Raw genomic sequence first — 57,671 nt, 5'->3', positions numbered from 1 at the left:
ATGTCTCGTCCGCCACCAATCCACCGTTGTCCAAGATGGTCACTAACAAGCAAAACGCCGTCGTCAATGGAGTCAGCTTCATCATAAAATTTCAGATTTGCGAATGGTTTCGGAGGAGGACGGCGACGCCAAATTGGAAACAATCACGTGACCCGAAAGACGTCGACTCGATGGTGCTCAACGAATCATTCCAAGAATCTCGGCTTTTCCAATCGCTTATACGCAAAGGGCACATTCTTGAGTCTGATTCGCATCGACTCGCGATTGCACCTTTCCGGCTTCGTGGAAGCCTCGAAGCTTGCCCAATGTCGGCTTCCGTTCTGATAGACTTGGAGAAGCTGAAATCTGAGCATTCGAGTTCGCTATCTCAGGATGGTGAATCACTCAGCCTTCAGCTCCCGCCTTAAATCCTGCCTATCACATTTGTTTGCTGACGTCTTCGTTTCAGTTCCAACACCAGGACATCTGCGCCACCCGCTCGGTGGGCAGAACCAGCAACACACGTGATGACACCACTTCCGGAGACGTTTGATGAAGACGCTGCCGACGGTTTCAGTTCAGTTCTTCTGGATGGCTCTGTTCGCGGTCTCCACTCTCGTGGCCCCGCCGATTTTCGCGGACGATGAAGCCACGACGCAGCGATCAGTCGGCCAAACGATCGAGTCCAAACCATCGCGTCCGTTGAAGTTGGCGACCTTCGACATCGATGCAACGCCGCCCATCGGATCGATGATGGCGTACGATCGAGTCCGACGTCATGACGAGATGACGCTGCGTGCCCGAGGGTTGGTGCTGATCGGCGCGGGTGATCCCATTGTGCTGTGCGCCGTGGACTGGATCGGGATTGGAAACGAAGGCTACGACCAATTTCGCCAGCGAATTGCCAATGCGGCGGGAACCACAGCTTCTCGCGTCGCATTGCACACGTTGCATCAACACGACGCTCCGAGGTGTGACTTTTCGGCAGAGCGATTCCTACACGACGTTGGCAAATCGGACCTCGGACCCTACGACAGTTCGTTTGCTCGAGAGGTTCTCTCGCGACTTTCCAACGCAGTTGAAGAGAGCCTTCAGCACGCGATTGAAATCACCCACGCGGGTTGGGGAACCGCGACGGTGAAGGACATCGCATCCAATCGCCGCCTGCAAGACGAGTCGGGTCAAGTCGTTGCGACCAGATACACCGCTTGCCGTGACCCGAAGTTGCGAGAAGCACCAGAAGGTGTGATCGACCCGGAACTAACCTCGCTGACGTTCTTTCAAGACGATCGAGCGATCGCGGTTCTCACTCATTACGCCTGCCATCCGCAGAGCTACTACCGAACGGGTATCCCCAGTCCAGACTTTCCGGGACTGGCCCGGTTCATCCGAGGACAGGATCGTCCCGGTGTGCTGCACGTACACTTCAACGGTGCAGGTGGCAACATCGGTGCGGGAAAGTACAACGACGGCTCCCCCGAAAATCGCATGATCCTGGCACAACGATTGGCGGACGCAATGCGTGTCGCGGCGGAGTCAACCCAGCGTTTTGCAATCAACATGGACAATGTGCAGTGGAATACGACACCTGCGAAGCTTCCCGCTGCTGAACACCTGGACGAAGCTGCTCTGCGAGAGAAGCTCAATAGCTGGAACACAACCGACTACTGGGGCAGTCCAGATGACTTGGCTTGGTTGCTCCGTTGCCGCGACGGTCATGCAATTGAACTGAGTTGTCTGTCCGTCGGGGACGTGCGGTTGCTGCATCTACCCGGGGAACTGTTTGTTGAATACCAACTCGCCGCCAAAGCGATGCGTCCGGATTTAAAAGTGACGCTGGCGGCTTATGGCGATTACGGGCCGGGCTACATCGGAACCCAAGAAGCTTATGGTCAGGGGGGATACGAAACGAGTGCCCGCGCGTCCAAGGTGGCTCCTGAAGTGGAGGCCGTCTTGATGAACGGCATGAGGAGTCTGCTCGACGTCAAGATCGAGGCAACTGGCGAATCAATGGGTGATGAAACCGGCAGTGACATCAGCGAGGCAACCCAACTGGAGGTGACGCGGTGAAAACAGCATGCATGTCAGCGACAGCTCTGGTTTTGGTGCTGGTGGCCTTTACAAACCAGTGTTGCAATGGACAGGAGGACTTCGCGGACGAGTTGCCTCGAATCCCACCCACGCCGGCGGAGCAAACCCTTTCGAGATTTGAGATTGCGGATGGGTACAAGATGGAACTGGTGGCGAGCGAGCCGTTGGTGACCAGCCCCGTGGCCATCGAATGGGCGGCGGATGGAAGCCTGTTTGTTTGCGAAATGAGAGGCTACAGCGAAGATCGCGAACGAGGCATTTCACGCATCACGCATTTGTGGGATGACGACCAAGACGGAACCTATGACCGCAGCATTGTCTTCGCGGACGGACTGATGTGGCCAACCGGTTTGTTTCCTTGGAAAGACGGGTTGTTCGTAGGCGATGCCCCACACCTGTACTTTTTCCGCGATGCGGACGGCGACGGTGTGGCGGACGAAAAACGAATCGTCCTCACGGGATTTGGAACGTCCAATGTTCAGGGACTGTTGAATTCGTTTCGGTGGGGACTCGATGGGCGAATTCACATCGCGACCAGCAGCACTGGCGGACAGGTTCGAGATCCGGACAAACCTGCCGAGTCAGCCGTGAACGTTCGCGGTCGCGACATCGCTTTGGATCCAAGATCAGAGACCTTTGAATTGACCAGTGGCGCAGCTCAGCATGGCATGTGTTTTGACGATTGGGGGCGAAAGTACGTTTCGTCCAATAGCGATCATTTGCAACAGGTCATGTATGAAGAGGAAGACATCGCTCGCAATCCATGGATGCAGCCGGCCCCGGCCAGAATCTCCATCGCCGAAGACGGGCCGCAAGCACCGGTCTATCGAACCAGTCCCGTCGAGCCTTGGCGAATTGTGCGAACTCGTTTGAGAGTCAGCGGGCAAGTCGGCGGACCGATCGAAGGCGGCGGGCGAGCGGCGGGTTACTTCACCGGAGCCACCGGTGTGACCATCCTTCGTGGTGACGCTTGGTCGGATAAAGATCGCGGATTGTCAATCATTGGCGACGTGGGAAGCAACTTGATTCACCGCAAACGTTTGGATGCCGACGGCATCGCCCGCATCGGACGGCGAATCGACGACCAAACCGAATGGGCGACCTCCGACGACATCTGGTTCCGACCGGCACAGTTCGCAAACGCACCGGACGGAAGCTTGCACGTGATCGACGTTTGCCGGGAAGTCATCGAGCACCCCAAGAGCCTGCCGCCCGACCTTAAGAAGCATCTGGATCTGACATCGGGTCGCGACCGTGGGCGTCTGTATCGTTTGGCGCCAACGAATCATCGCGATCGACCAACACCCAACCTTTCACAAATGACGGACGTTGAACTCGTGAGCCTGCTGTCACATCCCAACGCTTGGCATCGTGAGACAGCAAGCCGATTGCTGGTGGAAAGAGATACAACTGAGGCCTCCGCGTTGCAGGAACTCGGTCGACAATCCGACTCGGCACTGGGACGTCTGCATGCCATCTCGGTACTCTTCGCGTTGGATGCCCTGCGTCCGGAAATCATCTTGGAGCGTTTCCAAGATCAACATCCCGCCGTGCGGCGATTCGCGATTCGGATGGCGAAACATTTCCCACGCAATTCCCAGTTGGGCTTGGCACTCCAGCGGATGACCGCCGATCCATCGATCGAGGTGCGTTACCAGTTGGCGTTCACGTTGGGTTGGATGGAGAGCCAAGACACCACGGACTCGCTGATCGAGATCCTTTTACAAAACCCAACGGACCGCTGGATTCAAACCGCAGTGCAGAGCTCGATCGCCGACGATGGCGGAAAGGTCCTTGCAAAGCTCCTGTCAAAACAGAATCGCACCGTACCGAGCGAGTTTCTGCAGCGTATCGTCGAGCAAGTCCTGCAGCGGAATGAGCCCAGCGAAGTCGCCAAAATGGTTCAAACGCTCGAAGCCCTCGACGGCGACGATGCCGGTTTCGCGATGTCTGCGTTGGGACGTGTTCTTCAGTCGCGAAACGACAAGCAGCATTCGGTATATCAACTGGACCAGTCCAATCAGTTGGCGAATTTGGACAAACAGATAAGACGACTGGCTCATGATGCGGTGGCGATCGCCTTGGATGAAGACGCATCGCTCAACACTCGTATTGCAGCCATCGAATCGTTGCAATTCGCGGATCGAGAAAGCGTGCAACCGATTGCGGAGTTGATCTCAGCGGAACACCCCGTCGGACTCCAGCGTTCTGCGATGAGGACGCTGGGCGCGTTCGCCGATGCGGAAATCGGCCAAACGCTGGTCGAGCAATGGAGTACGCTCAGTCCCCAGCTGCGTGAGACTGCGGCGGAGATCATGTTCGCCCGGCCAAGTCGCACCCTGTTGTTGCTGTCAGCCATCGATGATGAACGAATCGCTCTCAGCGAGGTGTCTCGAACACGTTTGCAAGTGGCGGCGACGTCACAGAACGATTCGATCCGTGAACTGGCGTCTCGGTTGTTGAAACGTTCCGGCAATCAGAACCGTGGGGCGGTGTTGAAGGCGTACCAAAAAAGCCTGAGCATGGATGGTCGTGTTGACCGAGGTCGAGGATTGTTTCGAAAACATTGTGCCAATTGTCATCGCGTGGAGGGCGTCGGCCACGAATTGGGGCCCAACCTCGCAACCGTTCGTTCGAGAGGCCCGGCTTTCATACTGACAAATGTCCTGGATCCCAACCGCGAGGTGAATCCGGAATTTCTAAACTATGCGGCCATCGATTTGGACGGTCGGACTTATTCGGGAGTGATTGCGAACGAAACAGCGGCCTCGATCACCTTACAACGTGCGGAATCCGCCAAAGACAGTTTGTTGCGAACGAATCTGGAACAACTCAAGAGCACCGGTCAATCCATCATGCCCGAGGGTTTGGAACAGCAACTCTCCCCGCAAGCAATGGCGGATCTGATTGCGTATTTGATGCAGGTCGAGTAGCGAGCAAAATTGCGGTATCCTTCCCACGGAGTTCACCGCACTAAACACCCTTCCCGCATCGACAAATTCTCCATGTCATACGCTCACGGCAAAGTCAACTACTTCGAGTTCCCCGCCCATGATCTGGGGCGCACGAAAGTGTTCTTTGAATCGGCCTTTGGTTGGAAGTTCACGGACTATGGGCCCGACTACACCGCCATTGATCCCGACTGCGGTCTGGATGGTGGGATCTATCGCGCCGAAAAAGCATCGACGACCGAAAGTGGTGCGGCTTTGATCATCTTCTACAGCGAAGACTTGGAAGCCACCCAAGCGAAGATTGAGGCTTGCGGCGGAGTCGTACACCAGGAGATCTTTTCGTTTCCCGGTGGACGGCGTTTTCAATTCAAAGAACCCAGCGGTAGTGAATTCGCCGTTTGGTCGGACAAAGGTTTGTCGTGATCCCAACGCATTCGCGTTGTGACACGCGGTAGGTCAGGTTCCACCTGACGACAAAAATTGCGGGTTTCGCCGACGATAAAACGTCCGGTGGAACCGGACCTACTGTAACTTCCGGGGGAATGGCATCGCACACCACCGGTCGGCTTGCGCCGATCCGCTTGGATTGTGATCGCACCAGTGCAGTAGGTCAGGTCTTACCTGACGATGAGGACATTCAGGTTCCACCGACGATGAAACAGGACCTACAGGAACAGCTCAAACGTCCGGTGGAACCGGACCTACGGGAACTTCCGGGGGAATGGCATCGCACACCACCGGTCGGCTTGCGCCGATCCGCTTGGGTTGTGATCGCACCAGTGCAGTAGGTCAGGTCTTACCTGACGATGAGGACATTCAGGTTCCACCGACGATGAAACCGGATGTACAGGAACAGCTCAAACGTCCGGTGGAACCGGACCTACGGGAACTTCCGGTGGAATGGCATCGCTCACCACCGGTCGGCTTGGGCCGATCCGCTTGGGTTGTGATCGCACCAGTGCGGTAGGTCAGGTCTTACCTGACGATGAGGACATTCAGGTTCCACCGACGATGAAACGTCCGGTGGAACCGGACCTACGGGAACAGCATGTTGGACGAACGGTGATCAGGAGGACTTGCCGGTCGCGGGGTGTTGGTAGGGGGCGCGGTAGGTGCGGGCCAATTTCTTCGTGGCCTCTTCGTCGCCGACGATCGTGTGCGTGTCGGGATCAAACTCCAGCGTTCGTCCCAATTCCATCGCGACGTTCGCCATGAAGCAAGACGCACTGCTGATGTGGCCTTGTTCGATGTCCGCCACCGAACGTGAACGTTGATCGATGGCTTGAAGGAAGTCACGCATGTGCCCTCGAATCGCGGAGGCAACATGCAGCTCCAAGGCCCAGTCTTTCTTGTCAGACGCATCGGTTGGGTATTCATCCAGCTCAATCACGGCTTCGCCGGACAGCTTTGGTCCGCCTCCGCGAGGTTCAAATTCGTATTTGTTGACGCTCAGTTTCAGCGTTCCTTTGTCGCCATAGATTTTGGCTGCCCAGGGATACTCGGGATCGGGAGCGTTGCCCCAACTTCGGTGCGTCCAAACCACATCCAACCCATCAAAATCAAAGGTGGCTGTTTGCGTGTCGGTGATGTTGGCCAGCGAGTCTTTCTGGACCATGATGCCGCCCGCGCTGCTGATCCGTTTCGGCCAACCGAGATCCAATTGCCAACGCACCAAGTCCAACATGTGAACGCACATGTCGCCGACGATCCCATTGCCGTACTCCATGAACGCCCGCCATTTTCGTGGATGAGTGAGCTCGGTGTAGGGACGCATCGGTGCGGGGCCGGTCCAGGTTTCGTAGTCCAAGTGTTCCGGCGGTGCGATCGCAGGCGGATTTGAGTTGGCTCGCATGTGGTAGTAGCAGCAGACTTCTGCAAACGCCACCTTGCCCAGCAAACCAGCGTCAACAACCTTTTGCTTGGCTTCGATCAAGTGTGGTGTGCTGCGGCGTTGCGTTCCCACTTGGACCACCCGACCGGTTCGACGCGCCGCATCAAGCATTGCTTTGCTTTCCAACGTGTCGACGCCCGTCGGTTTTTGCACGTAAACATCAGCACCGGCTTCCACCGCGGCAATCATCGGCAACGCGTGCCAGTGGTCCGGCGTGTCAATCAGAACGATGTCCACGTTCTTCTTCGCCAGGAGATCCTTGTAGTCGCCAAAGGTTTCGGGGCGTTTGCCGGATGCTTGTCGGTCGGCGATCAAGTCCGCGCACTCGTCCAACAGTTTTTGGTCAACATCGCACAGCGAGACGACTTCCACCGGCTCAACATTCAGAAGTTGCAACAAGTCACATTTGCCATACCAGCCACACCCGATCAATGCGACTCGGCGAGGACGTTTCTTTTCATCCGCAGACGCGGGATTGGACTGAGCGGCAGCGAGGGTGGCGGCCGCAGCTCCGGCGGCGAGGAACGAACGACGTTGCATGGCGATTCACTTCGATGGGGATGAGGTGCGGTGTGGGGATGCGATGGAAGAGCCCAAACAGCCGATTCAGCATGCGATTCAGGGCGTCTATCACGCGTGATATTCTAACACCGGAGATACCCATCGGTGTGATCGATGATTTCGAGCGACACGCGTATACTTTGGCAATGAACGCCCCAAAACCATCTCCCGCCAATTCGCGTGATGCCGACGAATCAAACGCTCCCTCGGCGGAAACCATCGCGACGGCTTTTCACGAAGCCGGCCACGCGGTGATGGCATTGGCGGTGGGCCGGCAGATTCAAAAAGTCACCATCGCCCCCGGCAAACTTCAATTTGGCGGTTCACGATTGGGAACTTGCGAAATCAAAAAAGGCAAATCCAAGGGCAGCAAAGACCACCTGGAAGACGACGTGTTGGTGTTGTTGGCCGGGATGGTTTCCGAATCGCGTTTCACAGGAGTCTACTGCCAACAGGGAGCTTCCCAGGATCTGCGGGAAGTCTCGGCGAGACTCTGCACCCGGGCGGCGTCGCAGCGACAACATGAAACGTTGCTCAAACGAATGCTGGCCAAGACCGAACACATTCTGAATGACGACGCGAATGTGGAAGCCATCCAAGCCGTCGCGAAAGAACTACTCAACAACACCACCATCAGCGGACGTGCTGTGAAACACCATTTTGAGATGGCACAGAAACGTCACGCTTGAGTATGACAGCCGATCGTTTCGGTGTCCTGATTGTTTCCTCCTGCTGATCCGTCTTATCTGTCCATGCAATCCATCGCTCGCGAACTAAATCTTCCTGAAAAACAAGTGGCCGCCGTGATTGAGTTGCTGGAAGCCGGCAACACGATCCCCTTCATCGCTCGCTATCGAAAAGAAGTCACGGGTGGGCTGGATGAGATCGCTTTGCGAGCCATCGAAGATGCGTTGGAAAAGCACAATGCCTTGGTCGCGAGAAAGGCAACGGTTCTGAAAACGATCGAGGAACAAGGAGCATTGACCGCGGAGCTTCGAAAGCAAATTGAAGCATGCACGGACATGCGATCGTTGGAGGCTTTGTACCTGCCCTACAAACCCAAACGCCGAACGCGAGCGACCATCGCTCGTGAAAAAGGCTTGCAACCGCTGGCTGATCTTTTGCTGAAGCAAACCAAGCTGCCGAAGTCCAAATCGCAGGTGCTGGCGGATTTCGTCAGCGACGAAAAAGACGTCCCCGATGCGGATGCGGCGCTGGCGGGTGCTCTGGACATCATCGCGGAGCAATGGAGCGAGGACGCAGCGGTCCGCGAATGGATGGTCGAAAAGGGCACGAAGTTCGGGCAGATCACGTCCACCGTGAAACGTGGGAAGAAGGACGAAGCAGAGAAGTATGAAAGCTATTTGGACCGTTCCGAGTCCGCGTCTCGAATTCCAGGTCACCGTCTGCTGGCGATGTTGCGAGGTGAGGCTGAAGGAGTCCTACGGATTGGTTTGCAGATGGAAGATGACCGGGCGATTGGGTATCTGAAGTCGACATTTCTGCGCAATCGGTCGTTCGAGTTCGCTCGCGAATTGTCCGCGGCGGCGGAGGATTGCTTTGAACGTTTGTTGCAACCGGCGACTCAGTCAACCGTGTTGCAAATGTTGAAGGAGAAGGCCGATGCTGAGGCGATCGAAGTGTTCGGAAAAAACCTGCACGAATTGTTGATGTCGCCACCCGCGGGTCCGCGAGTCACCATTGGCATCGACCCTGGTTTTCGAACCGGTTGCAAAGTGGTCATCGTGGACGGCACCGGAAAATTTCTGACCAACACCACCATCTATCCCACGCCACCGAAGGAAGACACCGCGGGCGCCGAAAAACAGTTGTTGTCATTGATCCAAAAACACAACGTGGAATTGATCGCAATTGGCAACGGCACGGCATCCCGAGAGACGGATGCATTCGTCGGCAAACTGATCCGCGAACACGCATTGAACGTGACCAAGGTGATGGTCAGCGAATCGGGCGCGTCGATCTATTCCGCCAGCGAATTGGCGGGCAAAGAGTTCCCCGATTTGGATGTCACGGTCCGAGGGGCGATCAGCATCGCGCGGCGTTTGCAAGATCCGCTGGCCGAGTTGGTGAAAACCGATCCCAAGTCCATCGGGGTCGGACAATACCAACACGATGTGAACCAGACTCAATTGCGGAAGTGCTTGGACCGCACGGTGGAAAGCTGTGTGAACCATGTCGGCGTGGATCTGAACATGGCGAGTGTCCCACTGTTGTCTCGTGTCGCCGGCATCGGACCGAAGTTGGCGGAGAACATCGTGCAGTACCGTGACTCCAACGGTCGATTTTCAAATCGCAAACAGTTGACCAAGGTTCCGAAGCTGGGCAAAAAGGCGTTCGAACAGGCGGCTGGGTTCCTTCGCATCCGCGGAGGTGATGAGCCGCTGGACAACTCCGCTGTTCACCCGGAAAGCTACACGTTGGTCAGCCGCATGGCCAAAGAGCTGCACGCCGATGTGAACAGTTTGGTTGGCAACGCAACATTGAGTCAAAAGCTGAGTCCGGAGGCGTTCGTTGATGACCGTTTTGGGATTCCGACCATCCGAGACATCATTGCGGAGTTGGGCAAACCGGGACGCGACCCGCGCAGTGAATTCAAAGTCGCGAAATTTGATGACTCCGTTCAGTCGATGGAAGATCTTCGAGAAGGAATGGTGCTGGAGGGAGTGATCACCAATGTGACCCATTTCGGGGCGTTCATTGATTTAGGCGTGCACCAAGATGGATTGATTCACGTGTCGCAACTGGCGAACCAATTTGTCAACGATCCGGCCGATGTGGTTTCCGTCGGCGATGTGGTGAAAGTCAAAGTGCTCGAAGTCGATCTGGATCGCAAGCGGATTGCTGTATCGAAGAAGGCGATCGGATAAGCGACGTTTGGGTCGGTTTGGTGAGTTGAGAGTCACCAAGCTGAAACACGTCGCGCTCGTGTGTCATTCAGCAGGCATGAACATCAAACAGCCGTTTTGGCGTTAGCCACGGTTTCCGAGCGCCAACCGCGGCTAACGCCGATCGGCTACTTGGTGGCTCGAGGGATTTGGGGTGGCTAACGAATTGAGAATCAACAATTCAAATCACATCGCGTTCGTGTCACGTTCGGCATGCGAGAACACCCCGTAGCCGTTTTGGCGTTAGCCACGGTTCTCGAGCGCCAACCGCGGCTAACGCCGATCGGCTAGGTAGCGGCTCGAGGGAGTTGGGGTGGCTAACGAATTGAGAATCAACAATTCGAATCACATCGCGCTCGTGTCACGTTCGGCAGGCGAGAACACCCCGTAGCCGTTTTGGCGTTAGCCACGGTTCTCGAGCACCAACCGCGGCTAACGCCGATCGGCTAGGTAGCGGCTCGAGGGAGTTGGGGTGGCTAACGAATTGAGAATCAACAATTCGAATCACATCGCGTTCGTGTCGCGTTCGGCAGGCGAGAACACCCCGTAGCCGTTTTGGCGTTAGCCACGGTTCTCGAGTGCCAACCGCGGCTAACGCCGATCGGCTAGGAAGTGGATCGAGGGAGTTGAGCTTGTTCGTGACTTCAGAATCACCGCTCATGCGGATTGGCAAATGGTCTCGTTGTAAAACGCGAGTTGCTCGTACAGCATGCAAACAGACGGAGCAATTTCGGACGCTCGGTCGCCGATGGCTCGCAACGGGTTCCCAAAAATTGCTTCGACTTCCATGGGGCGTTTGGCGAGGAAATCCAACCGCATGCTGCTGTCGTAGGGCACCATCGTTTCGGTGTGTTCCATCGTCGCACGGATCGCTTTGGAATCAATTTCCACACCGCAAGCGGCGGCCCCCGCGTGGACCTCGGTGATCAAACGATTCGCCAAGGCTCGCCCCGGTTCCGAACCGATGATCTGATCCGTGGACGCATCCAACACGACCGACAATCCGTTGAAGGGAATGTTCCACATCAATTTTCGCCAGCGTGTCTTCGCCAGATCATCGCTCCAATTGGCATCGATGCCGGCGTTTTGCATGTCGGCTTCGATTCGCTTGCCCATCGTCTCCGCAACAATTGCATCGACGCCGGTCTCTTGGTAGGCACCAAACGCGATGCGGCCGTAATCGAGATGATGAATGTGGCCGGGGCCGACTTTGTTGCTGCACAAGAAACAACAGCCACCCAGGACGCGGCCAGCTGGAACGGTCCGGCGGACGTCGGCCTCGACATCCAATCCGTTTTGCAGTGTCAACACGACACCATCATCCGCGACCAACTTCGGTAGCCAATCGTCCAGCAACGCATTGCGAGTCGACTTCAACGCGATGATGACCACATCGCAAACCGGCATCGAATCAACCGACGCGTGCACGTGGGGTGATTCCAAAATGAAATCCCCCTGCACACTGTCGATTCTCATTCCATTGGCGACGACATGGTCGTAGTCCGAATGCAAAAGGAAGTGGACTTCGCATCCGGAACGCGTTAACATTGCACCGTACAAACCGCCAACAGCACCACTTCCCAAAATTGCGTAACGAAGTGGTGCGGCGTCAGCGTTCATTTGGCTTTCTTTCTCTTGGATGTTTTGCGAGCAGGCTCATTCGGCAACGGTGTCAGTCCCAATGCCGGAATGGCATCATTGCCCGCCAAACGAACGATCATGTCAACCGGGTGAGTTCCCGCTTCCAGATAGGCCTCCACGGTCACATCGGTTTTCGATTGTCCGGTGGTGTCGATCAACGCCGCGTCGTGCAATCTCAGAACCGCGTCCGACGATGCCGTCAAATGCAATGCGTAGCGACCGGTCTCTTCCACCGAGACCACGGTTTGCACACGCACATTGCCTTGCCGAGCGGATCGCAAAGCCTGTTCAACATCAATTTCATCCACGTCGACGTTGACTGATTGGCTGTCGTCCAAACGCGAGACAACCCGCGTTTTGGTTGGACTGTAAGTCACCCGCATCGACGCGTCGGCGTTCAGCGAATCATCGGAAGGAATGGGCTCTTTGTCGTACGGACGTTGGGCGGATCCATTGACCGATCGCAATTGCAGCACTCGATCGTGCATCCGCTGTTGCAACTGAACGAATTTCGGCGACGTGCCAGCCAGGTTGTTCGCTTCACCAGGATCGTTTTCCAAGTCGTAAATCTCAAACGCATCCGCGTGCGACTGAATGTTGTGCCGAACGCCTTTGTAACCGTCCATGAAGATCGCTTGCATTTGCCCTCGACGGGCTCCTCGACGAGCTGGTTCGTAATCGTCGTAGTTCGGTGTTTTGCCACCGTTGAAATATTCGACATAGGTCGTCGGCGGGGTCTGCTCGCCTTCACCCGTCAACGTAGGCACCAATGATACGCCATCGGCTCGGGCTGGAACGGATGCACCGGCGAGATCGGCAAAGGTGGTCAGCCAGTCATGAAATTGACTTGGGTTGCGATCGATCCCCGCGGCGATCTTCCCAGGCCACCAAGCGATCGTGGGAACGCGAATTCCACCTTCGAAGCAATCGCGTTTCATGCCATCAAACGGCCCATACGATTGAAACGAGGTCGGGTCGTAGTTCACGTTGCGAATGTATGATTCGCTGTGCGGGCCGTTGTCGCTGCTGAACACGACCAGCGTATCCTTGTCCATTTCCAAATCACGAAGGGTCTGAAGCAGATCGCCCATCAAATCGTCCAACCGTCGGACGCTGGTGGCAAAACGGATTTCCGCGTCGGTCCAGCCTTGGTTGGCATAGTCCGGATGTTGATACGAGTCGATTGGTCCAACCGTGTTGATCATGTTGCCGGGTTCACCCAGCCACTGCACGCCTCCTTCGACGCCCATCCCCTTGGGATACGGTGCCGCGGGATATTGGATCGCGGCGTGCGGTGTGTCGTAGGCCAGATACAAAAAGAACGGCTGGTCAGCCGAGTTGGCTTGGTGATCGACCAGATACTGTTTGGACTTCGCCGTGAACAAATCGGCCGTGTAACAGCCCTTCAATTGAGACGAGATTTCCTCGCCGTTGTGCCATAGTTCGACGGGGTTGGCGTGCCCCTCGCTGTTGGCGATCGGCCATTTGTCGGCTGGATAATGAACGTGACCATCGCGGTGACGCACGTAGCCGAAGAATTCGTCAAAACCTCGCTTGGTGGGATACGCGGGCCATGTCTCCGCGCTCTTGCCATTTCCTTGCAGCCCGTATTTGCCGATCAATGCGGTTTTGTAACCGGCCGACTTCAACACGGAAGCGATCGTCGGCACATTGGGAAGTGCTTTGTCGAATTGGTTGTCACGAATGGCGGCGTGGCCTTGGTGAACACCGGTCAACAAAGAAGCTCGACTAGGAGCACAGACCGGCGCGGGACAGTAGTGATTGCGCATCTGCAAACCTTCTGCGGCCATCGCGTCCCAATGCGGCGTTTGATGCGTTCGGTCGTGCTTCGATTCATTCTGGTAGTAGCAACCCAAATCGCCCCACCCCAAATCGTCGTACAAGACGAAAATGATGTTGGGCTGAGAGTCCGATGCTTGGACATCGTTCAGCGGGGCTGATACGGTCCAAGCCAGAAACGCAAGGACAGACGCAAGTGCAAAGGTGGGACGCATGGAGGGCTCGTCTTCAGAAGGAGAGGCTGCTGAGGGGACGAGCATTCTATCTGAAGTCGATGCAGCTTGCTTCACTGTGCGTAACTCGACCACGCGCAGCTTTCTTCACCGGGAAAGGCGCCCCATTTCGAAAGCAGAATGCCGCCGGATCTTCCCAGCGACGCCGAGATCACGCCAGTGTCATGCGAGGCGGTTTGGCCAATCGTTTGACTCGCATTGCCAAGCTTGGATGCAGCCAACTGGCTCGTCGTGCTGCCGGGTGCCCCGCGGTAACGCGTCCCAGAGCCGTCGCCATCATGCCCGCCGCTTCTTCTTCCGTCGCGGGCAACCCCTCTTCACCAGCGGAGGCTTTGACAGCCAACCGGCAAGCCACCGCATCCGCGTCCCATTCGGTGATGTATGCGACCAAGCTCAGGGTGCCAACGGTCAACAGCAATCCTGCGAGCCCACCGACGGTGGCCCCCCAGGCTTCATTTTGGAACAGCGATCCAACCCAAATGGAAACGAACCACGCCGGAGCCACCGCTGCCATGCGAATCGGGACGTGCCAACGGCGGACGTGAGCGACTTCGTGCATCACGACCATCATCAGTTGGCCTCGCGTCAGTTCATCCAGCACTCGGTCGGAAAGCAACAGCAACCGGCCCGGCCGAAAGATGCCAGCCACCAACGCGTTGAAGACTCGGCTGTTCGTGTCCCATCGAACCACTCGCGTCGCTGACCAACCGGACGTCGGCATGCCGACACGCCCGAGCCAATTCATGATGTCATCGCGTTGTTCCGCCCGCATCGGTTGCTGACGAACAACCTTGGAAACCAACCACGGCAGCGCAAACGCCACGGCGACGATCCCGATCCCGATGCAAATCGGCAACGCCCGGTTCGACGTGAAAGGTTCAACGGTTTCCGCCAGGTCACCTAGCAACAAGAACAACATGGTCGGAAGGATCAACCACGCGGGTCCACTTCGCAAACCAGACAACAGCGAGGCGAAGTAGTTGCGAAGCGATGGATCGGTCAGCCCCAAACGGGCACCAAACACATGTTCGGCCGACCACGTCGCTAGCAAGATGGTGATTCCCGGGGCCAACAAAACGATGGCCTGCAACGCCATGCTGGTTCCAAAAATCGGATGCGATTCGGCCCAAGCGGCGAGGGAAAACGCCCCCAGGCAGATCAGGATCACCGGCAACCCCAGCCAGCGAAACACGTCCAATTGGATCTCCAACATTCGCGCCGCATCACGCAGACGCATATAACCTCGCCGCACCTGCAACACCATCATTCGCGACGCGGTGTGACAGAGAATCGTCCATCCGGCGATCAGAGCGACGCTGGCAATCACCGAACGGAACGAAGGTTCAGCCCAACCGGGAGCGGATCCGCAGCAGAGTGAAACCAGCACCAGCAAGAAAACGTAGAACGACAAAGGGATTCTCGTGTGAGTGACGCATTCGTTCGCGAAGTCGCGGGGAGTCCACCCAGCAAACCCAATCATTTCGCCGCCGTCAAAGCAATCCGAGAAAAAGGTGCGACTCGAACTTCTTTGCAGTTAGGTCTGGTCCACTTCTGACGGTTTTAACGGTACACCCCCATCTATCCACACTGTGTTGATGGGATATCCGCCAGGCTTGCGGGATACCGCCACAACTGGCCACTCGGCAATAGTGGTCGCGACAATCGTGGTCACGGCGAAAGAAAGGCGTCGGCGGCTTTCGCGGACAAACGATCAGGGCCAGGAATCTTGGTCAGAGAAAAAAGGACTTCATGCCCACCCAATCGGACATTCATGGAAAATTGGCCATTCTCGCTGATGCAGCGAAATACGACGCGTCGTGCGCCAGCAGTGGCTCCAAACGCGAATCCAAAGGTGGCTTGGGCAGCACGGAGGGGATGGGAATTTGCCACTCCTACACCCCCGATGGCCGATGCGTTTCGCTGCTAAAAATCCTGCTCACCAATCACTGCATCTACGATTGCCAATACTGCGTCAATCGCATCAGCAGTGACACCCCGCGAGCCCGTTTCACTCCGGACCAGGTCGTGAAGTTGACGATGGATTTTTACCGTCGCAACTACATCGAGGGTTTGTTCCTCAGCAGCGGAATCATTCAAGATTCCGACTACACGATGGGGCAAATGATCGAGGTCGCACGCAAGCTTCGAGAAGACGAAAACTTTCGCGGCTACATTCACCTTAAAACGATCCCCAACGCCGCGGATGATTTGATCGAGACCGCCGGGAAGTTTGCCGACCGGCTGAGCATCAACATTGAGCTTCCAACGGTCGGCGATTTGAAAACGTTGGCACCGGAGAAAAAACGCCCGACGATCGAACGATCCATGGATCGAATTCGCGTCAAGCGAGATGAAACACTGGCCGATCGCAAACGCGGCATGAAAGCCAGTGCGTTCGTGCCTGCGGGACAAAGCACACAGATGATTGTCGGTGCGACACCATCGACCGACGCGGACATTCTGGACACGGCATCGACTCTGTACGACGCTCACCAGCTTCGCCGCGTTTACTATTCGGCGTACAGTCCCATCCCTCACGCGGACGCACGGCTACCTGGCAAGTCACCTCCATTGGTCCGCGAACATCGTTTGTACCAAGCCGACTGGTTGATTCGCTTTTACGGTTTTGATGCGGAAGAGCTGACCACGGGCGAAGCGAAAAACTTGGATCTGGAGATCGATCCCAAACTCGCGTGGGCACTTCGCAACCGCGAGCAATTCCCGATCGACGTCAATCTTGCACCTCGTGAGATGTTGCTGCGGGTTCCAGGGATTGGTGAACGTGGGGCAAAACGAATTCTTCGAACACGACGACACCACGCGATTCGAGACGAAGACTTGGTGAGGATTGGGATTGTCTACAAGAAAGCCAGGCCGTTCTTGATCACCGCTGATCGTCACGCCGAACCGTTGACACTCGACAGCGTTGGACTGCGAGATCGGCTGAAGCCCAAGAACGTGCAGCTCAGTCTCTTTGACGCGCTGGAATCCGCCGCGACTGGACAGGTGTGAGGCAACATGCCGCTAGCAGCCCACTGATTCTCATGAGTCACCCTCATGGGACTGGCCAACGCAGGCAGGGGAGGAGATCGCTTCAACGGTTCAGTTTTCCTGCTCCAAAATGCAGTATAGTGGCGGCATGAACTCACGAATTTCTCCGACTTCGGTGATGCCCTGTTTGTTGTTTTCAGCAGCCTTGGTTGCGGCATCTTTTCTGGCGACTTCCAGGGCAAATGCCGATGAACCCGCGGCATCAGACGAGACATCCTCGCAGCAATCTGTGCTTCACAACCGCTTGGAGATTCATCCCAAGTTGATGTCAGGTGCGGCACCGGTTGGCGACGAAGCGTACGCAGAGCTTCAGCGTCGCGGCGTTCGCGTGATTGTCAGCGTGGATGGGCAACGTCCAGATGTGGAAGCCGCTCGCAAGCATGGCCTGCGTTACATTCACATTCCGATTGGGTACGACGGCGTGGGCGAAGAAGCTTGCCGATCAGCCCTCGCACTGACACGTTCCATCGACGAACCGATGTACGTTCACTGCCATCACGGGAAACACCGAGGCCCGGCGATGGCAGCGGTGATTGCTCAATCGGCCGGATGGATGAATCGCAAAGAAGCCGTTGACTTGCTGCGACAAGCTGGCACGGGAACTCAGTATTCTGGTTTGTGGCGAGACGTCGACGGTTTTCAACCGCTGCCCGCAGGGACCGAATTACCCGAGTTGGTCGAGATCGCCGAAGTCAGCACGCTGGCGTCGCACATGGTCGATACGTCCGTGCGTTATGAAGTCTTGGTGGACGCCATGAAGTCCGGCGATTGGAACGTCAGTGACGTGAGATTGCTGCAGGAGGCACTTCGTGAATCGCATCGGGTTTGCAACGAAGAGATGCGTCCCGCGATGATGAAGTCAGCAGAACTGGTCCATTCCATGGAAGCTCAAGTCACGCGAGGCGACATGGAAGAGCTTCGGCAATCAATGGCCAGACTGAAAGAAGCCTGCAATCAGTGCCACACGCGTCACCGCAACTGAGCAATCGCGTGAATTTCACGCACCGATGGGCTGAGTCGCGAGAGCGGCATGCACCATCGCATCGCAAACAGTGCTAAGTTGTTCCTTGGAAATGCACAGCGGTGGCGTGGTGTAAAGACAGTCGCCAAAGGGCCGCATCCAGACGCCTCGCTGCACCAACTCGTCTTGCACCTGTTGCATGTTGGGAGGATCACGGAACTGGATCACGCCGACAGCCCCCATGCACCGCACCTCAACGATGTTGTCGTGTTTCTGTAGCGGCGACAATCGCTCGCGCAGCACACTCTCTATCCCGGTCAGGTCATATTCGTTTTGCTCGAACAGATCGAGCGATGCGTTGGCTGCTGAACACGCAAGCGGATTGGCCATGAACGTCGGACCGTGCATCAATGCCGCGGACGGATCGTCGTCGTAGAACGATTCAAAGACATGGCTGCGAGCGATCGTCACCGCCATGGACATCGTCCCCGCCGTCAACGCTTTGCCCAAGCAAAGGATGTCCGGCACCACGGGGTCCGCAAGATCGACGGTGTGGTCCACCGCGAACATTTTGCCGGTGCGTTGGAACCCAGTGGCAATTTCGTCCGCGATCAACAGCACATCGTGCTGACGGCATGCGTCGCGAATTCGCACGAGCGTGTCCACATTGTGAAAACGCATGCCTCCCGCGCCTTGCACCAAAGGCTCAACGAACACCCCCGCGATGCAATTCGCATGTTGCTCCAGCGTCCGATGGAATACCTCAATGGAGTCGGTGTCCCTAGGCAACGGCGTGTGATATTGCTGCGTGATCGCGTCGCTGTATCTCGCGTGCATGCTTCGTTGAGGATCGCAGAGCGACATCGCTCCGGTCGTGTCGCCGTGATAGGCATTGTGGAAGGCCAAGAACTTCGTCCGGGAGGTCCGGCCGCGGCGACGCCAATGACCAATCGCCATCTTCATCGCGACTTCGACAGCCACAGATCCACTGTCGGAAAAGAAAACGTGATTCAGATCGCCGGGGGCCAACGCGGCGAGTCGATCAGCCAGTCTTTCCGCGGGTTCGTGAGTGATCCCGCCAAACATCACATGCGGCATTCGTTCCAGTTGCCGGGTGACGGCGGATCGAACATGCGGATGATTGTAGCCATGACACGCGGACCACCACGACGCCATGCCGTCGATCCAGCGTTCGCCGTTTGGTCCAATGAGTTCACAACCTTCCGTTGCACTGATCGGCATCGGCGGCGGAGCGGTCTTCATTTGGCAATAAGGTCGCCACACCGAACGAGTCATGAGTTTCTATCGCCGTGCATCCCGTTTCACCAAAGAATCCTAGTCCGTAGGTCCGGTTCCACCGGACATTGCTCACCCGTAGGTCCGGTTCCACCGGACAGTTCAAACACGTAGGTCCGGTTCCACCGGACAAGCCAGACAGTAGGTCCGGTTCCACCGGACAAGGGCCGTATGAACGACTATACGAACGTCAGGTAAGACTTGACCTACTTGGAGGCGCGGAGCTTGGCGGCTTCGTCCTCGAGGGCTTTGATTTCGTCTTCAAGCTCTTTCAATTCATCCAGGTCATCGGCTTGTTCTTTTGAACCCGCCAAACGCGGACGCAGGGTTTGAAGTTTTTTGTTGATGACGTCCAGTCGCTTCTTGGCTTTTTTATCCATGGTGTTTCCTGCGGGGATGATTCAAAACTCGAGCAAGGCAATGATGAAGTGCACGACCAACACATAAAGCGTGGTCCAAAGCACCGTCGTCGTGATGCAGTGACTGACATCGCTTGCCGAGTGTTTCGGAGTGATCCCCTGATGGTAACCAATCGCGGCGGTCCCGAAACCGCAGAGCAAATTCTTTGCGAGCACCCAATCCCAGCCTTTCCAGGTTGTGAGGCCGAGCGAACTCAAGTTTCCGGCACCGTTTTTCGGAGTGATCGCACGAAAGAAATGCTGCTGCCAAAAGTGCACGCCGATCTCGGGATGCGAAAACGCGAAGGTCACACGGCTGATCCAATGCGACGCGGTGAAAGCGATCCATTCCAAGATTGGCGTCGCGATCAAGAATGCGGCCAAGATCGGAATCAACAAATACGCGGGGGCTCGTACACCAAGCGTCCGCAACGCGTCGACTTGCCCGCCATATTGTTTCACACCAACGTCAGCCGCGACCGCCGCCCCACATCGTGCCGCGATCAGGACCGTTGCCAAGACGGGAACCAGAATCCGGTACAGAGCAAAGCCGATGCTGGACAGCAATTCATCGATCAACAACGGCTGGGTATACAAACGAAACGGCAGGAACCGCAGCGTGAAATAGGTGGTGGTGAATCCCGCGATCAGTCCGGCGATGATCAGGTAAAGCCAAGCGGAAGGTCCGCCGACCAATCGCAGATAGTGAGCCAGAAACCGACCCGCCCATTTCCAACTGGGGACCACGGGGCGAGCATCCCACGGCAATCGAACCGCGGCAATCACGCTCTTGCCAGTCGAGTCAAAGAACCGTTCGGCACCGCGTCGAAACATCGCAAGCGGACTGGACGCGGTTGTTTCGCGACTGGATTGAGTTTGCGAAGGCGCGAGTGCAACGGCTTGCATCTGCTCCGGCACCTCCGCCCAATCTTCACGTTCAACCCGACGTATCGTTTGTCCCGCGGAATCGAACAGCAAGACTTCATCCGCGATCGGCAGCAGGGTTTCGTAGTCATGGGTCACAACGATGCTGGTCCGGCCAAACCGAGACTGCGTCTCACGAATGAGGTCGGCGACCCGCCGACCGGTTGCCGCATCCAAACCCGACGTTGGTTCGTCGTAAAGAATGACCTCGGGGGAGGACGCCAGTGTCCGAGCGATCGCCAATCGTTGCTTTTGCCCACCGCTCAACGCGGACACCGGCGTCGTCGCGGGAACCCCAAGGAAGTCCAACCATTCTGAGGGGCTGTGTTGAGGCGACTCGCCCAAACCGTTGCGATGATCGATGGCAAATTGCACGTTGGCCGAAGGCGACAGTTCGTCAAACAAGGCAAACTGCTGAAAGACGATCCCCGTCCTTGGCATCGACGACGGGTCGACGGGATTGCCTTTCCAGTGAAGATCACCGCTCCATTGGATGGACGCACCGTGGCGTGGCAGAATCCCTGCCAGCACCCGCAGCAAGACACTTTTTCCAGCGCCACTGCCACCCACCAACACGGTGATCTTCCCATCCGGGAATGACAGTTTCGCGTCGTCCAGCAACGTGCGATTGCCCGCCTGAACGCAGAGATGTTCCAAGGTCAGTGCGTCAGTCAAAGCGAACCGCCAAATCAAATGCTTCGAAAAAGAGAAAAGAGTTGTTATCCCCGTGGATCCAGTTCCACCGGACGCGGCATCAGCATCGCGATGTCATGTCGCCGAGTCGAACCGGAGGTGAACTGGCGGAGAACTGGCGGAGAACTGGCCACGAGTTTAGCAATTGAATTGATCAGCAACACTTGGCCAAACTTGGCGAAGCGGCGTTGAACGCGGTAAGCTTCCTATCCGTTTTCCTTCCCTTGTTTCATTCGCTCGATTTCACCAGACCCGTGGCCAAAGACTCTGCTCGCTCTCAATCGTCGAAACCCAAGAAATCTCGATCTGAAAAGACGAAATCGGAGACGAAGCTAGCGAAGTCGAGCTCGAAAAAATCCGGAAAGAGCAAGAAGGCCGCGAAAGAGTTGCCTTGGTACGCGGACGGGCTGCAATTCGAGTGCAGCCAATGCGGCGATTGCTGCAGCGGCGAACCCGGCTATGTATTTGTCGATGAATCCGAAATCGAGGCGTTGCTGGTCGAGACCAAGCTGGAACGCGAGGATTTTGAGAAAAAATTCCTCCGGCGGGTCGGCCGAGACTACAGTCTGAAGGAATACCCGGACGGCGACTGCATTTTCTTGGACCCGAAGTCGCGTCGATGCCTGGTCTACAACGCTCGGCCCATTCAGTGCCGAACGTGGCCGTTCTGGGACAGCACGCTGGCCGGTCCCACGGATTGGAAAGAGACCTGTGAAGCGTGCCCCGGGGCCGGGAAGGGAAAAATGTACAGCTTCGAAGAAATCGAAATTCGCCGGAAAGAAAAGTCGGTTTGATTGGAGTGTAACGGTTGTGACGGTCGATACGGTATTGCGTGGACCGTTCTAAGCTCGCCCCGGCGACTTGACCGGCCCCGACCTGAAACCTAAGCTGTCTTTGTAAGTCCATCAATCACAATGGTTTGCGGAGCCAGACGGGGTGACAAAAAAAGAAATCGTGCGCGTCATTTCCGAAGAACTCGGGCTGACTCAGCAGGAAACCAAAGAGGTCGTGCAGCGAACCTTTGACTCGATCGTCGATACCTTGGTGCGGGAAGGCCGCATTGAACTGAGGAACTTCGGCGTTTTCGAAGTCAAACCGCGAGCCGCACGCAAAGCACGCAATCCAAAGACGGGCCAACAAGTCGACGTGCCTGAGAAATACGTCGTCACGTTCAAACCCGGCAAGGTGATGGAGCAACGTGTTCGGGAGTTGTCCAGCGACAACCTGCCGGACACCTGGGTCATGCCATTGGATCACGTGCCTCCGACGGGATCCGTTGAGTCCACGAGCGAATCCGACGACTCGAACCAACCGCCAAACAGCCCCCCCAACAGCCCATCGGGCAGTTGGCAGTAGTCCCAACCGCCCAGTTCACGGAGGAACTGACGATGAAACGTTCGCAAGCCGACTCGAACACCACTGCAGCATCCCGCCCTGGCATCCAACGTTCTTTGATGAGCCGTTTGGTTCTGGGATGTGTTTTGATGGCAGGCTTGGCCACCTCCGTCGGTTGCTTTGTGCCGATCTACTCCAGCCGTCCCGAACGCCGCGTCCAGCAGTTGCTGTACACCTCGGAAGATTTGCGTTCGTTGGTGGATGAGTGGGAACGTTTCTGGTTCCTGGATTCGCCCTCGCACATGACGCCTATCCGGACTCACGGCGGCGTTCTTTGATCGCAATCAAAATCGTTTGAACGACTCACCGGAACACGTGCAACGTGCTCCGGTTTTGTCATGCGCGGTGCAGTGTAGGCCGGACCGAAGCGAAGCGGAGCTCCGGCAACTGCGTCTCTAGCCAACACCAACCCGTGCCTTACGGTCACCCACTGACGACCGGATCTGAAGACTCCACCCTCACCCGAAGGCGTCGGCAATCCGCACGCTCGGTTGCATCCGGCGAATGAAATGCCGTCCGGGCCAATCTTCCAGGTGTCTTTCCCAGCCCGCGCGTTTCAGAAATCGATCGCTGATGTTCGAGTTGGTGACGTGGGCGACGATCGCATAGGCGTTCTTCAATCGAGCGACCTCGTTGAGCACATTGCAGGCACCGATGAACGTCGCGTAGCGAGCTTGATTCCCCGTGCGAATGTAGTCGAGCGTCACAAAGGCTTTCATGCCCCATGGCACATGAAAGTCCAACTGACAAACGTCGCCGTCGAGTGAGTTGCGTTGGTTCTGCCACCAGACCTGAGCGACCGAAACATGGTTGGCAAACCAATGCTGCTCGATCCGTTCCAGTTGGCCCTCGCGAGTCACGATCCGACCGCAGCGAATCCGCGAAATGGCGGAAGCGTTGGCTTCGATCGATGAATGAACGCGGCGAACAAACATGTGCGTATCAAGGACGCGAAAGGGTAAGGGTCGATGAAGAAGCGTGGTGATTTGTGACGCGAAAGTAAGCCGCCCGAATTCAGTTCTAGCTTCGGGGGCTCAAGCGAACGACACCGCAGGGACAACGTCGCGATTGACGAGCCATTTCATGCAGGCATCCCGCGACGAGCTGGGATCCCGCGAAGACTTTGAAACGTTAGCATGAGAGCCAACCGCCGATGGCTTTTCGTTTCAATTCTGACGACCGAACAATCCATGCCCGATCAATCCTCGGAAGAATCCTCATCAACCGTAGAACCGGAAGCCGCATCGCAAACCGCTGCTCGCAGGGCCAAGCCCAGCGTGCGACGTCGCGTGCTGCGGACTGGTGGATTGCTGGCCATGATATACGTCGGCGTCTGCATCGGTTTGGTCCTGATGGAAACGCGGCTCTTGTTTCCGGGTGCCTACATGAAAACCAGCATTTTGATGGACCCGAATCGTTTTGAGCCAGATGCGCCCAGTCCCGGAAAGGTACAGACATTCGGTTACCCCGCCGTCGATGGATCCCAACTCGATGGACGATTGCTGCTGCGTGAATCCGACGAAGTGATCCTGTTCCTGCATGGCAATGGAATCCATGCGGATGAAATGGACGGATGGACTCGGCGCTTGTCCGACAGTTGGGGTGGCACGGTGCTGACCGCCGAATATCGAGGCTTTCAAGACGACGGATTCACCCCGAGCGAGGAAAGCACGATCGAGGACGCGGTATCAGCGATCGATGCTCTTTCGGAACTCACTGGAAAACCAGTCCACGAGATCATCATCTATGGCCGTTCGCTCGGTGGCGGCGTCGCATCTGGGTTGGTGCGCGTGCTGCAAGAACGAGGCGACTCGGTCCAGGCTTTGTGTTTGGATCGCACGTTTGACAGTGCCGTCAACGTCGGAGCTCAACGCTTCTTCTTTCTTCCCGTTCGCCTGCTGATGCGGAACCACTATGACAGCGTTGAGGCGCTGAGCGATTTCAATGGCGCGTTGGTCCAGATCCACGGCACTCCCGACCGGATCGTTCCTCGCAGCAATGGACATGCTTTGCACGAGTCCATTCCAACGCGGCACAAACAATGGTTGGAACTGCCGGGGATGTTCCACAACGATCGATTGCCCAAGAGCACATTGGACTTGGCGGGACAGAGGTTGAAAGCAATGCGAGAGGAAGCATTCGGGATCGCTACCTCAACGACGCAGCCCGCTACACCCTGAGTTCCGATTCACCGAACCTCAACGTTCTCCATTCGTGTTCGGATGCAAGCACGAAGCGATCAGCGACCACCGAACATCGCGACAGCGGTTTGAGCCTCTTCAAAACTCATCACATCCGCCGCACGGGTGTTGGGCTGCACGCAGTGATGCCTCAGGATCTCTGAAGGGATGCTACCAAGTCCGCGATGTCGAAAACGTTCGAATCGCTGGACACCGGCTTCGCGGAGTTTTTGCTCGACGCGTTTTGCATGTTCGGGATTCGAAGCGACAAACGTTCGCACCGGGTTTTCTTCCGATGCCGTTTCAACACGAAACAGAATCATTGGCGGCCGAACCACACTCACACGACCCTGGCGAAGCAGCTCCGGCGTGAATCGCAGCAGAATCCCCAACGCCAACACGCCGCAGTGAATCCCATCCGCATCGGGGTCCATCAAGATCGCCACTCGCCCGTACCGACAAGATTCGGCCTGAGCTAGCGGAACGCTCCAATCTTCGATCGGCGTAATTTTTCGCCCGAGCAACGTGCAAGCAAAACGCCGAAGGATGTCGTTTTTGAGCAGCACCGAATGGCAAGCTTTCCCGACGTTCATCGGTTTACCTTGGAGCGCCAACACCGACTGACGAGTTGCATCTCGGACTTGGTTGACCGACTTGGCCGCGCTATCGCCTTCGACGATGATCAGTTCCGTATCCGCCAGTGCCACCCCGGTTCGCTGTGTCGATTCCAGCGGATAGTGCACCGGGGCCCGACCATACGGTGCAAAGTACCGCTGACTCACGCGACCGTGACGGAGACCGAACGAATTTCGGCAATCAACTCTCGCATGGATTGATACCGATCGGCTGGCTTCTTCGCGATTGCTTTCATCACCACGCGATCGACTTCTTTGGGGATTTCGTATTGAGGCGACTTCTCACTGGGTGGCGGAACGTCGGCGTGCTTGATGTTGTCGAACGTTTCGTCGATCGTGCGACCTCGAAACGGTTCACGGATTGCCAAGGCTTCGTAGAGCACGACGCCAGCGCTGAAGATATCCGTGCGTTCATCAATCCCGCGATTGCCGTTGACCTGTTCCGGTGACATGTACAGCGGCGTGCCTGGTCGCTGACCGCCGCCGGTCAGTGTCTGCAGTTGGCTTTCGGTTTTGGTTTCGTGTTCAGGCTGCATTTGCTGGCGGTGCAGGGCTTGCGCGTCATCGGCGTGTCCCCAAACCTTCGCCACGCCCCAGTCCAACAAGATGACTTCGCCGAAGTTCCCCACCCAGATGTTTTCGGGCTTCACGTCACGATGAATCACTCCGCGAGCATGCGCGTACGCCAACGCTTGGCAAGCATCGGCAACGATTTCGAGCCGACGTTGCAGCGGAAACGCGGCGACGGCCTGTTCATCCTTGCGAGCAATTCGTTTCAGCGATTCAAACAGGTTTTCCCCTGAGATTCGCTTCATCGTGAAGTAAACACCTTGCAAATCATCGTCGCCAATCTCATAGACCGGAACGGTGTTGGGGTGCTGCAACTGAGCCGTCACGCGGGCTTCGCGAAGCAAGCGTCGACGCTCGTACCGATCGGTGCGAATTTCGGGCAGCAACTTTTTGATGGCGACCGTGCGACCGATGACTGAATCCACGCCCGATTGCAACACGGCGGTGGCCCCGCGCGCCATCTCACGAAGCCCTGTGTATCGCTTCAGCCCATGTGGTGGAGGCGAAGGGATGTCGTTGTCAGTGCCCGCGAGGATGATGGTGGATTCGTTGTTCATGCCGAGATTGTATCGCGAAGATTGTCCTCGCGACCACTGCAGAAACGTCGTCTCATCGACTCGCAAAAAGCTTCGTCAACCAATGTATTTCTTAGAGCCGCAATCTGCTTCATCGAAGTAGGTGCCAAGCCATTCATCGGTCAAGGAATGCGTAAAGCGAAGCTTTTAGCAAACATCGCTTCCCGTTGTTGTATCCTGGTGACTGCGATCGCAAGGCGGCTCGCATCATTCCGAGAACCGGCGTGGGCGGGCCTTTCCGATGGCAATCGCTTTTCACCAGGAAATTCACAATGACTCAATCGATTCCACCGCATGACCCGAATCAACCGGCCGATCCGAAGTTGGATCTGGACGATGCCACCTTGGTCACCGTTGCGGAACGCTCCAACGAGCCCGCTGCAACCGTGCTGGTCAGCATTTTGGCAGACGCGGGCATCCGCGCGGTTGCGGTCGGTGGTTTCACCGCTGGTTTCCGAGCTGAAGCACCGGGTTGGGTCCAGGTCAAAACCCTGGAACGCGATGCGGAGGAAGCCAAACGGATCATCGCACAAATTAAACAAGAACCGGCGGACTTTGAATGAAGAACTCATGCGTTTCTCGATCGACTTCCCGACTGACACAGACTTCACAACTGACTTCGCAATTTCATTCGCGATGGGCCGGCAACGGATCGCGTGCGTTTGCGATTTGGTCGTCGGTGCAAGTCGCAATCGTTTTGGTTTGCGTCACCGCGAGTGCTGCCGAACCGTCGGCTGAGATCCGTCGATCGGTTCCGTTGCAGGCGGAAATCGACTCGGTCCAGCCAATGACCGGAGTGGTGCTCTGGCACGACCACGAAGACGTGGCGACCGATGCGATCTCGCTGGAATTTCGTTATTGCGGTTACGACGAGGTCGCGGTCGGTCCCGGCCAATGGGATTTCACCGCGATTGAAAAGCTGCTGGACGAGATCGCGTCACGTTCTCATCAGGCGGTGCTGCGATTTCGCTTTGTCTACCCAGGCAAGAAAACCACGGTTCCTCAATTCATACTGGACTTACCGGGTTACAACGAGACGGTTGCCAAAAGCGAGGGCAAGAAAACTCACTTCTGCGATTGGTCCCACGAGGGCTTTCAACAGTTCGTGTTGGATTTCTACACCGAGTTCGCGTCACGCTACGACAACGATCCTCGCATCGCCTACCTGCAAACCGGTTTCGGGCTGTGGTCCGAGTATCACATCTACGATGGACCGATGAAGCTTGGCGACACGTTCCCCTCCAAAGACTTCCAATCCAAATTTCTGAAGCACCTTGATCAGCAATTTGACAGTCTGCCTTGGATGATCAGCATTGATGCGGCGGACGATGAGGCGACTCCCATCGCGAATTCAGATGACCTGCTGGCCCTCGAATACGGCTTGTTCGATGATTCGTTTCTGTCCAAAGAACACTCCAAGTGGAATGCAGAGAACTGGCGCGCCTTCGGAAGTGATCGTTGGCAGCGGCAAGCGGGTGGCGGCGAGTTCAACTATTACACTCGCCGCGACCAGAAATTGGCCCTTTCGCCCAACGGGCCTCACGGTGTTTCGGTCGAGGATGCGGTTCGGCAGTTCCACATTTCTTTCATGATCGGGAACGACCAACCCAGCTATCAAACGATGCCGCGAATTCAGGACGTCAGCATGTCGATGGGCTATCGCTTTCGCGTCACCAAGGCGGAAGCGATCAAACAGAACGGCCAAGTGAGTCTGGAGTTGCAGGTGACCAACGAAGGCGTCGCCCCCATCTATCGCAACGCCTATTTCGAGATGGAGGGGGTCCGGTCCAATCAGAGCTTGCGTGGATTGTTGCCAGGAGAAACTCGCACCTGCACGATCGACCGGATCGCGTCACGCCCGACCTCGGACAATCTGAAGATTGTCAGCGATGCCATCTTGCCCAACCAGGCCATCCAATTTTCAGCGGATTTGAAATAGACTGGCGGTTTCGATCGCCGCTCAGCACTTTCGCTGGGCGGACGATTTGCGAATTTGCACCTCCGTTGATTGCCATTCATGCCGCTCACCAGCGTGTCGACCACCGTCGACGAAACCACCGAAGGACGCGTCGACGTCATCGTCCGAGAACTTTCTGAAACTTCGCGTGCCCAGGCCCGCGGGCTGATTGATCACGGCTGCGTGACGATCAACGGCAATCCATGCCGCAGCGTTGGCACCACCGTGAAGAGCGGCGATTTGGTGGCGGTCAAATTCGACAAGAACCAGCGGTATCGCGAGAAAAAGCGTCAGTGGTCCGACCGCACGTTTCAAATTGTTTTCGAAGACCCGCACATCGTGGTCGTGAACAAGTCGGCCGGCACATTGACGGTGCCGACCGATCGCGGCGAACCCAACAGTTTGGTTGATCGCCTGTCGATCTATCTGAGTCATTCCAAGACGAAGAAAGAAGCCTTTGTCGTTCACCGATTGGAACGTCAAATTTCTGGCCTGCTGGTGTTCGGAAAACACGAACCGATCGCAGAGCTGTTGATTGAACAATTCAAGGACCGCCGACCGGATCGCTTGTTTCATGCGATCGTGCTCGGACAAGTGCCAGAAACGGAGGGAACGTTTGATTCTCACTTGGCCACGGGTCGGCGTTTGAACCGGTACGAAACCTCACCGGGCAAGCACACCGAACAAGCCATCACGCACTACAAGGTTCTTCGACGATTGAGCGAGCACGAATCGAGTCTTGGAAGTGACACGACGTTGATCGAGGCCACTCTAGAAACCAGCCAACGCAACCAAGTCCGAGTGCAGTTTGCCAACGCCGGACATCCAGTGCTGGGCGACCCGAGGTACCAACCCAACGAAGCGAAACACCCGCGATGGAATCGCAAACGGATCGCGTTGCACGCCAGCACGCTTGGGTTCTATCACCCGGTGTCAGGCGAGTTAGTGCAGTTCGAATCACCGCTTCCAAGCATCATGGAAAAGTTCATCGCCGGGGCGAGAAGCCAACGTTGAACGTGAAGTGCGGTTGCCGGAGCTCCGCTTCGCTTCGGTCCGGCCTACGAACCGCCGGCCGGTGATTGGAGTTACGAACTTCCTTTTTGTTCTCGGAACCGTTTGCGATAGGCTCGTGGCGTCATGCCAGTCACGCGGCGGAATCGTTTGGTGAAGTGGCTTTGGTCATAGAATCCCACTGCGGCGGCGACCTCGGCCAGAGGTTGCTCGGTCTCGATCAACAACTGTCGGGCTTGGTCGACTCGCAGTGACAACACGAACTCAGACGGCGACATTCGCAACAGCGTTTGAAAACGTTGATTGAATTGGGACGACGATAACTCGGCCATCTCCGCCATGTCTTTCATCGAAATCGTGTCGGTGTAGTGCTCACCGATGAACTGAACCACCGGCCCCAACTCTTGAAACATTGCCGCTTGGTCCTCCGGCGTCTCAATCGGGTACATCACGCCAGCAATCCCTACGACCGAACTCTCGTCGTCGAACAAGGGCGTCTTGGTGGAGACATACCATCGCGGCATCCCGTGCACGTGAGGCACCAGCCAAACTTGGTTGGCGATCGTGGTTCGTCCGTCCATCACCCGGCGATCTTCCGCGTGGTACGCCTCCGCCAGTGCGGGCGGCTGGAACTCTCGGTCCGTTCGCCCCAACAACTCTGACTTCTCGGTCAAGTTGAACACCGCCGCCAGCGTCGCGCGGTTCACCGCGATGTAACGATGCTCGGCGTCCTTCGCGTAGAAACAGACATTCGGAAGAAAATCGAACAATTGAACGATCGACTTCGCATCACGAAATTGCGAGAAAAACGAGGCAGCTTGTTCTACTTGCGAATGCATCATGTGGCAAAACGTACCAAAACCAAGGTCGCACTGTACAAGACGGATCACCATTTCGAGTGCATGATAGACGCTTCGCAACGGAAAACTCCCCGCCACCAAGCGTTCGCTACGGCGTCGGAGCCTCGGTTTGCAAAAGAACTCCCACCTTCAATCGATCTGACAGATAGTCCCGCCCATGCGTATCCCGACGCTGATCGCTTCATTTGCCGCTCTCCCATTTTGTGGCGTCTTCGCTGCCGATGAGTCGACGATCTCGTTCAATCGAGACGTCCGACCGATCCTTTCGGATCGATGCTTTCATTGCCACGGCCCCGATGCGGAGAACCAAGATTCCGCGTTTCGCTTGGATTCTCGCGAACATGCCACGGAGGATCTCGGTGGGTACTTCGGGATCGTGCCGGGCGACCTCGAATCTTCGGAGCTTCACCTTCGCATCCATGCGGACGACGATTCGAAGATGCCTCCCTTGGACGCGGTGCGACACCTGAACGACCAAGAGATCGAAATTCTCGATCGCTGGATTGAAGAGGGAGCCCCGTTTGACAAGCACTGGGCATTCGAACCGATTCCAGAAATCGTATCGGTGCCTGACCCTGCCCAACATGGTGATTGGGCAAAGAACGATATCGATCGATTTGTGGCGGCTCAAATGGAACAAGCCGGCCTGTCGCCCAACGATGAATCGACTCGAGAGAAATGGCTTCGCCGGGTGACCTTTGATTTGACCGGATTGCCGCCAACCCTGGCTGAGCTGGATGCCTTTCTGAAGGATACCTCGCGGCACGCCTATGAAACTGTGGTGGACCGACTGCTGACCAGTGACGCTTGCGCGGAACGTTTGGCAAGCGAGTGGTTGGACGTGGCTCGGTATTCGGATACCTACGGCTATCAACGCGACGACGAGCGATTCGTCTGGCCCTACCGTGATTGGGTGATCGACGCATTCGCGAGGAACTTGCCCTACGACGATTTCATCACATGGCAATTGGCGGGTGACCTATTGCCAGATCCGACGACCGAGCAGGTCTTGGCGACAACATTCAATCGCTTGCACTCGCACAAGAAAGAAGGCGGCGTCGCGATTGAGGAATTTCGCGTAGAGAACGTCGCGGATCGTACGCACACCGTGGGCACCGCATTCATGGGTCTGACCATGGAATGCAGTCGCTGTCACGACCACAAGTACGACCCCATCACGCAACGTGACTATTACTCACTGAGTTCGTTCTTTGCCAACGTTGATGAACGAGGCTTGATCTCGTACTTCACCGACGCGGTACCAACTCCAGCGATGCCATTGCCATCCGAAGAGCAACATGCGGAACTGAACGCTGCGGACGACGCGCTGCGATCCGCTGAGCAGAAGTTGCAACGGATCCAAGAAAACAGCGAAGATCGATGGAAGGCATGGCTGGCCGGAGACGAACGAAAAAGACTGGCTGAAGAATTGAAAGCAGCCTACGGAACCTCGGAGGCCGAACCCCACCCGTCTACCATCGAAGCAACCGCTCGCACACGAGTTGCCATGGTGAAGCCGCTTGCTCGCCTGTCTTTTGAAACGATTGATGCGGCGACGAAGGAAGAAGCAGTTGATGAACGCGACAGAGAGGTTGCTGCCGAAAGCATGCGTGCCGTGGTAGGAGAACATGGCTTCCGAGCCATCACGCACCAATCCAATCAGCCAACTCCAGGACGTTTTGGCCAAGCGTTGAAGATGACGGGCGATGACGCGGTGGTGTTCCCCGGCATGGGACGTTTCCGACGCGATCAACCGTTCTCCGTATCGATGTGGTTCAACACGCCGGAACTGACCGAACGAGCGGTGCTTTTCCGTCGCTCTCGCGGCTGGGACGATGCCGGTTCCGTCGGGTACGAGCTGACGAAGAAAGCGGATCGATTGACCGCGAGGCTGGTTCACTTCTGGCCCGGCAATGCCATCGCGGTCGAAACGACTCAGCCTTTGAAAGCCAATCGTTGGACTCACGTGACGGTAACTTACGATGGTTCCAGCCGTGCGTCCGGACTGAAGGTTTACCTGGACGGCGAATTGGCCAGCACCCAAGTCACGGCAGACCACCTGACTCGCAACATCACGCAGTGGCGAGAAGGCTATCAAGACTTCGCACTAGGCTCTCGTTATCGAGACCGTGGTTTCAAAGATGGGATGATCGACGAGGTTCAACTGTTCGACGAAACATTGTCGGCTTTGGAGACTCGCCAATTATTCGACGGCAAGTCCTTGGAGCAGATCCTCGCCAAAGAAACCGCTTTGCTGAGCGACCAGGAAGTCACTGACCTACAAGAATTCTATTTCAAACGAGTGCACCAACCGACGAAGCAGCAACATGCGAAAGTCACGCTGGCACGCCAGCGTTGGAACGACGCGATGGATGCCACGCCAGCAATCACCGTCATGCGTGAACAATCGGAACCGCGCCCCGCCTACATTCTCTCGCGAGGCGTCTATGACCAACCTGCTGATCCGGTGACGGCCGACACGCCCGAGTTTCTGCCGGAGTTCCCCGAAAACGCACCACGAAATCGACTGGGATTGGCACAGTGGCTGACTTCACCCGACCACCCATTGGTTTCGCGAGTGACCGTGAATCGTTACTGGCAAATGGTGTTCGGCGACGGGTTGGTCCGCACGCCCGAAGACTTCGGCAACCAAGGCTCGCTGCCAACGCATCCCGAGTTGCTGGATTGGTTGTCGCGAGACTTCATCGACTCGGGGTGGGACGTTCGTCGTTTGTTGAGGCAAATGGTTCTGTCCAGCACCTATCGACAAAGTCCCATCGTGCCACCGGAGAAACGTGATCGCGATCCGGACAATCTGTATCTGGCTCGATCGGGAGGCAACCGTTTGACCGCCGAGATGATCCGTGACAATGCCTTGGCGGTCAGTGGATTGCTGGTACCAACCGTGGGTGGCCCACCGACGAAGCCCTACGATTTGGAAATGGCCTACTATCCGCTGGATGCGGACGAAGGCAAAGGGCAATACCGGCGCAGTCTGTACACGTTTTGGAAACGAACCGCTCCGGCTCCCATCATGGTCACAATGAACTCCGGCAAACGCGAAGTGTGCCGGGTGCGTCGCGAACTGACTCAGTCACCGCTGCAGTCCTTGGCTTTGCTCAATGGGCCGCAATTCATCGAAGCGTCACGTGTCTTGGGCCAACGTCTGATCAAGAAACACGCCAGCGATACCTCCGAGATGGTGACCAACGCCTTTCGCATGTTGACGTCGCGGCATCCCGATGCGGACGAGATCGAAATTCTGCGAGATCTCTATGAGGAACAACTTGAACTGTTCCGCGAATCTCCTGATGAGGCGAAAGAGTTGCTTGCCGTTGGGCAAACCAAACACGACGCGGAAATTGCGGACGACGAGTTGGCAGCAGCAACGATCTTGGTCAGCTCCATCCTAAATTTGAACGAATCGCTGCACCATCAGTGATCGTGTTTGCGACTTGAGTTCCTCACAACACATATCCACTTCCGAATGATCGGAGTCCTACGATGAATCCATCACTTTGCACCGGCTTTGACGCCAATCACATCTCTCGCCGCGAAATGCTCGCCAAATTCGGCTACGGCTTGGGCGGGATTGCGTTGGGCAGTTTGCTGAATCCGGCGACCGCCGACGCGTCCACGTTGGGGCTGCATCACGCTCCCAAAGCCAAGCGTGTCATTTTCCTATTCCAATCCGGCGGCCCCTCGCAGATTGATTTATTCGACAACAAACCCATGTTGAACAAGATGCACGGCCAGGAGTTGCCTGCGTCCGTGCGGATGGGACAACGTCTGACGGGCATGAGCGCTCACCAATCCAGTTTGCCGATGGTGGGTTCGCCATTCAAGTTTCAACAACATGGCGAAAGCGGGATGTGGATGAGCGAACTGATGCCGCACACCGCGAAATTCGCGGATGATCTCTGCGTCATCAAAACCATGAACACCGAAGCCATCAACCATGGTCCTGGTGTCACGATGATGCAGACCGGATCTCAGTTCCCCGGTCGTCCCAGCATGGGATCGTGGATGTGGTACGGACTGGGCAGCGACAACGAGGACTTGCCGGCTTTCGTGGTCATGGTTTCGACCGAACGCAGCGGGCAACCCTTGGTATCACGCTTGTGGGGCAGTGGGTTCTTGCCTGGCAAGTACGACGGTGTGCGTTTCCGAGCGAGCGAAGATGCTGTGCTTTATCTCAACAATCCAAACGGCATTTCGAGAGAGGGACGTCGTCGGGCTTTGGACCACATGCAAGCACTGCATCAGAAGCAATTGGCGATGACCAGCGACCCGGTCTTGGAAACGCACATTGCTCAATACGAGATGGCGTTTCGAATGCAAGCATCCGTGCCTGATGTCACTGATATTTCTGATGAAACCGAGGAAACGTTGAAGCGTTACGGCGACAGCGTGAACACACCGGGGACGTATGCAGCGAATTGCTTGCGGGCCCGGCGATTGGCACAGAAAGGCGTTCGGTTCATTCAGCTTTATCAGCCCGGTTGGGATCATCACAACGGTTTGCCGTGGGGGATTCGCCGTTCGACCAAACGAACGGACCAAGCCACGGCGGCACTTCTGCAAGACTTGAAGGATCACGGCATGCTCGATGACACGCTGGTGATTTGGGGTGGCGAGTTCGGACGCACGGCCTATTCGCAAGGGAAGATCGAAGGCGAAAAGTTTGGTCGTGACCACCATCCGCGATGCTTCACGATGTGGATGGCGGGCGGCGGTGTTCGTGGTGGCGTGACGCACGGCGAAACGGATGAATTCAGCTACAACGTCGCCAGTGACGGAGTGCACATCCATGACCTGCACGCGACCATCTTGCATTTGCTCGGCATCAACCACGAACGTCTGACGTTCAAGTACCAAGGCCGCCACTTCCGTTTGACGGATGTTCACGGTCATGTGGTGAAGAACTTGGTCAGCTAAGATTCGGTTTTCTCAACTACGGGCGGTCGCGGAAGCGTGCGACCGATGCCGCGAATCAGACCTCACACCGAGCCGATGGCGATGACCAAACGTTGGCGGATTGCTGGAATTAACTTTTCGCACATGCACATGGGAGACTTGCTGCGGCAAGTCAGCGAGCATCCCGATGCCGACTTGGTTGGCGTGTGTGATCACAACCGCGATTCGATGCAACCAACGATCGATGCCTTGGGTTTGGCGGAAGACATCGTGTTCACGGACGAGCAAGCTTGCCTGACGCAGACGCAACCCGACTTCGTCGTTCTCTGTCCGCCAACGGGGGAGCACGCGGAATGGGTGGAGCGGGTGGCTCCTTTTGATTGCCATGTTTTGGTCGAAAAGCCATTCGCTGCAACCCTGGCGGACGCCGATCGCATGATCGAAGCCATGCGGGTGACGGGCAAGCAACTCATGATCAATTGGCCGTCGCGTTGGCAGGCGTCGCACTACAACACTTGGAAGCTGATCCAAGACGGACTGATTGGCGATGTGCTGGAGGTCCATCACTACGGTGGCAATCGCGGGCCTCTGTACCATGGAGCAGACAAGGTTGAATTCGAACCGACACCGGAGCAAAAACAGAATAGTTGGTGGTACAAGCTCGATGCCGGGGGAGGGTCTCTTCGCGACTACCTTGGTTACGGCGCCACGATGGGCACGTGGTTCAACGGAGGCAAAAAACCCATCGACGTGACTTGCGTCACAACGAGCACGCCCGGTTTGGAAGTGGACGAACACAGCATCACCGTCGCTCGCTACAGCGACGGCATGTCGAAATTCGAAACCCGCTGGGGAACGTTCACCGACCCTTGGGTCCACCAACCGCAGCCCGCGTGCGGCTATGTCATCCGCGGCACGCACGGCACGATTCGCAGCGACGACTACGCGGAAGCCTTGACGGTTCAGACGCTGGAGTGCCCGGAGGGCTACTCGCATCCTGTTTCGCCACTCCCGACAGGCTTATCGAATGGCATTGAATACGCCATTGCGAAATTCAACGCGAATGAGCCGATCGAGGGGCCCCTTTCGCCCGAAGTTGCTCGCATCGGTCAGCAAATCATCGAGACCGCCATTCGAAGTTCAGTCGAAAATCGAACGGTGCCGTTGGTGGAAAAATGACGAGCGTCGTCAAATTGCCGCGAATGAACTTTCGCAAGCTCAATTGCAACCGGATCCATTGCCCATCCCGCCACCGGCATTTTTGATCGTCAATTGCCGACTCAACATAGTCATGTTGCATACGCCGACTCTACAGGAGGCCCCTCAAAATTCTACGGAGGGAGAATCCCTATAGAGGACATGCTGTTTGGAGGCAGTCACTGCGCACGATTTTGGCACGGCCTGCTAACCCTCTGCGCACCATTGAATTCTATAGACACATTGCGCAAAACTTTTAGACGGTTGCGCAAAATATAGATTGTTTTTTGAGACTAGGTGGTGGCGAAAGTCGCATTCCAAAATTAAACACTATGTGACTTCCCGCCCCCGTAGCGATTTATCGCTCGTTCTGGACTGTGGGCCGATTCGAAGACCTACCTGAATCGGTCCAGTCCTTGCAATTCGCAACCATCGAATCGCACATCTGTTTGTTGAGATGATCAGTCGGCACCTCCGCCGAGGGACCACCTCGATATGAAATATCTCAGAAGCAGTCATGAGCAGGGGACGCGATGAAAGCATCGCGCATTCAACTCACACGCATTTTTGAAGGACACATTCGTGACTGTTACTCGAACCGCCATTCCATTGAATCGACGCGGCTTCACTTTGGTTGAACTGCTGGTGGTGATCGCCATCATCGGCGTTCTAGTTGGCTTGCTTCTGCCCGCGGTCCAGTCGGCTCGTGAAGCCGCTCGCCGAATGCAGTGCAGCAACAACATGCGGCAATTGGCTTTGGCCTGCCACAACTACGAAAGCACTTACAAACAGTTCCCCGCATCCGCGGACAACCGCGATTTCGTCGGAGTCGGTCGCACATGGTTGCGAGCCATTCTGCCGTATGTGGAACAGTCGGCTTTGGACACCGATGACCTGATGCTGTACGGCCCGACGTTCGATGCCGACGCCATTTTGACCGAAGTCAACTTGCTGAATTGCCCGAGCGATCCATTGTCGGATGTTCCGGTCAACGTCGGTTTCGGAAGCACCGTGATCGCGACGAGTGCGGGCACAAACTACTTCGGCAATGCCGGGCACTACGGACGTTCGTCCAACCAATATCATGGAACCGACGCGTCGGGTTGGAACAACTTCCCCGCCGCGTTCAAGTACAAAGCCGACGGCATGTTCCACAGTCAAGGGTCCGCCTTCGGCCCCGTGCGATTCGCGTCGGTGTTGGACGGAACCAGCAACACATTGTTGGTTGGTGAGCGAGGATTGTTCCCCGCGAAAGCCGGCTCGGTTCAAACGGGTGGATGGTTGACGACCTACACCGGTGCTCCGTTCGGTGTCGGTCACTCGGTGCTGTGCTACGACTCGCCGGATGAAGCCGGTGGCGGTTTTGTGCCTTACTACGGATTCCCCGTGAACTCCGACGGCATCGGCGGTGCCATGGACGACGAAGACCTCACCGGTGGATTGGGCAACCTGCCCGACAACGATGAGCACTTCTTCTTCAGCTACCACCCTGGTGGATCGCACTTTGTGCTGGCCGACGGCTCGACAAAATTCGTCACCTACTCGATCGCCCAAGACGTGCTGACCGCGTTCCTGACGAAAGCCGGGCACGAAGTCAACAATTTTGAGAACTGAGCCTCCGCTCGCTTGTTTCCATCCGGGGACGACGTCGGCTCGACACCTGTCGAATCGCTCGTCCCCGCGCAGTTTCGAACCGTTTGACAGAGCCAAGTGCCATCAACGTTCGATCCGCATTGAACGTCACATCGCCCCGCGTCGGCGATGTGACAACGCCATTCAGACGCGAATCTCCCAGAACAATCCTCAGGCAACTCAGAACAATTCTCAGGCAAAATGTCTACCAACGCAAAATCATTCGTCCTGTCCTTCGGTCTCGCTGTTGCTTTTCTCAGCACGATGGTTGGCTGCGGACCGTCCGGCATCTCGCTCTCGGGCACTGCCGCAGTGGATGGTGTTCCGATCTCCAAAGGCAAGATCAGTCTCGTTCCAAAGCCGAACGTTGATTCGCCCACGGCGATGGCACCGATCCTCGATGGTGAATTCACCATCCCCGCCGACGCTCAACTTCGTGAAGGTGAATTTGAGGTTCGGGTGAGCATCACCGCCGACCGTGCACCTCGTCAAGAATTGACTTTCCTGGGAGGCGGAGACAAAAAGTCCGTTGGCAAAGCTCTCAGCAAAGCACTGAAAGACGCCCCGCCAGCCGAAGAGAACTTCACTAGCGAATTGGACGTGACTGGTTCCTTGGACGATCTGGCACTGAACTTCTCACGCAGCGACAAAAGCTGAATCAAGACGATTGTCATCTGTTCATGCGAGATACGCGGCGGGACAAGGCTCATCCAAGTCCCGTCGCTTTCCTTTTGAGATCGAACGATCTTTCTGATCGACTCGCAAGTCCTCCGCAGTTATGGCCTCCGCGCCGCAAGCGTCGTGGCTCCGGGAGGCTATTTTGTCTGTGCCAAAGCATGCCGTGGTGTGCTTTCTTCTTTGACTCGCCCTCCAACTCCGCCTGTTTTGCTGATGCACACCAAGTTTTTGCACCTTGCTCTCACAGTTGTCTTGCCCGTCGTTGCCCTCGTTCTTACGGAAACCAAGCTCGTTGGCGGCGACGCGACCTCCGCCATGGTTCCATTGCCAGTCAAAGCGGAGTTTGGAAACGGTGAAACGTATTCGTTGCCGCCAACCATCACTTACAGCTCACCATCCAGCGGCGACTGGGACGCTCATCTGACCGTCTTCGCAAAAACCATCCAGCGTCTGACCGGTGAAAATTGCACGCTGGTGAAAGCCATCGATGACAAAGCTGGTTGGACCTTTTCGCTGGACGAATCGCTTGCAGCCAGTGCGTATGCCATCGATATCACCACCGAAGGCGTCGGCGTGAAGGCCGGCGGAATCAAAGGACTCTCCTATGCCACGGCGACTCTTTTGCAGTTGGTTGGTGGAGCGAACGAAGGCGAGTTGTTGGTCGGCACCATCCGTGACGAACCGAAACTGAGCTATCGAAATTTGATGATCGACATGGGCCGCAATCCACACAGCGTGGAGCTGCTGAAACAGACCATCGATTTCTGCTGGTTCTATAAAATTGACTCGGTTCAATTGCACCTGACGGATGATCAGCGGATTGCTTTCCCGTTCGAATCGTTTCCGAAGCTATCAGACGGACTGATCTCGCTGGACGACTTTCACGAACTGGAAGCCTACGCCGTTGTTCGTGGCGTGACGTTGATCCCTGAACTGGAAGTCCCCGGGCACTCCGGAATGATTCGCCGCGTTTATCCCGAAGTGTTCGGCGAGACCGGAACGGAACTGGCGAGCAGCCCGAAGGCTTTGGAAGGCATCCAAACGATGCTGGACGATTTGATGTCCGTCTTCCAATCAACACCCTACATCCACATCGGTGGTGATGAAGCGTTTGGTGTCCCCGAGGATTTACAGCGGGACCTGATCAACAAGCTGCATCAGTTTCTGAAGTCCAAAGGAAAGCAGACTCTGGTTTGGGAAGGCCCGGCCCCTGGCAAGGGCGAAAATCGTGTGAACACAGAAGTCATCCACATCAATTGGCGAACGATCAACTATCCCGCGGATCAAATGCTGAAGGATGGTTACCGAGTCGTGAACGCGGCGTGGGACCCGTTGTACTTGGTCGATCACTATCCACGAACGAACTTCACGATGACTTCTCCACAACGGATCTATGAGAAGACATCGTTGACCACCTTCAAACACGTCAATCCAGGCATTCATACCTATGCCAATCCGATCGAGGTGGAACCTTCCGATCAACTGATCGGTTTCTGCATGCCATGGTGGGAAGGCCGCGAAGAGAATTACTATGACCAAGTCTTCCCGCGAGCGATCCCGTTTGCCGAAGTGGCTTGGAATCCTGAGATCGAACGAGACTTCACGTCGTTCGAAGCGAGGTCGCAACAAGCGGAAGCAATTCGTCTGCGAGCTTTCTATCCGGTCAAGATCGAAGCCGATGCGTTGGCGGTTCCGGCCGATGGAGTCTTTCACGACCAGACAACCGTCTCCATCGCCGGTCGCAACAATTTGCCAGCGGACAACGATGACTGGCTGATTCGATTCACGACCGACGGTTCTGCGGTCAACGCTGACTCACAACGCTACGAACAACCGTTTGAGGTCGACGAAACCGTGGATGTTCGAGCACGACTGTTCGTGAAGGGCTCACCTATGGGAGCGGAAAGCCAGTTGAAGTTGATTCGCGTCCAACCGAAAGAGAACTTGGCATTGGGAAAACCAGTCACCTCCAGCGTTTCCTCCGCAGCACCGTTTTCCGTGGAACGAGTGACGGATGGCGGGACGGGCCCACTTGATTTCTATCTTGGGTACCCCGCCGTGCCCGAGCCGATTGCGATCACCATCGACCTCGAAACCCCTCAAACAATCCAGCGAGTGTTGGTCCATGCCTTCACGGTCCAAGGCTCGTTTGAGAAGTACTCCGTCGAAGTTTCCTTGGACGGCGAACACTTTACCGAAGTCGGTAGTCGGAAAGAGAAGCCAGAGACCGAAACGTCCGTGGTCGAGCACGCGTTCGAGCCTCAACAAGTCCGCTATGTGCGAATTCTCAGCGAAGGCAATCGGGGGTACGTTTTCGATTCCTTTTCGAAAATTCTCGAGGTCGAGGTTCACTGATTGAGGCTTCAGCCTCTCTCTGTAGCGTTCACACACTCTCGAGTATTGGTACCTACCAAAACCGCAAATGGCACTTTCTTTCATCGACTATGCGATCATCGGATCGTTCTTCTTGATCTCCACGGTGATCGGCGTTGTCAGCAGCCGTCGAGCTGGGAAAAGTTTCTCAGAGTATTTCCTGGCTGGCGGCCAGATGAGTTGGTGGATGCTGGGTATCTCGATGGTCGCCACCACGTTTGCCGCGGACACACCCAACCTGGTGACTGGCATCGTGCGAAACGATGGAGTGAGCGGCAACTGGGTTTGGTGGGCGTTTCTTCTAACGGGTCTGTTGACGGTTTTTGTCTATGCCAAACTGTGGAAACGCAGTGGCGTGGCGACGGACCTCGAATTCTACGAACTCAGGTACAGCGGTTCGGCAGCCGGCTTTCTGCGAGGTTTCCGGTCGATTTATCTGGGCGTGGTGTTTAATTGTTTGGTCATGGCCAATGTGATTTTGGCCGGGATCAAACTCGGGGGCGTGTTGCTCGGAGCCTCGCCGTTGGAAGTGGTTTTGATCACCGGCACCGTGACAGTGATCTACACGCTGATGGGCGGACTGCGAGGCGTGATTTTGACGGACTGCTTTCAATTCGTCATGGCGATGTTTGGCGCGATCGCGGCGGCTTACGTCGTGTGCAATCGACCCGAGGTCGGTGGGTTCGCCCAATTGCTGGAACATCCTGAGGTTCAGCAGAAGATGAATCTGTTGCCAGATTTAACCGACATGGACGCGATGATTCCGCTGATCATCATGCCGTTTGCCGTGCAGTGGTGGAGCGGTTGGTACCCTGGCGCTGAACCCGGTGGAGGTGGCTACGTGGCTCAGCGAATGCTGGGTGCCAAGAGCGAACGCGATGCCACGCGTGCAACGTTGTTGTTCCAAGCCACTCACTACGCTCTTCGACCGTGGCCATGGATCGTGGTCGCCCTTGCTTCGATCGTCGTGTTCCCGACGCTCGAAAGCATCCAGAAAGCATTCCCAGACATCGACCCCCAGTTTGTTCAAGACGATTTGGCTTACCCCGCGATGTTGACGTTTCTCCCGACGGGGTTGCTGGGTTTGGTCATCGCCAGCCTGATCGCCGCGTTCATGTCAACCATTTCAACGCACTTGAATTGGGGTGCGTCCTACATCGCTCACGACTTTTACAAACGCTTTGTCGATCGAGAAGCAAACGATGAACGACTGGTGATGATTGGCCGTGTGGCAACCGTCGGCCTGATGTTGTTGTCAGGATTCGTGGCGTTGACGCTGGAAAGTGCCATGCAGAACTTCAGCATCATCTTGCAAATCGGGGCCGGGACCGGATTGATCTACATCCTGCGATGGTTGTGGTGGCGAATCAACGCGTTCACCGAGATCACAGGAATGGTCGTTTCGTTGCTGGTTGCCATGTTCTTCCAGTTCGTCTCCCCTGCACTGGAGCTACCTGCACTTGCGGCATGGCAAGAATTGTTGATCGGCGTTGGCTTGACCACGGCGGCTTGGGTCGCGGTGACATTCGTGACTCCGGCTACGGACGAAGCGACTCTACGAGCCTTCTATCAAAAGATCCGACCAGGTGGATCAGGATGGAAGCCGGTGCAGCAACGTTTGGAAGCAGAGGGGATCGTGGTCCGCATCGAAGACTCGATCAGCCGCGGTTTGATGGCCATGGTCGCCGCGACCTTCTTGATCTACTCGGTGTTGTTCAGCACCGGTTATGCGTTGTATCGCGAGTGGACACATCTCGTTGTGAGTCTGGTCGTTCTGCTGTTTTCCGCGATGGCGCTGCGTTGGATTGGCAACACAAAAGTAGACAAAACAAGCCACGTCTGATTGCCAGCTCTCAATCGCACGAGTGTGATGCTTCACCCCACCACCGATTCATTTGTTCTGGTTCGCCGACGCTGACAAAGTCGATCGTTCAGATCGGACGATCGCTTCGTATTCAGCGATCTTTTGAGCGTCACCAATACGCCGCAGATTCTCCGCCAAAGCCACATTGTCGGCGATGCGGACGAACCGTTCGTACTTGACCTTCTCTTTGTCTGCGTCGGATTCGGACGTTTCCAACAGTTCACGATAGCGTCGGTAATCGCGATGGCCTTCGACGGCCTCCACAAATTCGTCGGCACGAGAAGTCAGCAAGTCAATGGCGATTGGATTCAGCACGTTGGCAAGCTCCGGCCAGCGGCGTTCCAAGTCGCGAACAATGCGACGACGCAGTTCGTCCTCAGGAGCCGAACGACGACGTCGCCGCGAACGTGAGCGATCCGATTGAGACCGTCGCCATGCTTCATGAATCCGTTCATCGCCTTCAAGGTTCAATTGTTCAGACAAACCATCCAAGATGGCACGTTGTGATGGCGTCGCGAATTGATGAATCAGCTCGTAGGACTCATCTTCTTTCAACAATTCCGGATCGTCCTCGTCAAACCGACTATGAATGCTGAGATATTCGCCGGAGGAGAGCACAGGCAAATCAATCGTGTCGGCTGAAAGAATCGTGTACGCATGGGCTTCTTCGAACGACACCACACCGTCGCCGTCATAGTCAGGTCGCTCGATCGCTCGCCCGGTGCGCGTATGCCCAGACAACGCCGCCCAGAAATAAGTGCTGTACTCGACGTAGCTGGCTTCATCGACCTCCGGAGTGCATCCCGCTGCGGGACGATCGTGGACGGTGGCAAAGAATCCAGCACGCTTCTGTTTGGACAACCCTTTGTCAGGATCGCCGTCTTCAAAGATGAACCGAGCAAACCCACCGGCGTGACACTGAACCATGATCGCAATGACCTCGACGTCCGTTGGCAGACCATCCAGCATCCTCACAAACTCCTTCATGCGAATGGCACTGTTGTTCCAAGTCGCGATGGAGGTGTTGTACGGATCATTTCGATCGCTGCTGCGACTGCCGTGCGCGGTGACATACACCAGCAACCGGTCGCCTGAGCGAACTTTGGTCTTCAACTCTTGGAAGTACTCGCGGATATTGGCCGGCTCGGTGCTTTCTCGAACATCCGCGATGTTGTGATTGCGATACGAAAGTCCTAATGAATCCGTGCTGCCGAAGAACTCCGCCATCAGCCGATTCGCCTTGGGAACCGAGTCCGGATCCATGACTTGCAAGTCTTTTCCGGGCGACGTGCCATCGGAAAAGAACACAACGTTTTGATCAGCCGACAACGTTTGATCACGCAACACACGCTGCGAGAACACAACATTGTTTTCTAGCGAAGCTTGATTTCCCGAAGGCGAATATCCTCCGCCGATCGTGAGCACATAGTCCCTCGCATGAGTCGCACTCGAACTACTCAGCCAACTCGTCAAAGCAACGAAGGCGAGCACAAAGGTGTGGGCGAGAAACAGACGCGTCATTTGGTTGCCAATCTCATGATGATCGCCGCAGGGCGGCTCGGTCGGGAAAATCGACCGCAGTTTATCACGCATGCAGCGGCGGCTTTGTAACATTTGCGTCCAGACAAAACGGGACGCTGACGCCCTAGAGTTGTCGAAGCCAGGTTTCCAGCACCAGCAAGTTCCAAAGCCGATAGCCGTGGTTCTGCTCACCGGACTCATGCGACCGCACCAAGTCCGCGATGGCATCCGGACGGAAATAGTTTCGAATCCTTGCGTCGTTGGCCAACATCGTGTCATGCACGAGCGGTTTGAAATCTTCACGGAACCACTGACCAATGGGGATACCAAAGCCCATTTTCGGTCGAGTGAAAATCGACGCCGGAATTCGATCGCCAAATGCGTCTTGCAGAATCAACTTCCCACGGCGTCCTCGAAACTTCACATCCACGGGTAGCGAAGCCGCGAGCTCCACGACTCGGTGATCCAACATCGGTTGGCGAACTTCCAAACCATGAGCCATCGACGCGATGTCGACTTTCGTGCAAAGATCACACGGCAAATACGACAAGATGTCGGACGTGGACGCTCGCGTCACCACGTCGCGACCTTCACTGCGGGCCCAGACAGACTCCAGAAAATCGACCGGGTCATGCCCTGGCAACGACCGCACAAAATCGTCGTTGTACATGTCGGCTCGCATGGATTCCGGAAAGATCTGCAACCAGTTCATGTAGCGGCGAACCACCGGTTGATCGATCGCCTCCAAGAAACGCTTGGCTCGCCGAACGACAGATCGACGGCGATTGGAATCCGGCAACTTCTGAACCAGCCCAATCCCGGGAACTCGATGCAGCGGAAACAACCGGGCAATCTTTTGGCTCATCCACAGCGCACGGTAACGTTCGTAGCCGGCGAACAACTCGTCGCCGCCATCTCCTGATAGAGCAACCGTGACTCGCTCACGGGTCAATTTGGACAAATACCATGTTGGAACCGCGGACGAATCACCATAGGGTTCGTCGTAGTGCCACACAAGCTTTTCCAGGATATCAATGCCGCTCGGCTGAACCTCGAACCGCGTGTGATCGGTTTTCAAATGTTCAGCCACCTGGGCTGCGTACTTGGTCTCGTCAAACTCTGCGACCGGAAAACCAATGCTGAACGTCCGCAGCGCGGTGTCGGTGTGGTCGCCCGCCAACGCCGTGATCAACGAGGAATCGATCCCGCCGGAAAGAAAGCTTCCCAGCGGAACATCGCTTCGCATCCGCAGACGCACCGAATCCGAGAGCAATTCACGAACGCGTTCGATGGCTTCTCCGCGCGAAATCGGGCGTTCGATCGAAGGATCGAAGTTCCAGTAGCGTTCGACCCGCAAGCCGCGTTCATCCAAGACCGCGAAGTGTCCCGGTGGCAGCTTGTGGACTCCTTTGAAGATCGTCCCCGGGTGAGGGATGTACTGATAAGTTAGGAATTCATCGACCGCGTTGGGGTCGATCTCTTCGCAGATGCCTGGCACCAAACGAAGGGCTTTCAGCTCGCTGGCAAAAACCAATTTCCCGTTCTTGTAGGAATAATAGAGCGGCTTTTGACCAATACGGTCTCTCGCCAGAACGATACGGTTTCGACGAGCATCCCAAATCGCGATCGCGAACATCCCGTTCAGCGAATCGAAGCAGTCGGTACCAACGTCCTCGTACAGGTGAATGATTGACTCACCGTCGCCCTGCGTCGCGAATTGGTGGCCGGCACCTTGCAAGCGACGACGAAGCGTTTCGTAATTGTAGATCTCGCCATTGAAGACCATCCGGATTTTGCCGTCTTCGTTCGAAAGCGGCTGGCGGGCACCCTCGACATCGATGATCGAAAGACGGCGAAACCCCAGCCCGACACCAAGCGTTTTCCCAGTGGCATCTCGGTGCTCAGGATCCATCCAAATCTGCGCATCGTCGGGACCGCGATGGGCGATCTCGTTGGTCATCCGTGTCAGCAAGTCGGACGAGATCGCTTGGTCGTCGCGTTGCCAAAGTCCACCGGTAAAACCACACATAGATCAAACAGTAGCTGGAGCAAGATGATGGTGTTCAGGCATCCGGCACTGAACGAGACAAACGGTTCGGATCAGCCAACACGTTGACTTTCTCCGTTGGGACGATGAATCCGCATGCTTTCAATTTTGCGATTGGTGGCGTGCAAGACTTCGACTTCCCACTGCCCGACGTTCAGCAAGTGACCCGCCGTGGGAATCATTCCCGTGTGATGCAACACCCATCCCGCCACGGTTTCGTAGTCATCGCTTTCGGGCAGATCCCAGTGCACCAAGTCATTGACATCGTCAATCATCACGCGGCCATCGGCTTCGATCGTGTCGTCGTCAATCACGCGAATTTCGAATTCTTCTTCTTCGTCTGATTCGTCCACGATCTCACCGACGATCTCTTCCAAAGCGTCTTCGATCGTGACGACGCCCGCGGTTTGTTGGAATTCATCCAACACGATCGCCATGTGAGACCGGCTGTGCAAAAATTCGCGAAGCAACAGATCGACGCTGCGATCCTTGGGAACCGCCCAAGGACGTCGACACAATTCCAACAGCGACTTGTTCGGCAAACCATTCCCGGAAAGATACGGCAGCAAGTCTTTCACGTAGAGCACACCAACAACGTTGTCGATGTTCTCTTCGTAAACCGGATAGCGCGTTCGGCCGGTGTCGATGATGGACTGGATCGCTTCCGGCCAAGTCGCTGAGACTTCGATGGCGTTGACATCCACCCTTGGCGTCATGATGTGCCCGACCGTGTCTTCGTGCAGCTCCATGACGCCTTGGATCATTTCGCGAACTCCCGGTGCAAAGAAACCTTCTCGCGTTCCCGCGGCCACGATCGTCCGGATTTCGTCTTCGAGTTGCTCTTCGTCTTCGTCGTCAGTCTCCTCCACGCCAGCAATCCGGCGAGAGATGATCTCCAACAGTTCGCCGGGAGCGTGGAGCGGTCGCATGACAAAGGACATCGTCCGCCAAAATGGCCACGTGTGATACAGCAGTGGTGCCGAAGCAAACCGAGTGACCGCATTGGGCAACCATGTGTGCGACAGCATCGTCAAACCAGCGGCGGCGATGGCCCATGCGGTCAGGGTGCCACGGTCGGCGCCCGCACGATTGACCAAAGCGAGCGTGCCAAACATGACGAACATGACCGAACCGATCACGTGTAGGTAATCCCCCGCACGAATCACGGTGTCTTGATGATCGAGCACCGATCCAAAACGATCGCGATTCTTTTTGACGCGACAGTAAATCTCCAAAGAACGCCCGGCGAATCGGTCGAGTAGTTCGCTGCCGAGTCCTCCGATACTACCAAGCACGAACCCCAGTCCGGCCAATGGCAACGCGTTGATTTCGCTCAGTTCAGTCATGGTGTGTCTCCTTTCAAAGTGCCACCGCCGAACCGCCGTCTTCGGCGGATGGGTCGTCGGTGGAATCGGAGACGGATTCCTCATCAATGGGCAGATGGATTCCGATCTGCTTCATCGCAACTGCCTCGGCACGTCGCATCGCAGCTCGGGGAATGGCGGATTGGTCGTCGTGACCCACGATGTGCAGCGTGCCATGCACCACGTACAGCAACAACTCTTCACGAGGCGTCAGCGAATTGGCCGGATCGCTGGTGTTCTCAACCGCGGTTTCAAAGCTGGCGACCAATTCGCCCTCGACTCGTGGCGGATCAAGCTCATACGGAAAGCTGATCACATCCGTCGGATAATCATGGTTCAAGAATTCACGATTGATTGGATGGATCGCGGCGTCATCACAAATGCGGACACCCAACGTGCCGTCAAAACACCGTTCGACCGAGGCGGCTGCGATGGCAGCGTCGGTCAGTGCGCGACGCGCGGTTTCGAGATCGCCAAACCAGATCGATAAGTCCGGCTCGGCTTCCTCGTCGATCAAGACATCGACGGTCAACTTGGACGACGTTCGGCCGGAAGGCGTCAAAGGAGATGAAGGCTGCGTCACGCTGATTGTTGCCCCGGATACTTCACGCGGGCATGGTAAATGGCGGTCAATGATTTCACCAAGCTCTGGCGGACTCGGTGCAGTTGAGCGAAGGTGATGCCGCAGTCGTCGAATTGCCCGTCCGCGACTTTCTTTTGTGCGATTGCATCGACCAAGCCCTGAATTCGCGCGGGTGTGGGATCCACCAACGTCCGCGAGGCACTCTCGACCGTGTCGGAGAGCATCAACACGGCCGCTTCCAACGTTTGCGGTTTGGGTCCGGGGTAACGGAAATCCTTGTCGCTGACGGCTTCGCGATTCGGGTCTTCTTCGCTGCGTTTGGCAGCTTCGCGATAGAAGTATTCGACCAGCGTGGTCCCGTGGTGCTGCAGGATGAAATCGATGATGGGTTCGGGCAAATGGTGATTGCGAGCCAAGTCGGCTCCGTCTTTGACATGAGCGATGATCACCAACGTGCTCATCGCGGGTTGCAACGAATCATGCTGGTTGATGCCGGCCGATTGGTTCTCGATGAAGTATTCCGGTTTGAACATCTTGCCGATGTCATGGAAGTACGCACCCACGCGGACGAGCAATCCGTTGGCACCGATCGCATCGGCGGCGGCTTCTGCGATGGAGGCCACGTTGATCGAGTGGTTGTACGTCCCCGGTGCACGCTGTGCCAAACGACGAAGCAATGGGTGCGAAGCATCGCCGAGTTCCAAAAGGCTCAAGTCCGTTTGGACGCCGAACCCCTTCTCGACCAACGGCAACAACCCGGTCATTGCAAGCGAAGAAAACAGAATGCAAACGCCCGCCCAGCCAGCTTCGGAAATCAATCCGTTGAGCACGTGGTCGAGGGATCCTCCGCTGAGCATTCCTTCCAAGTTGCCACCCGGTGCGCCAGAGGACAACGTCTGGCCGGTGACGATTCCGACGCCCACCACGGTGAACATCGTGATGGTGGCCGAGATCATCCCGACCGTGACCAAGTGGGTTCGCGAACGAATGCGGCCCGTGAGCAACGTGCACGTCGTGCAGGCCGCGGTGACGACGACCAAATTCGGTATGTCCGCACCAAGCAAAAGGATGACCGACAAACACGCCGACGCCAGCAACAAAATCGCCAATTCGCGACCGTAGACCACGGCGGCGGTGATGGATGCCAAAACCAAAGGAACCAACTCGGCTCGCCAAGCGTCTCGCGAAGCGTGGTAGGACAACACGATCGTGACCACCATCAACGCCAACAGCTTGGCCAGCTTGGCTCGGTCCAACAACAACGATCGGTCATCGACAAACCAAATGTACGATCCACACAACAGGTAAAGCGCAGCGATCATGCCAGCGTAAGCGGCCACCCGCGCGACGCGGTCCGACCACAACATGGACTCGACCAACTTGGACCACTCGCTTCGCAACAAACCAAGTTCACGACCGGTGAGAGGTTTGCCCGCGTCGGCCAGTTTGGTTTGCCCGGCGTAGAAGGTCATCATCACGTCTTCGACCGCCGCGGCGGCTTGATCGCGGACCGCTTGGCTGGCTTCGTCGTCGTATTTCAGCGTTTCAAATTCAGGCAGTCGATCACGCAGCCAATCGCCGATCATGTCGGCTGCGACCAAGCCATCGTCGCCGGGAAAACGGCTGCGAAATTGGTCGCGAAGTTCTTTGACCAGTTGGTTGCCCGCCTCGGCAATGATGACCTGTGACAATTCGACCGGAACCGCTTCGTCGGTCTGATCGCCCGTGAAGACGCGAATCATCCGCTGCGAGCCTTTTTCAGGCGGGTGCTGCGGTGCCTGCAGAATCCCGTTTTTGTAGAGCTTCAGCATGGCTGAATCGACGGCAGCCTCCAGCGTGGCCAAGTCTTTGTCTTTGCTGAAGACACGTTTCAGCAGAGCAAACCGTTCCGCGGGAGATTCGTCGTCCGGTGCGGTCTCGCTGCCTTCGTAAAATTCCGTCAACGCCGCGCGTTCTTCTTTTCCCAATTGCTCGTAGCTGGCGGCACCCAACACCAAGAACAATCGGTTCTTGAGTGCGGCACGAAGTTGTTCCAAACGCTGTGGTGAATTCCGATACAGCGTCATCACTTCGCGACGTCGGCGTTCTTTCAAATCGCCAGTGGCAATCGCATCGGCAACTTGGAAGTCAACTCGCGAAATCAAATCGCGTGCGGGAATCGCTCCGCTGCGGTAGCTGAACGCTGGTTTCCAAGTGAAGCACAAACCAAGGATGGTCAACGCTGCGACCAGAGTCAGCCCGACGCGGATCGCCCATTCCGCTTTGTCTTTGCGGTCCCACCATGTTGCCCACTTGGATTTGGGGATCCCCAGCGACTCAATGCGTTCTTTGCCTGCGCGCTGCTTCCCCTTGGTGGTTCCTCCCTTGGAGGCACCATTCTTGTTGGGACCGCTCTTGTTCGTTCCGCTCATTCTTCCGGTGTGGTTTCTGAATCGGAGTTCTTAGGACTGGCGTCGCTGGATTTGGCGTTGGTCGATGTCGCCGATTCTTCTTCCTGACCTTCGTAGGCTTCCACAATACGTTGCACCAAACGGTGACGCACGATGTCGGCGGCGCTCAAACGCACTTGGGCAATGCCTTTGATATTCCCCAATCGATAAACCGCGTCGTGCAGTCCGCTGCGGACACCGCGAGGCAAATCCAGTTGAGTCGCATCGCCGCTGACGACCATTTTGCTACGTTCGCCCATCCGTGTGAGGAACATTTTCATCTGAGCCACGGTCGTGTTCTGGGCTTCGTCCAAGATGATGAATGCGTCGTTGAGCGTGCGGCCTCGCATGTAGGCCAACGGCACGATCTCGATGACGTCTTGTTCCATCAACGCGCGGGCTTGGTCGAAGTCAACCATTTCGCCAAGTGCATCCAGCAACGGACGCAAATATGGATTTAGCTTGGCTCGCAGGTCGCCCGGCAGAAAGCCGAGGCTCTCACCGGCTTCGACCGCCGGTCTCACCAAAACAATTTTGCGAATGGACTCAGCGCGAAGGGCTTCGACCGCAGTTGCCACAGCCAAGTAAGTTTTTCCGCAACCAGCCGGACCGGTGGCGATCGTCAGATCGTGTTCCCGAATCGCCTCAACATAGCGAGCTTGGCCGGGCGTTCGCGGCGCGATTTTGCGGCCGGCGTTTTGAAGATTGATCGCTTCGGCACGCGGCGTTGGCGGACGCCCGTCCTCGATCTTCGCACCTTCTTCCGCGGCGATGGTTTCGATGTCGCCCAGGCTGAGTGAACCTTTCTTGCGACACAGCAAACGCAGACGTTCCAACGTACGCATCGCGGCACCCACACCGGCTTCTTCACCGGCGACGCGAATCTTGCCCGCTCGGTGGGTGATGTCGACGCCGAATAGCCGTCGCAGTTTTCGCACGTGTTGGTCGCGAGGACCGAACAGTGTCAAAACTTCATTGGGACCCGCTGTCGACAGCGTGGCTTCGTTCATTGCAGATGGAACCGACATGCGCCTGAGCGTTGGAAATTGAGTGACTAATTCTAACCGTCCAACACGTGGTCCGACCATCGTGCGAGTCCGGTTTGGGCAGAAATCACGGGGGGAGCGACAGCGGTCATGCCGCCGCCGCTAAACACAGAAAAGCCGGCAAAATTGCGGCGATCAACGAATCCGTCACATCCCAGACGCCCCCTAGACCGGGGAGCCAATTTCCAGAATCTTTCGCTCCGCAATCGCGTTTGAACATCGATTCGGCCAAATCACCCACCATTCCGCTGATGGACAACGCCGGCCCCAGAACGAACGCCCACGTGATCGACGGTGCACAACCGCTCGGCAACATCGCCGGGAACAACCAGTGAAGACATGCCATCGCGACCAAGGTCGACGCGATCACTCCGCCGATGGCTCCTTCCCAGGTTTTGCCAGGACTCAGCCGCGGAATCAGTTTGTTTCGCCCAATCGATTTGCCGGAGAAGTAAGCACCGGCGTCAGCAGATTTGGTCGTGGCGATGAACGTTAGCAAAGCTGCCAAGCCCCACAGTGGACTGACCGAGCTTCCCAGTGAACGCGTCGCGAACAGAAGGCTCATCGGCAATCCGATGTACATGGAGACAAACGCGGCTCGCATGGTTCGGTCAATGCTGGCGGAGAAAGGCGAAGCCTCAAGGTTCGCGGATGAATTGGTGCCATGCGACGGACCATCGTCCTTGATTGGATCCGCTTCTTTCAAAATGGAGGCAGCCGTATCAGCGCTGGGTTGCGAGTCGTTGGTAGCTGGCAACCCATAGGTCCACATTTCGCGAATCAGCAATGCGAACAGCGATGCAACCGCCATGGTCACCACCCACCCCAATCGACCAATGGGGCAATCGACCGGATAAGGATCCAACGCGCCGTTGGTCGCATCGGAAACAGCGTTGACGATGTTCGGTATGGCCGGGGCCAAACTCATGCTGGTGACGGCGATCATGCAACCCGCTCGCCAAACATTTCGTCCTGACTGGATCAACAGCGAAGTGATATCCCACGTGGTGCCCAAAGCAAAGAACAACAGCAACGGGATCAGCGTCAATCCTTCGGTGCCCTGAGTGCTGACCCGAGCGTCGACGAACAAGCAAACCACCGCGATTGTGATCAGCACCGCTGCGCTGCGTAGCCGGTCGATCAACAACGAAGGATGTCCTTTGAAATCAGATAACAGGAACGAGAAAAACGGCGAAAGCCGCGAAGGTCAACGCGTCGATCGAGGACGTGGCCAGTCCCCGATCCACGCGTCCGCATTTACTTGGGTGGCAATCAGCCCAACAACGATCAGCCCAACAGGTCGTTGAGAGCTTCCAACGCGCCGTCGTAGTTCGGCTCTTCGGTCACTTCAGGAACGATTTGTTTGTAGACGACTTTGCCGTCGGCATCCAAAACGATGACCGCGCGGCTCAGCAACTTCAGCTCTTCGATTTCGACACCGTAGTCTTCGCCGAAGGCATGCGTTTGATAGTCGCTGGCGGTTCGCATGTTGATGTTTTCAGCACCGCAGAAACGCGCTTGTGCGAACGGCAAATCGCGGCTGACGGTGACCGCGTTGACCTTGTCGCCAAGTGCTGCCAATTGCTCGTTGAACTTTTTGGTTTGGATGGCACAGGTGGGCGTGTCCAAGCTAGGAACGACGCTGATGATGGATGGCTTGCCCTGAAGATCGGACAGTTTCAATTCCTTCAAACCTTCGTGTGCGTAGTGAAGGCTGAAGTCGGGGGCGGATTGGCCGATGGCCAGATCGCTGCCCGCCAGAGTCATTGGATTGCCTTTGAACGTGATCACACCGCTTTGACTCATCGAAATTCACTTTTGTGGAGGAAGGTATCGGACGGAAGATGCGGCAGTATGCGCGTCGCCGATCGGGTCGGGAACCCCGGAGCGTGATCACCGCTCGGACCGAACAGTGCGATCAAAACGATGGCGTTTCAGCGGTGTCCGGGAAGCAAGCAAAACGCTTTTCGGCAAGCAATCCCGGTCCCACGGTTGCAACCAACGGCTGTATTTTAGAATGGTGGTTGTATGCCGCGCGTTAGACGGAGAGAATTGGGCAGTTTGGGAGGGCAAAGGTTTCTTCGCGAGGGGAACGGGCTAAACTAAACAAGCTTTTGGTGGAATCCACTCTGTTGGATGGCTTCACTGTCATCTTCAAGACAACATCATCAAGTCTTGGTGTCCTATATTGGACGCTCAAAATGAACGATTCCACGAAAAGGAAGCCCGCATACCGGAAGCTTGCAACGGGGAATGTCACAGTCGCCCAGCGATGGTGACGCGATCACATTCTCTCTTGCCAGCAATGCGTGGCAACGTCGTTTGCGGAACTTTCGTCAACAGATCAATGACGGACTGTTTCCGGACGGGGTGCGCAGGAGTAATGGGATTTGCATGTAACGGCTGCGTGTTTCAGAGTTCCTCGCACTCCCTCCGGGAACAGTTCGTCTCTACGATGTGCGTTTGACGCTGGCGGTCCATCGTTGGTTCCTCGCCATCTTTGCAGGCTCTGACACTCGTCGGTGCCGTCTGCGGCGTCCGTTTCCGGTTGGATCCGAAACAGCAATCCTTTCATGGCAAATCATTCGACCACCGCAATCGTTCTGCGAACGGTGGAGTTCAGCGAAACGAGTCTCATCGTCACGTTGCTCACGAAAGACCTGGGCCGAATTTCGGCTTTGGCCAAAGGAGCCCGGCGTTTGAAGGGGCCGTTTGAAGGGTCGCTGGATCTGTTGTCGGTGTGTTCGATTTCTTTGATCGACAAACCAGGCGATGCGCTGGACCTGTTGACGGAATCCAAACTTCGCCGCCGTTTTCGCGGAGCACAGCGTTCCTTGGAACGACTGCACGCTGGGTACTACATCGCGGAAATGCTGCGTCTGATGATCGATGATGACGATCCGCACCGCGAATTGTTCGACATGACGCTCGCGGCGATGGGGATGATCGATGGCGATGGCCCCGTTGCGAAAACATTGCTGGCGTTTGACGCGCAGTGTTTGCGTTTGCTCGGGCATGCACCCTCGACGCAGCAGTGCACCGTGTGCGGCCGAGTGGTTCAGCGGCAGCGACGGCGGGCCTCGTTCTCGTTGATCGGCGGCGGCGTGGTGTGTGAAACTTGCCGGCCGTCGCAAACGCACTTGATGACCGCGAGCTGGGAAGCCCTCGACGCATTGCGAGTTTTGGCCAGCGACCCCGGAATCGAAAACGCGGATGACTCTTCCGCTGATGTCGAAACCGATTCCCGGCCGAAACGGTTTCCGCTCGCGTCGTTGTTTCCTCCTTTGAGTGCGGAGGCTTACGGGGACCTGCGGGGGTTGCTCAATCGCACCTTGGAAGCGCTGATCGGCCACACGCCGCGAATGCAACCGTTCCTGCCCGACAAACTTCCCGGTTAGAGCGGCAACGAAAGACAGAAATGGCGGAATCGCTGCCGCACATTTCGGTCTGGCGTCGAACCGGTCCGGTGCGGTATCTCCAACGTGTCATTTCGAACTTGACCGAAGGAAGCTACTCGTGACGTCCTGCCGCACGCTTTTACTCGTTTTGTTTGTCGGTGTCGTTCCTTGGCCGGGAACTCAAACGCTGCACGCTCAAACCGGTTTTTGGGATTCCACCAAAGACACCACCGATCGAGCGTTGCGATACCTGACCATGCGGGAGCAACCCGATGCGGAACGAGCACGCGAGCTGTATCAAGAAGGGGACCAATTGTTTCGCTCCGCAGCCGCGCGAATGAATCAAACCCAACGCGACGGCGAGACCGAAGGATCCGAAAAGAAAGACTTTGCCAAAGCCGCGAAGTTGTTTGCCCGTGCCGCCGACGCGCAACCCGAATCCGCGTTGGCACAAGACGCGATGTTCATGCAAGCGGAGAGTTTGTTCTTCTCGGACCAATTGCCCGATGCCGCGGACGTTTACGAACGACTGAACAAAGAGTTCCCCAACAACCGCCACGTCGACCAAGCTGCCGCACGTGCCTTTTCGATCTCGCAGTACTGGATCGACACCGAAAAAGCGACCTCGGACGATTGGTTCAAGCTGAACCTGTTTGACGCCAGCCGCCCACGGTTGGACACCGAAGGACACGCGGTGCGAGTGTTGGACCAAATCCGATACGACAATCCAACCGGACGCTTAGCGGACGATGCCACCATGGCCGCCGCGGTGGAATACATGCGTCAGGGCGAATTCGAAATGGCCGATGAATTCCTGACTGACTTGCGAGAAACCTTCCCCGAAAGCGACCACTTTTTCAACGCTCACTTGATGGGCATTCGCTGCAAGCTCGAAGTCTTTGCCGGGCCGAAGTACAGCGGTCTGATGCTGGAAGAAGCTGACAAGCTGGTTCGCCAAACTCGCGAACGCTTTCCCGATCGCCTGCAGGATCCAGAGACATCTGAAATGGTCGCACGTGCGGCCGCGGAAGTCGCTTTCCGTCGGGCAGAAAAGCTGAACGACCGCGCGATCTACCGTGAGAAGCGGTCCGAATACGGCGCGGCTCGAGTTCACTATCAAAAGATCTTGCGAGACTACCCCAGCACACCGTTTGCCGACCGAGCCCGTGAACGCCTGGAAGCGATCTCGTCTTATCCCGATGTCCCCGCTGAACGAATGACCGCAACGCTGCTGAAGCGAGCTTTCCCGGACAGCCGCCGTTCGCCGCCGCTGGAAACCAAGTTCAACTCGCCATCCGGTAAGAAAAACGAGTCGATCTACCGATGAGCCAAGCGGCCTTCATAACGACCATGAACGAACGCTTGACACAACGTACCGAACCAACGGGCACTCGTCTGCAGAACGCTCTTTGGCGTCACCTGCTGTGTTGGGTCGGCGTTTGCCTACTCAGTGGTTGTGCGCCTTATCAACTTGGCAACACGGCTTTGTTTCCGCAGAACATTCGCACGGTTCACGTTCCTATCATTCGCAACGCAACGTTTCGCGAAGACTTGGGTGTGCGACTCACGGAAGCGGTCATCAAAGAAATTGAACTGCGAACGCCATACAAAGCCACCGCTGACCCGCTCGCCGACACCGTGCTTCGTTGCGAAGTTGTCAACGAAACGAAACGGGTGTTGACCGAAAATGATGCGGACTACGTGCGTGCATTGGACGCCGCCATCCAAGTTCGCGCATCATGGTCGGATCGCCAAGGACGCTTGCTGATGAAGAACTCCATCGTTCCCACCGATGATTTGACGATCCTCTTCAGCCAAGACGAGCGTTTTGTTCCTGAGGCCGGCCAATCAATCGACACGGCAACGCAGAAGGCAATCGAAGACCTCGCCAACCGCATCGTCAGCCAAATGGAAGCTCGTTGGTAGCGGAACTTTCGCGAGCCGAGTCGGTTTCCTTCGCGAAGCCCGGATGGCCTTGTCAACGCAGACTAGACCGCCAACCACCAAGCACCGATCGCCATCCACACGGGAATCAAGACGATCCCCAAAAGCGAAGTCGACAA

At 56.4% G+C, this 57,671-nt stretch carries 45 protein-coding genes (2 of these 45 cut by a window edge); 24 read left to right on the top strand and 21 right to left on the bottom strand.

What is annotated here, in order from left to right; all coding sequences use genetic code 11:
* Positions 1–85, bottom strand: the start of a protein-coding gene (locus LOC70_RS22595; RefSeq protein ID WP_230256324.1) for a sulfatase-like hydrolase/transferase. The gene continues 1,469 nt to the left of window position 1, outside the view; the window shows 85 of its 1,554 coding nt (coding positions 1–85); the start codon lies at positions 83–85; its stop codon lies off the left edge, out of view.
* Positions 86–531: 446 nt separating this feature from the next.
* On the opposite strand from LOC70_RS22595, the gene LOC70_RS22590 reads away from it, so the two are divergent.
* From LOC70_RS22590 to LOC70_RS22580, 3 genes are all read left to right on the top strand, one after another.
* Entirely contained in the window at positions 532–2,049 is a 1,518-nt protein-coding gene (locus tag LOC70_RS22590; protein ID WP_230256323.1) for a hypothetical protein, read from the top strand.
* A gap of 11 nt (positions 2,050–2,060) precedes the next feature.
* Positions 2,061–5,003 (top strand): PVC-type heme-binding CxxCH protein, encoded by a 2,943-nt coding sequence (locus tag LOC70_RS22585; RefSeq protein ID WP_230256322.1) that lies wholly within the window; start codon positions 2,061–2,063, stop codon positions 5,001–5,003.
* A gap of 72 nt (positions 5,004–5,075) precedes the next feature.
* A complete protein-coding gene (locus tag LOC70_RS22580; RefSeq protein ID WP_230256321.1) occupies positions 5,076–5,444 on the top strand; it encodes a VOC family protein in 369 nt (122 codons plus the stop codon).
* 643 nt (positions 5,445–6,087) lie between these two features.
* Here the strand turns inward: LOC70_RS22580 and LOC70_RS22575 are convergent.
* Positions 6,088–7,452, bottom strand: coding sequence for a Gfo/Idh/MocA family protein (locus tag LOC70_RS22575; protein ID WP_230256320.1), 1,365 nt, complete (start codon positions 7,450–7,452; stop codon positions 6,088–6,090).
* Positions 7,453–7,619: 167 nt separating this feature from the next.
* On the opposite strand from LOC70_RS22575, the gene LOC70_RS22570 reads away from it, so the two are divergent.
* Both LOC70_RS22570 and LOC70_RS22565 read left to right on the top strand, forming a co-directional pair.
* Complete coding sequence (locus LOC70_RS22570) at positions 7,620–8,162, top strand: M50 family metallopeptidase (protein WP_230256319.1); 543 nt, start codon at positions 7,620–7,622, stop codon at positions 8,160–8,162.
* 63 nt (positions 8,163–8,225) lie between these two features.
* Positions 8,226–10,361: a Tex family protein gene (locus LOC70_RS22565; RefSeq protein WP_315857332.1), complete on the top strand. Its 2,136-nt coding sequence runs from the start codon at positions 8,226–8,228 to the stop codon at positions 10,359–10,361.
* Positions 10,362–11,036: 675 nt separating this feature from the next.
* On the opposite strand, the gene LOC70_RS22560 is transcribed toward LOC70_RS22565, so the two are convergent.
* The 3 genes from LOC70_RS22560 to LOC70_RS22550 all read right to left on the bottom strand — a co-directional run bounded on the left by LOC70_RS22560 (position 11,037) and on the right by LOC70_RS22550 (position 15,464).
* Entirely contained in the window at positions 11,037–11,999 is a 963-nt protein-coding gene (locus LOC70_RS22560; protein ID WP_230256317.1) for a putative 2-dehydropantoate 2-reductase, read from the bottom strand.
* On the bottom strand, positions 11,996–14,035 hold the full coding sequence (locus LOC70_RS22555; RefSeq protein ID WP_230256316.1) for an arylsulfatase: 2,040 nt from the start codon (positions 14,033–14,035) through the stop codon (positions 11,996–11,998). The genes LOC70_RS22560 and LOC70_RS22555 overlap by 4 nt, the downstream gene beginning before the upstream one ends.
* Before the next feature lie 169 nt (positions 14,036–14,204).
* The gene (locus LOC70_RS22550; RefSeq protein ID WP_230256315.1) at positions 14,205–15,464 is read right to left on the bottom strand and encodes a M48 family metalloprotease; all 1,260 of its coding nucleotides are present in this window, start codon (positions 15,462–15,464) and stop codon (positions 14,205–14,207) included.
* A gap of 338 nt (positions 15,465–15,802) precedes the next feature.
* Between LOC70_RS22550 and LOC70_RS22545 the strand changes: the two genes are divergently transcribed.
* Both LOC70_RS22545 and LOC70_RS22540 read left to right on the top strand, forming a co-directional pair.
* Positions 15,803–17,065: a putative DNA modification/repair radical SAM protein gene (locus tag LOC70_RS22545; RefSeq protein ID WP_230256314.1), complete on the top strand. Its 1,263-nt coding sequence runs from the start codon at positions 15,803–15,805 to the stop codon at positions 17,063–17,065.
* Positions 17,066–17,192: 127 nt separating this feature from the next.
* Positions 17,193–18,086: a hypothetical protein gene (locus LOC70_RS22540; protein WP_230256313.1), complete on the top strand. Its 894-nt coding sequence runs from the start codon at positions 17,193–17,195 to the stop codon at positions 18,084–18,086.
* Positions 18,087–18,101: 15 nt separating this feature from the next.
* Here LOC70_RS22540 and LOC70_RS22535 read toward each other — a convergent pair whose 3' ends face one another.
* From LOC70_RS22535 to LOC70_RS22525, 3 genes are all read right to left on the bottom strand, one after another.
* The gene (locus LOC70_RS22535) at positions 18,102–19,361 is read right to left on the bottom strand and encodes an adenosylmethionine--8-amino-7-oxononanoate transaminase (RefSeq protein ID WP_230256312.1); all 1,260 of its coding nucleotides are present in this window, start codon (positions 19,359–19,361) and stop codon (positions 18,102–18,104) included.
* A 206-nt stretch (positions 19,362–19,567) separates the two neighbouring features.
* Entirely contained in the window at positions 19,568–19,741 is a 174-nt protein-coding gene (locus LOC70_RS22530; protein WP_230256311.1) for a hypothetical protein, read from the bottom strand.
* Positions 19,742–19,762: 21 nt separating this feature from the next.
* Positions 19,763–21,358, bottom strand: coding sequence for an ABC transporter permease (locus tag LOC70_RS22525; protein ID WP_230256310.1), 1,596 nt, complete (start codon positions 21,356–21,358; stop codon positions 19,763–19,765).
* A 404-nt stretch (positions 21,359–21,762) separates the two neighbouring features.
* Here LOC70_RS22525 and LOC70_RS22520 point away from each other — a divergent pair, with 404 nt between their 5' ends.
* The 3 genes from LOC70_RS22520 (at position 21,763) to LOC70_RS22510 (ending at position 23,049) form a co-directional block, all read left to right on the top strand.
* Positions 21,763–22,170 (top strand): YkgJ family cysteine cluster protein, encoded by a 408-nt coding sequence (locus LOC70_RS22520; RefSeq protein ID WP_230256309.1) that lies wholly within the window; start codon positions 21,763–21,765, stop codon positions 22,168–22,170.
* A gap of 160 nt (positions 22,171–22,330) precedes the next feature.
* Positions 22,331–22,732, top strand: a complete 402-nt coding sequence (locus LOC70_RS22515) for an HU family DNA-binding protein (protein WP_230256308.1) — start codon at positions 22,331–22,333, stop codon at positions 22,730–22,732.
* A 32-nt stretch (positions 22,733–22,764) separates the two neighbouring features.
* Positions 22,765–23,049, top strand: coding sequence for a hypothetical protein (locus LOC70_RS22510; protein WP_230256307.1), 285 nt, complete (start codon positions 22,765–22,767; stop codon positions 23,047–23,049).
* A gap of 180 nt (positions 23,050–23,229) precedes the next feature.
* Here the strand turns inward: LOC70_RS22510 and LOC70_RS22505 are convergent, their stop codons facing one another.
* Complete coding sequence (locus LOC70_RS22505; RefSeq protein ID WP_230256306.1) at positions 23,230–23,706, bottom strand: hypothetical protein; 477 nt, start codon at positions 23,704–23,706, stop codon at positions 23,230–23,232.
* A gap of 255 nt (positions 23,707–23,961) precedes the next feature.
* Between LOC70_RS22505 and LOC70_RS22500 the strand changes: the two genes are divergently transcribed.
* Positions 23,962–24,951 carry an alpha/beta hydrolase gene (locus LOC70_RS22500; protein ID WP_230256305.1) on the top strand — a complete coding sequence of 330 codons (990 nt, stop codon included), beginning with the start codon at positions 23,962–23,964 and terminating at the stop codon, positions 24,949–24,951.
* Positions 24,952–25,010: 59 nt separating this feature from the next.
* On the opposite strand, the gene LOC70_RS22495 is transcribed toward LOC70_RS22500, so the two are convergent.
* Together LOC70_RS22495 and LOC70_RS22490 are read right to left on the bottom strand one after the other, a co-directional pair.
* Positions 25,011–25,733, bottom strand: coding sequence for a toprim domain-containing protein (locus tag LOC70_RS22495; RefSeq protein ID WP_230256304.1), 723 nt, complete (start codon positions 25,731–25,733; stop codon positions 25,011–25,013).
* Complete coding sequence (locus LOC70_RS22490; protein ID WP_230256303.1) at positions 25,730–26,713, bottom strand: serine/threonine-protein kinase; 984 nt, start codon at positions 26,711–26,713, stop codon at positions 25,730–25,732. Before LOC70_RS22490 ends, LOC70_RS22495 begins: the two co-directional genes overlap by 4 nt.
* A 290-nt stretch (positions 26,714–27,003) precedes the next feature.
* Between LOC70_RS22490 and LOC70_RS22485 the strand changes: the two genes are divergently transcribed.
* The 3 genes from LOC70_RS22485 (at position 27,004) to LOC70_RS22475 (ending at position 29,702) form a co-directional block, all read left to right on the top strand.
* On the top strand, positions 27,004–27,294 hold the full coding sequence (locus LOC70_RS22485; protein ID WP_230256302.1) for a putative signal transducing protein: 291 nt from the start codon (positions 27,004–27,006) through the stop codon (positions 27,292–27,294).
* Positions 27,291–28,670, top strand: a complete 1,380-nt coding sequence (locus tag LOC70_RS22480; protein WP_230256301.1) for a DUF4832 domain-containing protein — start codon at positions 27,291–27,293, stop codon at positions 28,668–28,670. Before LOC70_RS22485 ends, LOC70_RS22480 begins: the two co-directional genes overlap by 4 nt.
* A gap of 78 nt (positions 28,671–28,748) precedes the next feature.
* A complete protein-coding gene (locus tag LOC70_RS22475) occupies positions 28,749–29,702 on the top strand; it encodes an RluA family pseudouridine synthase (RefSeq protein WP_230256300.1) in 954 nt (317 codons plus the stop codon).
* A gap of 71 nt (positions 29,703–29,773) precedes the next feature.
* Here the strand turns inward: LOC70_RS22475 and LOC70_RS22470 are convergent, their stop codons facing one another.
* On the bottom strand, positions 29,774–30,541 hold the full coding sequence (locus LOC70_RS22470) for an AraC family transcriptional regulator (protein WP_230256299.1): 768 nt from the start codon (positions 30,539–30,541) through the stop codon (positions 29,774–29,776).
* Positions 30,542–30,716: 175 nt separating this feature from the next.
* On the opposite strand from LOC70_RS22470, the gene LOC70_RS22465 reads away from it, so the two are divergent.
* The 7 genes from LOC70_RS22465 (at position 30,717) to LOC70_RS22435 (ending at position 43,199) form a co-directional block, all read left to right on the top strand.
* A complete protein-coding gene (locus LOC70_RS22465) occupies positions 30,717–34,001 on the top strand; it encodes a DUF1553 domain-containing protein (protein WP_230256298.1) in 3,285 nt (1,094 codons plus the stop codon).
* A gap of 62 nt (positions 34,002–34,063) precedes the next feature.
* Positions 34,064–35,497: a DUF1501 domain-containing protein gene (locus LOC70_RS22460; protein ID WP_230256297.1), complete on the top strand. Its 1,434-nt coding sequence runs from the start codon at positions 34,064–34,066 to the stop codon at positions 35,495–35,497.
* Positions 35,498–35,542: 45 nt separating this feature from the next.
* Positions 35,543–36,655 (top strand): Gfo/Idh/MocA family protein, encoded by a 1,113-nt coding sequence (locus tag LOC70_RS22455; protein ID WP_230256296.1) that lies wholly within the window; start codon positions 35,543–35,545, stop codon positions 36,653–36,655.
* Positions 36,656–37,255: 600 nt separating this feature from the next.
* Entirely contained in the window at positions 37,256–38,287 is a 1,032-nt protein-coding gene (locus LOC70_RS22450) for a DUF1559 domain-containing protein (RefSeq protein ID WP_230256295.1), read from the top strand.
* Positions 38,288–38,506: 219 nt separating this feature from the next.
* The gene (locus tag LOC70_RS22445) at positions 38,507–38,962 is read left to right on the top strand and encodes a hypothetical protein (protein WP_230256294.1); all 456 of its coding nucleotides are present in this window, start codon (positions 38,507–38,509) and stop codon (positions 38,960–38,962) included.
* 189 nt (positions 38,963–39,151) lie between these two features.
* Complete coding sequence (locus LOC70_RS22440; RefSeq protein ID WP_230256293.1) at positions 39,152–41,338, top strand: family 20 glycosylhydrolase; 2,187 nt, start codon at positions 39,152–39,154, stop codon at positions 41,336–41,338.
* 67 nt (positions 41,339–41,405) lie between these two features.
* Positions 41,406–43,199 carry a sodium:solute symporter family protein gene (locus LOC70_RS22435; protein ID WP_230256292.1) on the top strand — a complete coding sequence of 598 codons (1,794 nt, stop codon included), beginning with the start codon at positions 41,406–41,408 and terminating at the stop codon, positions 43,197–43,199.
* Positions 43,200–43,247: 48 nt separating this feature from the next.
* Here LOC70_RS22435 and LOC70_RS22430 read toward each other — a convergent pair whose 3' ends face one another.
* From LOC70_RS22430 to tpx, 8 genes are all read right to left on the bottom strand, one after another.
* On the bottom strand, positions 43,248–44,741 hold the full coding sequence (locus LOC70_RS22430) for a hypothetical protein (protein WP_390889105.1): 1,494 nt from the start codon (positions 44,739–44,741) through the stop codon (positions 43,248–43,250).
* 124 nt (positions 44,742–44,865) lie between these two features.
* Entirely contained in the window at positions 44,866–46,770 is a 1,905-nt protein-coding gene (gene asnB, locus LOC70_RS22425; RefSeq protein ID WP_230256290.1) for an asparagine synthase (glutamine-hydrolyzing), read from the bottom strand.
* A gap of 71 nt (positions 46,771–46,841) precedes the next feature.
* Entirely contained in the window at positions 46,842–48,134 is a 1,293-nt protein-coding gene (locus tag LOC70_RS22420) for a hemolysin family protein (RefSeq protein ID WP_230256289.1), read from the bottom strand.
* Positions 48,135–48,147: 13 nt separating this feature from the next.
* On the bottom strand, positions 48,148–48,735 hold the full coding sequence (gene ybeY / locus LOC70_RS22415; RefSeq protein WP_230256288.1) for an rRNA maturation RNase YbeY: 588 nt from the start codon (positions 48,733–48,735) through the stop codon (positions 48,148–48,150).
* Positions 48,732–51,146 carry an HD family phosphohydrolase gene (locus LOC70_RS22410; RefSeq protein ID WP_230256287.1) on the bottom strand — a complete coding sequence of 805 codons (2,415 nt, stop codon included), beginning with the start codon at positions 51,144–51,146 and terminating at the stop codon, positions 48,732–48,734. Before LOC70_RS22410 ends, ybeY begins: the two co-directional genes overlap by 4 nt.
* Positions 51,143–52,192, bottom strand: a complete 1,050-nt coding sequence (locus LOC70_RS22405; protein ID WP_230256286.1) for a PhoH family protein — start codon at positions 52,190–52,192, stop codon at positions 51,143–51,145. The genes LOC70_RS22410 and LOC70_RS22405 overlap by 4 nt, the downstream gene beginning before the upstream one ends.
* Positions 52,193–52,298: 106 nt before the next feature.
* On the bottom strand, positions 52,299–53,357 hold the full coding sequence (locus LOC70_RS22400; RefSeq protein WP_390889101.1) for a phosphatidate cytidylyltransferase: 1,059 nt from the start codon (positions 53,355–53,357) through the stop codon (positions 52,299–52,301).
* A 140-nt stretch (positions 53,358–53,497) separates the two neighbouring features.
* Positions 53,498–54,016, bottom strand: a complete 519-nt coding sequence (tpx, locus tag LOC70_RS22395) for a thiol peroxidase (RefSeq protein ID WP_230256284.1) — start codon at positions 54,014–54,016, stop codon at positions 53,498–53,500.
* A 767-nt stretch (positions 54,017–54,783) separates the two neighbouring features.
* Here tpx and recO point away from each other — a divergent pair.
* From recO to lptE, 3 genes are all read left to right on the top strand, one after another.
* Positions 54,784–55,608 carry a DNA repair protein RecO gene (gene recO / locus LOC70_RS22390; RefSeq protein ID WP_230256283.1) on the top strand — a complete coding sequence of 275 codons (825 nt, stop codon included), beginning with the start codon at positions 54,784–54,786 and terminating at the stop codon, positions 55,606–55,608.
* 118 nt (positions 55,609–55,726) lie between these two features.
* Entirely contained in the window at positions 55,727–56,935 is a 1,209-nt protein-coding gene (locus LOC70_RS22385; protein WP_230256282.1) for a tetratricopeptide repeat protein, read from the top strand.
* A gap of 68 nt (positions 56,936–57,003) precedes the next feature.
* Complete coding sequence (gene lptE / locus LOC70_RS22380) at positions 57,004–57,534, top strand: LPS assembly lipoprotein LptE (RefSeq protein WP_315857331.1); 531 nt, start codon at positions 57,004–57,006, stop codon at positions 57,532–57,534.
* Positions 57,535–57,596: 62 nt separating this feature from the next.
* On the opposite strand, the gene LOC70_RS22375 is transcribed toward lptE, so the two are convergent.
* Positions 57,597–57,671 carry the final stretch of an AEC family transporter gene (locus LOC70_RS22375; RefSeq protein ID WP_230256280.1) on the bottom strand. 930 nt of this gene lie beyond the right edge of the window, so the window shows 75 of its 1,005 coding nt (coding positions 931–1,005); the start codon falls outside the window, past its right edge; it ends in the stop codon at positions 57,597–57,599.

The sequence above is a fragment of the Rhodopirellula halodulae genome (genome assembly GCF_020966775.1).
Lineage (GTDB): Bacteria > Planctomycetota > Planctomycetia > Pirellulales > Pirellulaceae > Rhodopirellula > Rhodopirellula halodulae.
The sequence above is the reverse complement of the archived record's forward strand: the minus strand, read 5'-3'. Positions and strand labels throughout refer to the sequence as shown.

What these genes read in the sequence shown, in the direction of transcription:
- LOC70_RS22490 (WP_230256303.1), bottom strand. Translation starts at nt 26,713, where the DNA reads ATGAACAACGAATCCACCATCATCCTCGCGGGCACTGACAACGACATC.
- LOC70_RS22410 (WP_230256287.1), bottom strand. Translation starts at nt 51,146, where the DNA reads ATGAGCGGAACGAACAAGAGCGGTCCCAACAAGAATGGTGCCTCCAAG.
- LOC70_RS22500 (WP_230256305.1), top strand. Translation starts at nt 23,962, where the DNA reads ATGCCCGATCAATCCTCGGAAGAATCCTCATCAACCGTAGAACCGGAA.
- LOC70_RS22530 (WP_230256311.1), bottom strand. Translation starts at nt 19,741, where the DNA reads ATGGATAAAAAAGCCAAGAAGCGACTGGACGTCATCAACAAAAAACTT.
- LOC70_RS22560 (WP_230256317.1), bottom strand. Translation starts at nt 11,999, where the DNA reads ATGAACGCTGACGCCGCACCACTTCGTTACGCAATTTTGGGAAGTGGT.
- recO (WP_230256283.1), top strand. Translation starts at nt 54,784, where the DNA reads ATGGCAAATCATTCGACCACCGCAATCGTTCTGCGAACGGTGGAGTTC.
- LOC70_RS22430 (WP_390889105.1), bottom strand. Translation starts at nt 44,741, where the DNA reads ATGACGCGTCTGTTTCTCGCCCACACCTTTGTGCTCGCCTTCGTTGCT.
- LOC70_RS22510 (WP_230256307.1), top strand. Translation starts at nt 22,765, where the DNA reads ATGAAACGTTCGCAAGCCGACTCGAACACCACTGCAGCATCCCGCCCT.
- LOC70_RS22590 (WP_230256323.1), top strand. Translation starts at nt 532, where the DNA reads ATGAAGACGCTGCCGACGGTTTCAGTTCAGTTCTTCTGGATGGCTCTG.
- LOC70_RS22405 (WP_230256286.1), bottom strand. Translation starts at nt 52,192, where the DNA reads ATGTCGGTTCCATCTGCAATGAACGAAGCCACGCTGTCGACAGCGGGT.
- LOC70_RS22555 (WP_230256316.1), bottom strand. Translation starts at nt 14,035, where the DNA reads ATGCGTCCCACCTTTGCACTTGCGTCTGTCCTTGCGTTTCTGGCTTGG.
- LOC70_RS22470 (WP_230256299.1), bottom strand. Translation starts at nt 30,541, where the DNA reads ATGATGCATTCGCAAGTAGAACAAGCTGCCTCGTTTTTCTCGCAATTT.
- LOC70_RS22540 (WP_230256313.1), top strand. Translation starts at nt 17,193, where the DNA reads ATGAACTCACGAATTTCTCCGACTTCGGTGATGCCCTGTTTGTTGTTT.
- LOC70_RS22475 (WP_230256300.1), top strand. Translation starts at nt 28,749, where the DNA reads ATGCCGCTCACCAGCGTGTCGACCACCGTCGACGAAACCACCGAAGGA.
- tpx (WP_230256284.1), bottom strand. Translation starts at nt 54,016, where the DNA reads ATGAGTCAAAGCGGTGTGATCACGTTCAAAGGCAATCCAATGACTCTG.
- asnB (WP_230256290.1), bottom strand. Translation starts at nt 46,770, where the DNA reads ATGTGTGGTTTTACCGGTGGACTTTGGCAACGCGACGACCAAGCGATC.
- LOC70_RS22420 (WP_230256289.1), bottom strand. Translation starts at nt 48,134, where the DNA reads ATGACTGAACTGAGCGAAATCAACGCGTTGCCATTGGCCGGACTGGGG.
- LOC70_RS22545 (WP_230256314.1), top strand. Translation starts at nt 15,803, where the DNA reads ATGCCCACCCAATCGGACATTCATGGAAAATTGGCCATTCTCGCTGAT.
- LOC70_RS22465 (WP_230256298.1), top strand. Translation starts at nt 30,717, where the DNA reads ATGCGTATCCCGACGCTGATCGCTTCATTTGCCGCTCTCCCATTTTGT.
- LOC70_RS22585 (WP_230256322.1), top strand. Translation starts at nt 2,061, where the DNA reads ATGTCAGCGACAGCTCTGGTTTTGGTGCTGGTGGCCTTTACAAACCAG.
- LOC70_RS22455 (WP_230256296.1), top strand. Translation starts at nt 35,543, where the DNA reads ATGCCGCGAATCAGACCTCACACCGAGCCGATGGCGATGACCAAACGT.
- LOC70_RS22570 (WP_230256319.1), top strand. Translation starts at nt 7,620, where the DNA reads ATGAACGCCCCAAAACCATCTCCCGCCAATTCGCGTGATGCCGACGAA.
- LOC70_RS22445 (WP_230256294.1), top strand. Translation starts at nt 38,507, where the DNA reads ATGTCTACCAACGCAAAATCATTCGTCCTGTCCTTCGGTCTCGCTGTT.
- LOC70_RS22435 (WP_230256292.1), top strand. Translation starts at nt 41,406, where the DNA reads ATGGCACTTTCTTTCATCGACTATGCGATCATCGGATCGTTCTTCTTG.
- LOC70_RS22480 (WP_230256301.1), top strand. Translation starts at nt 27,291, where the DNA reads ATGAAGAACTCATGCGTTTCTCGATCGACTTCCCGACTGACACAGACT.
- LOC70_RS22580 (WP_230256321.1), top strand. Translation starts at nt 5,076, where the DNA reads ATGTCATACGCTCACGGCAAAGTCAACTACTTCGAGTTCCCCGCCCAT.
- LOC70_RS22505 (WP_230256306.1), bottom strand. Translation starts at nt 23,706, where the DNA reads ATGTTTGTTCGCCGCGTTCATTCATCGATCGAAGCCAACGCTTCCGCC.
- LOC70_RS22565 (WP_315857332.1), top strand. Translation starts at nt 8,226, where the DNA reads ATGCAATCCATCGCTCGCGAACTAAATCTTCCTGAAAAACAAGTGGCC.
- LOC70_RS22535 (WP_230256312.1), bottom strand. Translation starts at nt 19,361, where the DNA reads ATGACTCGTTCGGTGTGGCGACCTTATTGCCAAATGAAGACCGCTCCG.
- LOC70_RS22485 (WP_230256302.1), top strand. Translation starts at nt 27,004, where the DNA reads ATGACTCAATCGATTCCACCGCATGACCCGAATCAACCGGCCGATCCG.
- LOC70_RS22575 (WP_230256320.1), bottom strand. Translation starts at nt 7,452, where the DNA reads ATGCAACGTCGTTCGTTCCTCGCCGCCGGAGCTGCGGCCGCCACCCTC.
- LOC70_RS22460 (WP_230256297.1), top strand. Translation starts at nt 34,064, where the DNA reads ATGAATCCATCACTTTGCACCGGCTTTGACGCCAATCACATCTCTCGC.